Below are 54,613 nucleotides of genomic sequence, written 5' to 3' on the forward strand. Positions count from 1 at the left end.
CCTGGCGCACGGCCTGCTGGGCGGCCTGGGCTGCGGCCTTCACCGAGGCTGCGAGCTCTTCGGTCGTCGCAGCACTTTCCTCCAGCGACGACGCCTGTTCCTCCGTGCGCTTCGAGAGGTCGTCGGAGCCCGAGGTGATCTCGCGGGCCGAGAGGCCAACCTCGGTCGACATGTTCTGGATCGTGCCGACCGTCGCGGACAGGCCCGCCATGGTCTCGTTGATGGCGTCCTTGAGCTCGGCGAAGCGGCCGCGATAGGCGGTCGGCACCTGCCGGGTCAGGTCGCCGGCGGCCAGCGCCTGCAGCGCCGCGACGAATTCGGTCGTGGCGTTGTCGACCACGGTGTTGATCTCGTTGATGCCGTCGACAAGTTGCTGCACCTGTTCGTCGCCATGGTCGATCTGGAGTCGCGCCGAGAAATCGCCGGCGGCCGCCGCGCCGACGACCTCGCCGACATCCGATACCACCGCCGCCATGGCGTCGGCCGAGCGAATGCGCGCCGCGGAAGCCTGGCGCTCCTGCTCCTGCAGAAGTGCGACCTGCTCGGTGCTCTCGCGCAGCACAGAGACCGCGCGCGCCATCTCGCCGATCTCGTCGCGGCGGCCGATATGCGGCACCTCGATCTGCGTCTCGCCGGCGGTGAGGCGGCTCATCGTGCCGCCGAGGTCGATGAGCGGGGCGATGATCGAGCGGCGGGAGAATACCAGCGCACCGGCAATGGCGCCGCCGAGCACCAGGATGAGGGCGACCGGCAGCCAGATGCGCACCTGACCCGAAAAGGCGCTGGCTTCGGCGTCCAACTGGTTGGCGTGGCTTTCGTTGAAGCCGCTGAGCGAAGCGAGCTCCTCTTGCAGCGCCGCGCGATTCTTCCGGCTGGCGTCGCTGTTGCCCCAGGCTTCGGCGGCCCGGGCCGAGATTTCGCGAACCATGCGTGTCGTTTCGAGCCGGATGCCGACGAACTGGGCGATAAGTGCGCTAATCTTCTCCATGCGCTCGCGCTCGCCGGCGGGAACGAGCGTGGCGAGTTCCTTGCGGCGCTCTTCGACCTTGGCAAGGCCGGTCTCGACCGTGGTTGCGGCGATGCCGGCGAAATGTGGGTTGCGCGCGGTATAGACGAGATAGGAATCGGCGACGACGAGATTGACCGCGGCGTTGAGCCGTTCGGCGGCGAGGGCGACATGGTTCTGCTGCGAGGAGCGTTCGTTCATCGCCTCGATGCGCAGCATCGCCAGAAGCGCGCAACCAACGGCAATCAAGGCACCGGCCGCGACGATCGCGATCAGCCCCAGAATCTGGGTCCTGATGGATTTCATGCTGTTCCCCTGCGCCGTCATTTCGATCGCGGCGACGCAGGGTAACTCAGGGCTTTGAATGCAGTGTTAACTGCGCTCGGCCGCGTCGATGCTAGTCCTCGGTCGTGGCGGCCTTCTTGGTTGCTCCGGCCTTCTTGGCCGGCGCCGCCTTCTTGGCCGTGGTGCTCTTTGCCTTTGCCGGCGTCTTTGCGGCCGCAGGTTTCGCACTTGCCTTGGTCTTCGCCTTGGCGCCGCCACCTGCCGCCGCCTTGGCGTTGACCAGCTCGATGGCCTGCTCGGGCGTGATCTCCTCCTGCGTCATCGACTTCGGCAGGGTGGCGTTGATCTTGCCCCAGTTGACGTAAGGACCGTATTTGCCGGCGCGCACCACCATCTTGCCGCCGGAGGGGTGGTCGCCGAGCTCGCGGCCGGGCGTGGCCGCGGCGCCGAAGCGCCGGCCGCCCGCGCCGCTTTCCTTGGCGACGATCAGGTCGATAGCGCGGTTGGCGCCGATGTCGAGGATGTCGTCGTCCTTGTCGATGTTGGCGTAGGTCTTGCCGTGCTGGACGTAAGGCCCGTAACGGCCGATGCCCGCAAGGATGGGTTCGCCGCTCTCCGGATGGCGCGCGACCTCACGGGGGAGCGAGAGCAGCGCGAGCGCCTTCTCGAGTGAGAGCGTTGCGGCATTCTCGCCCTTGGGCAGGCTGGAGCGCTTCGGCTTCTCGCCCTCGCCGAGCTGGACATAGGTCCCGAAGCGACCCTCACGGACGCTGACCTCGAGCCCGCTATCCGGATCGGTACCGAGCACGCGCACGCCATTGACCATCTGGCCGCCGCCTTCACCGGAGCCTTCGCCATCCGAGGCCGGCACAGTCAGCGGCCGGGTGAAGCGGCATTCCGGATAGTTCGAGCAGCCGACGAAGGCGCCAAACTTGCCGAGCTTGAGCGAGAGCGTGCCGGTGCCGCAGACCTGGCAGCGGCGCGGATCGCCGCCATCGGCGCGCGGCGGGAAGACATAGTCGCCGAGGATGCCGTTCAGCGAGTCGAGCACCTCGGTGACACGCAGCTCCTTGGTCTCGCCGATCGTCGCGGTGAACTCTTCCCAGAACTCGCGCAGCAGCGCCTTCCAGTCGATCTCGGCATTGGAGACGCGGTCGAGCTTCTCTTCGAGGCTCGCCGTGAAGTCGAACTCGACATAGCGCTTGAAGAAGCTCTCCAGGAACGCCGTGACGAGCATGCCCTTGTCCTCGGGCACGAGGCGCTTCTTCTCGATGCGGACATATTCGCGGTCGCGCAGCGTTCCGAGCGTCGCGGCATAGGTCGAGGGACGGCCGATGCCAAGCTCTTCCATGCGCTTGACCAGGCTCGCTTCGGAGAAGCGCGGCGGCGGCTCGGTGAAGTGTTGGTCGGCGGCGATGGCGCGCTTCTCCAGCGGGTCGCCGGCCTTCATCGGCGGCAGCTTCCTCGAATCCTCATCTTCCTCGTCGTCGCGGCTTTCCTGGTAGAGCGTCAGGAAGCCGTCGAAGAGCACGACTTGGCCGGTGGCGCGCAGTTCGAGGTCGCGGGCGCCGACCTTGGCGGCGATGTCGACGGTGGTGCGCTCGATCGAGGCCGATTCCATCTGGCTGGCGATGGTGCGCTTCCAGATCAGCTCGTAGAGCTTGGCCTGTTCGGGCTCGAGATGGCGCGCGACCATGGCCGGCAGGCGGGAAAGATCGGTCGGGCGGATGGCTTCGTGAGCCTCCTGCGCGTTCTTGGCCTTCACCGTGTATTTGCGCGGCGCCTGCGGGACGTAGTTGTCACCAAATTCCTTGCCGATAACGCGCCGTGCCGCGGTAATCGCCGAGCTGTCCATGTCGACGCCGTCGGTACGCATATAGGTGATCAGACCGACCGTCTCGCCGCCGATGTCGGCGCCTTCATAGAGGCGCTGGGCCAGCTGCATGGTCCGGGCCGGGGCGAGGCCGAGCTTGCGCGAGGCTTCCTGCTGCAGCGTCGAAGTCTGGAAGGGCGGCTGGGGATGGCGCTTGACCGGTTTGGCCTCGACCTCGGCGACGCTGAAGGTTGCTGTTTCCAGCGCGGCCTTGAAGGCTGCGGCTTCCTCGCCGGTGCCGATGTCGAGCCGGGTGATCTTCTTGCCGTCGGCGCCGCTGAGACGGGCGTCGAAGGTCGCGCCGGCCGCGGTCGCCAGCGTCGCGGTGAGCGACCAGTATTCGCGGGCCCGGAAGGCCTCGATCTCGCGCTCGCGGTCGCAGACCAGGCGCAGGGCCACCGACTGGACGCGCCCGGCCGAGCGGGCGCCGGGCAGCTTGCGCCAGAGCACCGGCGAGAGCGTGAAGCCGACGAGATAGTCGAGGGCGCGGCGGGCGAGATAGGCGTCGACCAGCGCCTGGTCGATCTGGCGCGGATTGGCCAGCGCGGTCTGCACCGCCTCCTTGGTGACGGCGTTGAAGGTGACGCGCTCGACCGGGATGCCCTTGATGGCGCGCTTCTGGTTCAGCGCCTCCAGCACATGCCAGGAAATCGCTTCCCCCTCGCGATCCGGGTCGGTCGCCAGAATGATCTTCTCGGCGTTCTTCGCGGCCTTGGCGATCTCCGACACCTGCTTGGCGCCGCGGCCCTCGGTCTCCCAGAGCATCGCGAAATCGTTCTCGGGATCGACCGAGCCATCCTTGGCCGGCAGATCGCGGATATGCCCGAACGAGGCGATCACCTCGTAGTCGGAGCCCAGATATTTGTTGATCGTCTTGGCCTTGGCCGGCGACTCGACGACGAGAAGCTTCATGATCCAGATACTCGATGAGACAGCCTCCGCCACCGCGCACCCGGCCGAAAGGGCGGGAGGCGCGGCAGGCGTAAGCTCCGAAGGTTCGGAAATTTGCGCGCGAAAGTGGTTCAGCCCGCCGCCTCTGTCAAACGACGATTGTGCTTTGCGTCAAGCGCGGAGCAGCGTCGGGCGCTCCGGCATCCGCTAAGAGGGCGGTGCCGCGGAAATGGGGCGGGGAGGCTGCCCGTTCAAGCGCGGATCAGCCATGCGCTGGGGGATGCGGGGCTGTCCTGCCTGCCAGCCGATGGGAGGGGCAGCGCCAATGCCTGTGCAGGGCCGCGCGGACCATCTTGCGCAGGCTGTGGGGCGCGCCTAAACAGCCTGCTTTAATGACCTCGCAAGCACCCCTCTATCCGCACCGCCATCTCCTCGGAATCGAGGGGCTTTCGCATCTGGATATCGAGGCGCTCCTCGACCGGGCCGAGGCCTATGTCGCATTGTCGCGACAGGTCGAGAAAAAGACCGCGACCCTGCGCGGCCGCACCCAGATCAACCTGTTCTTCGAACCCTCCACCCGGACGCAGGCCTCCTTCGAGCTGGCGGGCAAGCGCCTCGGCGCCGATGTGATGAACATGTCGGTCGGCTCCTCCTCGGTGAAGAAGGGCGAGACGCTGATCGATACGGCGGCGACGCTGAACGCGATGCGTCCCGATATCCTGGTCGTGCGCCATCATGCGGCCGGCGCGGTGAATCTGCTCGCCCGCAAGGTCGGCTGCTCCGTGGTCAACGCTGGCGACGGCGCCCATGAGCATCCGACGCAGGCGCTGCTCGACGCTTTGACCATCCGCCGCAACAAGGGGCGGATCATGGGGCTGACCGTCGCGATCTGCGGCGACATCCTGCATTCGCGCGTCGCCCGCTCCAACATCATCCTGCTCAACGCGCTCGGCGCCAAGGTCAGGCTGATCGCGCCCTCGACCTTGCTGCCGGCCGGGGTCGAACGCATGGGCGTCGAGGTCTTCCGCGACATGCGCAAGGGGCTCGACGGTGCCGATATCGTGATGATGCTGCGCCTGCAGCTCGAGCGCATGAACGGTGCCTTCGTGCCGTCTCCCAAGGAGTATTTCCGCTATTTCGGGCTTGATCGGGACAAGCTCGCACTGGCGGCGCCCGACGCGCTGGTGATGCATCCCGGCCCGATGAATCGCGGCGTCGAGATCTCCTCGGAGGTCGCTGACGGCGCGCAATCGCTGATCCGCGAGCAGGTCGAGATGGGCGTCGCGGTGCGCATGGCGGTCCTCGACGCGCTTTCGCAGCACCTTCCCAATGTCTGAGGCGGCACAAGGCGCGGTTTCGAGCCTGTCGGTCGCTCTGAAAGGAAATTCGGATGTCTGAGGCCCGCGACATCGCCATTCTCGGGGCGACGCTGGTCGACCCCGCCAGCGGGCGCGAGGAGCGCGGCTCCGTCCTCGTGCGCGACGGCGCCATCGCTTCGGTCGCCTGGGGCGAGGCGGCGCCGGCCTTGCCCGAGGGCGTCGAGCGGATCGAGGGGCGCGGTCTCGTGCTGGCGCCCGGCCTCGTCGATATGCGCGCCTTCCTCGGCGAGCCCGGCGCGGAGTTTCGCGAGACGCTCGGCACCGGCTCGCAGGCTGCGGCTGCCGGCGGCGTCACCACCGTGCTCTGCCGGCCAGATACCGATCCGCCGATCGACGATCCCTCGGTGATCGACTTCATCAAGCGCCGGGCCCGGGACAAGGCGATCGTCAACGTGCTGCCGTCGGCGGCGCTGACCAAGGGGCTCGCCGGCAAGGAGATCACCGAGTTCGGCCTGCTGCTCGAAGCCGGTGCGGTCGCCTTCAGCGATGGTGCCAAGGCCGTGCGCAACCCGCAGGTGATGCGCCGGGCGATGATCTATGGCCGGGATTTCGACGCGCTGCTGATCAATCATGTCGAAGACCCCGAGCTGCGCGGCGACGGGGTGATGAATCTCGGCGAGTTCGCCAGCCGCAAAGGCCTGCCGGGGATTCCGGTCGAGGCCGAGACGGTGATGCTGGAGCGCGACATCCGCCTGGCTCGCGCGACCGGGGCCCGCTACCACGCGGCGATGATCTCCTGCTCCGACTCGCTGGCGCTGATCCGCCGCGCCAAGGCGGACGGGCTCGGCGTGACCTGCGGCGTCTCGATCAACAATCTCTGCCTGAACGAGAACGATGTCGGCGAGTACCGGACCTTCTGCAAGGTCTCGCCGCCGCTGCGCCACGAGGACGAGCGCCTCGCCATGGTCGAGGGCGTTGCGGAGGGGCTGATCGACGTGATCGTCTCCGACCATGACCCGCAGGACGTCGAGACCAAGCGGCAGCCCTTCGCCGAGGCGGCGAATGGCGCGCTCGGCATCGAGACCCTGCTTTCCGCGAGCCTGCGGCTGTTCCATGCCGGCCAGATCGGCTTGCCGGCGCTCTTCACCGCACTGTCGGGCCGGCCAGCCGGGCTGCTCGGCCTCGATTGCGGCCGGCTCGTCGCCGGCGCGCCGGCCGACCTCGTCCTGCTCGATCCCGATGCGCCCTTCGTCGTCGACAAGCGCAAGCTGAAGTCGCGTGCCAAGAACTCGCCCTTCGACGAGGCGAGGCTGCAGGGCATGGTGCAGTTGACCCTGGTCGGCGGTGCTGCGGTCTATCGCGGCGACCAGGCTTGAGCAATCGGCGCGCCTGCGCCGGCAAGCATCGCGGTGGCGACCATGCGAAAACCGGTTCCTTCTTTACGGAAACCTGCTCTAATCGCGCCCGAAGGGCAGGGGAGGCTCTATGGCTGAGACGTTGAGCTGGGCACTGTCGGGCCCGCAGGGCGCGATCGCGCTCGTCTTGGGCTATCTGCTCGGCTCCATCCCGTTCGGCATCATCCTGACCCGACTCTCGGGCGGCCCCGATCTGCGCAGCATCGGCTCGGGCAATATCGGCGCCACCAATGTGCTGCGCACCGGCAACAAGAAGCTGGCGGCGCTGACCTTGGTCGGCGACATGCTGAAGGGCACGGCCGCTGTCCTGCTCGCGGCCTATCTGCTCGGCGGCAGGAACGCCGCGCTGGTCGCCGGGCTCGGCGCCTTTGTCGGGCACCTGTTTCCGATCTGGCTCGGCTTCAAGGGCGGCAAGGGCGTCGCGACCTATCTCGGCATCCTGATCGGGCTGAAATGGCCGCTTGCCGTGACCTTCGCCGCGATCTGGCTCAGCCTCGCCTATCTCAGCCGCTATTCCTCGCTGTCGGCGCTGGTCGCGACGCTGCTGACGCCGCTGCTGTTCTGGTTCTGGGTGCGCGACCCGCAGGCGGCCGGGCTGATGGCGATCCTGACCGTGCTGCTCTGGTTCATGCACCGCGAGAACATTGCGCGCCTGCTGGCCGGCAACGAAGGCAAGATTGGCCAGAAGGGATAGGATCTCATGCCGGCTCCGGCTCTCGATGATCGACAGCGCCTCGAATGGCTGCGTCTGATCCGTAGCGAGAGCATCGGCCCGCGCACCTTCCGCGCATTGCTCAATCGGTTCGGCGGAGCCGCCGCAGCGCTCGACGCCTTGCCCGAGCTGGCGCGCCAGGCCGGCAAAACCCTGAAGATCTGCCCGCTGGTCGAGGCAGAGCGCGAATTTGAGATGCTGCTGCGGCGAGGCGCGCGGCTGATCGCGCTGGGAGAGGCGAGCTATCCGCTCCCTTTGCAGGCGATCGACTCGGCGCCGCCTTTGCTCGCAGTCGAGGGCGATCCGGCCGTCCTCAGCCGACCTTGCATCGCCATGGTCGGCTCGCGCAACGCCTCGGCCGCCGGGCTGAAGCTCACGGCGGTGCTGGCGCGGGAGTTCGGCGAGGCAGGGTTCGTCATTGTCTCCGGCCTGGCTCGTGGCATCGATACCGCGGCGCACGAGGCCAGTCTTGAAAACGGCACGGTCGCGGTGCTGGCCGGCGGGCTAGACGAGATCTATCCGCCGCAGAACCTGCCGCTGCTGCGCCGCCTGTGCGAGCGCGGCGCGGCGATCAGCGAGATGCCGATCGGTTGGGCTCCAAGGGGGCGCGACTTTCCGCGCCGCAACCGTTTGGTCTCAGGGCTGGCGCTCGGCACCGTCGTGGTCGAGGCCGCGCGCAAATCCGGCTCCCTGATCACGGCACGATTCGCCAACGAGCAGGGGCGGCAGGTCTTCGCCGTTCCCGGCTCCCCGCTCGATCCGCGGGCCGAGGGTGGCAATCATCTGATCCGGGAGGGGGCGATCCTGTGCGCCGAGGCGGCGCATGTGATCGAGGTGCTCGCACCGATGTTGCAGCGCAGAGATTCGTTCGCAGCGCCGCCAATGCTGGCGCGCGAAGAAGGGGAGGGCCCGGCAGACTCGCAGGTGCTCTGGGACGAGCTCGATCTGCCGGATATCGCGGCGGCGCCCGAGCTCGCGCTCGCCATGATCCCGGAGGCTTCGACCCTTCCGGCTGCGGAGGCCTGCGACCGCAAGGCCCGGCTGCTCACCCTGATCGGGGCGGCGCCCATCGGGCTCGACGATCTCGTCCGGGCCAGCGGCGCGCCGGCTCGCGAAGTCAGTCAGGCGGTGTTCGAGCTGGAATTGGACGGCGTCGTGCAGCGTCATGCGGGAGGCGCGCTCTCGCGCCGGTTCTGATCACTCCAGGGGACGTGCCGGCTTCCTCATCTGCGCTTCGCAACGGCGTCGCGTGCTCTCCGCTTCGACATGGGCCATGTCGATGAAATAGGCGAGGCTCTCGAGCCGTGCCGAACGTGCCAGAGCACGGAGCTCCAGGCTGATTTCCTCGATGTAGAATGCAACCTGTAGTTGGTTTTCTGCAAAGGATCCGGGTTCGGTTGGAGCTGGCGTCGGAGAGGGTGTTTCTCTGCCGGAATCTCGGTTTCTCTCATCGGACTCGGTCATTTTTGGCCTATTAAGAGAGATTAACGAAGCGGTGAATCTGTTTTTCTCATCGATGGCCACCCCATTCCGGTCGCCGTAAGGTTGGTTGCCAAGACGGATCATTGCCCAACAGCGAACAGAAATGCAATCTTTGCGTGTATATCGAGGCGCTGGCACCTCGAGCCGGGAACATGCCGCCGCCGGGCGCGTTTCTTCCGAGCCGCATTTCGGCCGCGATTGGTTCAGCAGCCATTCAACCGCCGTTCCCCAGATTCCGCGGCATGGGGGCAATGCCGCCGAGAGGAGGGTGCCATGCTTGATTTCGGAAAGAGCCGCCTCACCATAGCCGCTGCACTGGCCGGTGGCTTACTGGCCGCCACCATGACGCCGGCATCGGCCGATCCGGGCCGTTCGGTGTCCTTCGACAAGGGCAGGCTCGACAAGGCTCAGGCGGACTATTCGCAGTATTATTACCGGCGCGGCTGGCGTGCCAACCGCGGTGCGGCTGTGGCTGCTGGCGTCGGCCTCGGTGTCCTGGGCGCGGCGGCCATTGCGGCCAGCCGGCCCGCCTATGCCGAACCGGTCTACGGATACGAGTACGGCTACGGCTACGAGCCGCGCTATGTCTATGAGGAGCCGGTCTATGTCGCGCCGCGCCGCTACTATGCGCCGCGTTACTATGGCTATGTGCCGGAGAATATCCGCGACCCGGCCGGCGGCAGCTATCGCTGAGCCAGGTGCTGCGATCCGGTAGCCTTAAGCAATTCTGAACCGGCCGGACCTAGTGATTCACGATCGCCATCGCCTTGCGGCGGTGGCGATCCTTTGCGGCCGACATGCCGTTTCGGCAGGGGAAGGCCCTGCAGACTTGGAGAACGACGATGAAATCCCCGCTGAAGACCCTGCTGGCCGGCTGCGGCGCGCTTGCCGTCGCAGCTTTCTGGTCCGCGGCCGCATCGGCGCAATACTACAATGAGGGCTATCAGCGCCCCGGTTACGAGCGGCGCGGCTATGAGCGGGGATATGAGCGCCGCAACGAGCGCGGCTACGATCGAGGCTATGATCGCGGCTATGAGCGGGCGCAGCGCGAGCAGGGCTATGGTCGCGGTCGCGACAATCCGGCGAACCGGATGACGATCGAGGAACAGAAGCGGGCCCTGAAGAACCATCGCGAGGCGCAGAAGAAGGCGCTTAAGCGCGGCTATGTGCTGCCCTGATCGGCGCGGTCATTCCTCCTCGGGTGTCAGTCGGGCCAGCCGGTCCAGCGCGCCCTGGAGGATATAGGCCGCAGCCATCTTGTCGACGACGGCGGCGCGCCTGGCGCGAGAGGCGTCGGCGTCGAGCAGGGTGCGCGTAACGGCGAGCGTCGAGAGGCGCTCGTCCCAGAAGACGATCGGCAGCGCCGTGAGAGGCGCAAGGTTGCGGATGAAGGCACGCGTCGACTGGGCGCGCGGGCCTTCGCTGCCGTCCATGTTGAGCGGCAGGCCGATGACGAGCCCGGCGACGGAGTATTTTTCGGCGATCTTCAGCAGGGCCGCCGCGTCGAGCCCGAATTTGATGCGCTGGATCGTTTCCAGCGGGCTGGCGATCCGCCGCTCGACATCGGAGAGCGCAAGACCGATCGTCTTGGTTCCGAGGTCGAGTCCGAGCAGCCGGGCGTGTGCCGGCAGATCGAGATAGGTTTCGAGCGGAACGAGATTGCTGGACATGTTCCGCCGGTACCACGCGCCGCCCGCAGTTGCGAGCGGCGCGTTGGTTTCGTCAGTTGACGGTCTGCTGGGTGACACCGGCCGCCTTGAGCGAGGCCGCCCATTTGGCGACCTCGGCCGCGAAGCGCTTGGCATGCGCCTCGCGGCTCCATTCGGCCTGCGGGAAGGCGCTGGTACCGACCGCCTTGAAGCGTTCGAGCACGGTCGGCTGCTTCAGCGCACCGGCGAGAGCCGTGTTGAGCTTGTCGAGCGCCGCCGTAGGCGTACCTTTCGGGGCGTAGAGCCCGTGCCAGATCGTCATGTCGATCCTGGTGCCGGCCTGCTCCGCGGTCGGAACATTGGGCAGGACGTCGAGGCGCTCGGCCGAGGTCACCGCATAGGCGCGGATCTTGTCACCCTGGATCTGCGGGACGGCGGTGGTCGACTGGTCGCAGAGCACGTCGACCTGGCCGGCGACGAGATCGTTCATCGCCGGGCCTGTGCCGCGATAGGCGACCTGGGCGAATTTCACCCCGAGAGCCTGGGAGAGCAGAACGGCGCAAAGATGCGCGTTCGAGCCGACGCCGGCATGGGCGATGGTCAGCTTGTCGGCCTGCTGCTTGGCGAAGGGGAAGAAGGTCTTGCCGTCGACCGGTGGCAAAGCGAGCTTGCCGGCGATGACCATCGGGCCGGTATTGACCAGGCCGACCGGGGCGAAGGCGGTCTGCGTGTCATAGCCGAGATTGCTGTAGAGCGATGGCGCGGCAGCCAGGGCCAGGTGGTGGATCAGCAGCGTGTGTCCATCGGCGTCGGCGCTGGCGAGGCGTTTGGCTCCGGCGGTGCCGCCGGCTCCGGCGACATTCTCGACCACGACCTGCTGGCCGAGCGTCCGGCCCATATGCTCGCCGAGAAGCCGCGCGATCACGTCGCTGGGGCCACCGGCTGCGAAGGGCACGATCAGGGTGATGGGCTTGGTCGGAAAGTTCTGGGCTGCGGCGGGCGCGCAAAGCGCGAATGCCATCAAGCCGGCGAGGGCGCTACGGCGCGTCGCCAGCAAGCGTCTGAGACCTGCAATCATTCACTTCCTCCGGTTGGGCTGACCGCTCTGCGGCGGCTTGCTTGGAAAAGTGCGGTCTCTGCCGACCTTGCGCCCCTCAGCGCAGGTCGGAGAGGTAGTGGACCTCCTGTGTCAGGCACAGGCTGAGCCGGCGCTCGACGGGCATGCCGTCGAGCGAAAGGGCGAGCCTGTCGATCTGCAATGCGGGATCGCCGGCTGTGACGCCGAGCGCGGTTGCGTCCTCGCTGCCGAGCGCCACAGCCTTGAGGCGTTCCCGGGCATGGGCGATGGTGATGCCGTAATGGCCGGCATAGAGGCTGTAGAGATTGTTCGGAACGGGCCCGGTCTCGAGCCCCGGAAAGAGCCGTTGCGGCAGGCTCAGGGTCTCGACGATCAGCGGCCGCTCGCCAAGTGAGCGCAGCCGCCGGATGCGGATGACGGTCTCGCTGTCTGCGAGATCGAGCGCCTCGCGTTCGCCAGCATCGGCGAAGGCCGTCGTGGTGCTGAGGACGGCGCTGTCGGGAAAGCGTGGCGCGCCCTGATCGGGCGCGAGCTTGAAGAACTGGAAGAGGATTCGCCGCTCGTCATGCTCGGCGACGAAGGTGCCGCGCCCCTGGCGCCGCACGACCAGATTCTCAGCGGCGAGCTCGTCCAGCGCCTTGCGCACCGTGCCCTGGCTGACGCCGATCTCGGCGGCGAGCTGGCCTTCGCTCGGCAGGACGGCGCCGGGTGCCCAGACACCATCGACGAGCCGGCGCACGAAGATGGCCTTCACCTGCCGATAGAGCGGACGGAAGCCCAGCGCTTCCGGCATTCCGGCCTCGCCGGACCGCGCTGCATTTTCGAGCTTGTGCACACTCATGTGTCTTATATAAGACTTGAGATGAGCAAGGTCGAGCCCCGATTTCGGAGAGCGACGACCGATCCGAGGAAGCTGCAAGGAGGCCGCAATGAGCAAGCCGCATCTCTTGGTGCACGAGAAGAAAGACACCGTCGGCGTCGTCGTCGTCGAGGGCCTCAAGGCCGGGACCGACATGCTCGGCGTCGTAACTCACGACAATTCCGATTTCCGCCTGACCGCCAAGATGGATATCCCGATCGGCCACAAGGTCGCGTTGAAGGATATCAAGAAGGGCGACACGATCTGGAAATACGGCCAGGACATCGGCAAGGCCATCGGCGACATCCGCCAGGGCGAGCATCTCCACATCCACAATGTGAAGACCAAGCGCTGGTGAGTTTCGCCCGCCGCGATTCCTGAAATCGGGCTCCCCGAGCGGGTCGAGCCCTCAGCCGAGGGATTTTTCCATGTCTTCCATCGTCGCCAATTTCGATCTCGTGAAGGGCAAGCTGGGCCGCGTCAAAGGCCGCAAGATCGAGGCACCCGAGTTCAAGGTTCCGCAGATCAAGCGCCCGAGCGGCCGCTCGCTCGATTCCTTCATGGGCTGGCGCCGCGAGAACGGCCGCGTCGGCGTGCGCAATCATGTCCTGTTGCTGCCGCTCGACGATCTCTCCAATGCCGCCTGCGAGGCCGTCGCCAACAACGTCAAGGGCACGCTGGCGATCCCGCATGCCTATGGCCGGCTGCAGTTCGGCGAAGACCTCGAAATCCATTTCCGCACACTGATCGGCACCGGCGCAAACCCGAACGTCGCGGCCGTGGTCGTCATCGGCATCGAGGATGGCTGGACCAAGCGCGTCGTGGACGGCATTGCCAAGACCGGCAAGCCGGTGGTGGGCTTCGGCATCGAGGGCCATGGCGACATCTCGACCATCGCCCGCGCCTCCTATGTCGCGAAGGAGTTCGTGCAGTGGGCGACCGAGCTGCAGCGCGTGAAGTGCGGCATCGAGGAGCTCTGGGTCTCCACGAAGTGCGGCGAGTCGGACACGACGACCGGCCTGTCCTCCTGCCCGACGGTCGGCAACATGTACGACAAATGGATTCCGCGCGGGGTCCATGGCGTCTTCGGCGAGACCTCCGAGATCACCGGCGCCGAGCATCTCTGCAAGGCGCGCGCCGCGACGCCGGAGGTCGGCGAGCGCTGGTACAAGATGTGGAAGGCCTATCAGGACGACGTGATCGAGGCCCACAAGACCGACGACCTCTCGGATTCGCAGCCGACCAAGGGCAATATCGCCGGCGGCCTGACGACGATCGAGGAAAAGGCGCTCGGCAATCTCGAGAAGATCGGCCGCGAGTGCAAGTTCATCGACATCCTGGAGCCGGCGCAGACGCCCGCGAACGGGCCGGGGCTCTACTACATGGACACCTCCTCGGCGGCGGCCGAGTGCGTGACCCTGATGGCGGCTGGCGGTTTTGTCGTGCACACCTTCCCGACCGGGCAGGGCAACGTCATCGGCAACCCGATCGTCCCGGTGATCAAGATCACCGGCAACCCGAAGACGATGCGGACCATGCCGGAGCATATCGACGTCGACGTCTCCGGTATCCTGCGCCGCGATATGACGATCCCGCAGGCCGGCAACGCGCTGATCGAGAACATCGTGCGCACAGCGAATGGCCGCCTCACGGCAGCCGAGGCGCTGGGCCATCGCGAATTCTCGATGACCAAGCTATACCGCAGCGCCTAGATCGCCGCGCGTCCGTTCGGACGCGGTCACGGTGATCTATCTCATTGTTATCGCATCGGAGTTTTCCGAAAAGTGGAGTCCACTTTTCGGTCCGATGCTATAGAGCATGCGGATGTTCTCCAGAGCCACGCCGTCATCCCGGATAGGCGGCGCAGCCGTGCAGATCCGGAATCCAATGTAAGGCCCTCGCGCACTACGATGGATCCCGGGCCGAGCCTGGCTCGCCCAGGATGACGACGGTGGTTTCCGGCGAGATCCGCGGGCTTTAAGGAGCAAGATCTCCAGGGGCGACGAGGCAACAAGTGTCGGACAGGATCGTTTCACTGCATGCGCCAGGGCGGGACGTGTTGCCCGCCTATGTCCATGCCTTGGAAGCGGGCTGGTCCCCGAACACGATGCGCGACGTCGCGCCCGAGCAACTCGCGGCGATCGCGGTCGATCCCGACATCTTCCTGGCCGGGCTGAACGGACGGGGTGGCAAGATTCGTCTGCATGACGGCAGCGAGGTCGAGCGGCTGCCGGGTGTCACCCGCTGGATCATCGCCATCGATCAGCCTGAGCGCCCCTTCGTCGGCTCGATCAACCTGCGCTGGCAGGAGGATGCCGCCGGCCGGCCGGTCACGGCGCTGCCGCCGCATGTCCTCGGCCATGTCGGCTATACGATCCTGCCGGGCCATGCCGGGCGAGGCTATGCCAGCGCCGCCGTGGCGGCGGTGCTCGCCGAAGCCCGCGCAATCGGCCTGCCCTTCGTCAAGATCACCTGCGACGCCGAGAATGCGGCCTCGCGGCGGATCATCGAGAAGAATGGCGGGCTTTTCGTCGAGAATTTCGTCGCTCCATTCTACGGCCCCGAGGAGCGCCTGATGTACCGGATCGATTTGCAATCATGACCGAAGCTGCCATCCCGCGTCTGGCGAAAGGGCTCGGCCCGCTCCTGCCGGGCATCGCGCTCTCCACGGTCGTGGCCATCGTCTCGGTGCTGGCCGAGCCGGTGCTGAAGCAGATGGCCGGCGGCAGGATCGGCGTCCCCGCCGTCGTCATCGCGCTGCTGATCGGCATGTCGCTGCATCTCGTCGCGAACAATCAGCGCTTCGTTCCGGGGATGACCTTCTGCGTCAAGAAGCTGCTGCGCTGGGCGATCGCGCTGCTCGGACTGCGCATCGCGCTCGGCGACATCGTCGCGCTCGGCCTCGGCACGGCCGTGCTGGTCGTGGTCTCGATGGCCGCCACCATCGTCTCCGGCTTCGTGCTGGCGCGCCTGCTCGGCCGTGAAACCGGCATGGGCGCGCTCGGCGGCGTCGCCACCGCCGTCTGCGGTGCCTCGGCGGCGCTCGCCACGGCAACGGTCGTGCCCGATTACCGCAACAAGGCCGCCGACATCGCCTTCACCGTGATCGCGATGAACGCGCTTTCGACGGTCGCCATGCTGGCCTATCCGCTGATCTGCGTCTGGCTCGGCCTGAGTGAGCAGCAGACTGGCGTCATGCTGGGCTCGACCATCCATGACGTCGCGCAGGTCGTCGGTGCCGGCCAATCGGTCTCGGACGAGGCGGCCAACGCGGCCGTCATCGTCAAACTCTTCCGCGTCTTCATGTTGCTGCCGGCGGTTCTGATCGTCGGCTGGTGGCTGACGCGCCATGGCGGCGAGCATGGCGAGGCCAAGGTGCCTGTGCCGGTCTTCGCCATCGTCTTCCTGCTTCTGTGCCTGGTGAACAGCATCCTCGCCACCCAGCCTGCCTTTGCCGGTGTCTACGGCCCGATCCGCGACGTGCTGCTGGAGGCGTCGCGCTGGGGGCTGCTGATCGCCATCGCGGCGCTCGGCCTCGGCACCTCGATCGCGGCGATGGCGCGGCTCGGCTGGCGCCATATCGCCCTGGTCACCGGCACCAGCTTCGTCATCCTCTTGGTCGCCACGAGCGGCCTGATCCTCATGGGCTGAACACGGCCAACCGAGCAGGAAGCCATGACCGACATCGTCATCACCGAATTCATGGACGAGGCGGCGGTGGCGTCGCTGCGCGAGCGCTACGTCGTGCATCACGATCCCGAGCTGTTCGGCAAACCAGAAGAGTTGGCGCGGCTGGTCGCCACGGTTCCGGCCCTGATCGTGCGCAACCAGACGCAGGTGCGGGGCGACCTGCTCGCCGCCGCGAAGAACCTCAAGGTCGTCGGCCGGCTCGGCGTCGGCCTCGACAATATCGACATGGCGGCCTGCGCGGCGCGCGAGATCAAGGTCTTCCCGGCGACCGGTGCCAATTCTCTCTCCGTGGTCGAGTATGTGATCGGCACGGCGATGACGCTGCTGCGCGGGGCCTATTTCGCCAATGCGGCGATGCTGGCCGGCGAATTCCCGAAAACGAAGCTGATCGGCCGGGAGATCGCCGGCAAACGCATGGGGCTGGTCGGTTTCGGTGCGATCGCGCGCGACGTCGCCCGGCATGCACAGGGGCTCGGCATGAGCGTCGCCGCCTATGATCCCTATGTGCCGGTCGATGCGCCGGCCTGGCAGGGCGTCGAGAAGCTCGAGCTCGATGCCCTGCTTTCGACCTCTGACGTGATCTCGATCCATCTGCCGCTGACGCCCGAGACGCGCGGCGTGATTGGCGCGGCGGCTTTTGCCCGGATGAAGCCGGACGCGATCCTGATCAATGCGGCGCGCGGCGGCGTGATGGACGAGGCGTCGCTGGTTGCGGCGCTGAAGGGCGGCAGGCTCGCAGGAGCGGCGCTCGACGTCTTCGAGCAGGAGCCGCTCAAGGCCGATGGCGCAAAACGCTTCGCCGGCACGCCGAACCTGATCCTGACCCCGCATATCGCCGGCAATACGGTCGAATCGAACGGCCGGGTTTCCGGGCTCGTCGCCGAGCGGGTCATCGCTGCCCTGGAGGGCCGGGCATGACGCGGCTGTCGCTCGCAGAAGCGGAGGAGAAGGTCGCGGCGCTGTTCGTCGCAGCCGGCGCGTCGGCCGCCAATGCCGCCTCGGTGGCGCAGGCCCTGGTCGCGGCTGAGGCTGACGGGCTCAAAGGCCACGGCCTGTCGCGCGTGCCGACCTATCTCGCCATGCTGAAATCCGGCAAGATCGATGGACAGGCCGTACCGACGGCGCGCCAGCCCAGACCCGGCGTGCTGGCCATCGACGCAGCCCATGGCTTCGCCTATCCGGCGATCGACCTCGCCATTGTCGAGTTGCCGGAGATGGCACGCCGGCAGGGCATCGTCGCGGCACCGATCCGCCGCTCCAATCATTGCGGGGCCGCGGGGCACCATGTCGAGCGGCTGGCGGAGCAGGGTCTGGTCGCCTTGCTCTTCGCCAACACGCCCGGTGCGATCGCGCCCTGGGGCGGCTCGAAGCCGGTCTTCGGCACCAACCCGATCGCCTTCGCGGCGCCGCTCGCCGGCCGTGAGCCTGTCGTCATCGACATGGCGCTGTCCAAGGTCGCCCGCGGGCCGATCGTCGCCGCCAAGCAGAAGGGGCAGGCCATTCCCGAGGGCTGGGCGCTCGATGCCGACGGCAAGCCGACGACCGACCCTGCCGCTGCACTCGCCGGCACGATGGTGCCGCTCGGCGAGGCCAAGGGCGCGACGCTCGCCATGATGGTCGAGATCCTCGCCGCCGCTCTGGTCGGCACCCATTTCGCCTTCCAGGCCTCCTCCTTCCTCGACGACAAGGGCGGCCCGCCCGATACGGGCCAGCTCATCCTCGCCATCGATCCGACGAGCATGGGCGGCCACTGGTTCGATGAGCGCATGAAGCTGCTGGCGCATATGATCGAGGAGCAGCCGGGAACGCGCTTGCCGGGCATGAGGCGCTATGGATTGCGGGCCAAGGCGCGAGCCGAAGGGCTCGAGGTCGAGCTCTGACATTGCCGCGTCTTGCCCGAGCCTGAGCCGAGCGTCTCTGGCCGAGGCAGGCGCAGGCTTTCAGACGAAATCGAAACGATCAACATCGACAAGGCCTTTGTCGGTGATCTTCAGATGCGGAATCACCGGCAGGGTCAGGAAGGCGACCTGCAGGAAGGGCTCGGCGAGAACGACGCCGAGCGCCTTGGCTGCGGCGCGCAGGGCCTCGAGCCCATGTCGGACCTCCTCGAAGGGGCGATCGCTCATCAGCCCGGCGACGGGGAGTGCGAGCTCGGCCGTGATCTCGCCGGCCTCCGCCACGGCGAAGCCGCCGCCGAGCGCGATCAGCCTGTTCGCCGCTGCCGCCATAGACGGCTCGTCGACGCCGACGACGCAGAGATTATGGCTGTCATGGCCGACGGAGGAGGCGATGGCGCCGTGCCTCATGCCGAAGCCGTGTACGAAGCCGGTGGCGACACCGCCATTGCGGCCATGGCGCTCGATCACCGTGACCTTGATCGCATCCTGGGCGAGATCGGGTAGGGCGGCCTCGTCCTGCTCCGGCAGGCGCATGGACAGCCGCTCGGTGATGATCTGGCCGGGCACGACGCCGATCACCGGCGTCTCGCCGGGGCGGGCGCGGACCGTGAAATCGTCCGGCGTCAAGTGCCGGCTCTTCACGCTGGCGAGGCCGACCGGCGCGACCGGCCGGCGGTCGCTGAAGAGCGCCTCCTCGACCAGCCTGCCCCCGGCGAAGACCCGGGCGACGCGGCAGGCGGCGAGGTCCTCGACCAGCACGATGTCGGCGCGCTTGCCGGCGCCGATGAAGCCGCGGTCGAACAGGCCGAAATTGCGCGCGGCCGACAGGCTGGCGGTGCGGTAGGTCGCAAGAATGTCGGCGCCATGGGCGATCGCGGTGCGGATCATGAAATCGAGATGACCCTCCTCGGCGATGTCGAGCGGATTGCGGTCGTCGGTGCAGAAGGCGAGGAAGGGCGAGGCGTCGCGGGTGATCAGCGGGATCAGCGCATGCAGGTCCTTGGAGACCGAGCCCTCGCGGATCAGGATCGCCATGCCCTTGGCGAGCTTCTCTCGGGCTTCGTCGAGCGTCGTCGTCTCATGGTCGGTGCGGATACCGGCGGCAAGATAGCCGTTGAGATCCATGCCCCTGACCAGCGGCGCATGTCCGTCGATATGGCGCTCCGCGAAGGCCGCGAGCTTGGCGAGGCAACCGGGGTCGCGATGCAGCACGCCGGGAAAGTTCATGAACTCGGCGAGGCCGATCACCTTCGGGTGGTTCATGAAGGGTGTCAGGTCGCCGGCTTCGAGCACCGCGCCGGCCGTTTCCAGATGTGTCGCCGGCACGCAGCTCGAGAGTTGGACGCGCAGATCCATCCGCATTGCCTGGGCGCAGGCGAGGAAATAGCGGATGCCCTCGGCGCCGAGCACATTGGCAATCTCGTGCGGGTCGCAGATCGCGGTGGTGACGCCGTGCGGCAGCACGCAGCGCTCGAATTCAAGCGGCGTCACCAGCGAGGATTCGACATGCAGATGCGTGTCGATGAAGCCGGGGACGGCGATCATCCCCTTGGCATCGAAGACCACCTTGCCTTCATAGCGGCCATGGGTGCCGACGATGGTTTCGCCGCAGAGCGCGATATCGGTCTCGACGAGGTCACCGGAGACGAGGTCGAGCAATTTCGCACCGCGGATGACGAGATCGGCGGGCTCGTCGCCGCGGCCTTGCGCGATCCGGCGGGCGAGGGTGGCTGCGTCGGTCATGGCTGAGCCCTCGACTTTGAATGATAACGGTCGTCCCGGGCGACCGAAGGGAGACCCGGGACCCATGCCGGAGTGCCTATCGAGTTGTGGTCAAGACCGCGGGCAGTCAGGCTAGTCTCTCAATCTTCGGACATGGGTCCCGGGTCTGTGCGGTTTCGCCGCTTCGCCCGGGACGACTAGGGTCGGCGGATGTGGCTTTACATTCTTGCGAGTCAGAAGAATGGCACATTGTATGTCGGCGTGACCAATTCTCTGTCGAAGCGCGTCGCGGAACATCGCGACGGTCGAGGCTCCGAGTTCGCCCGGCAATATCGCGTCATGCGGTTGGTTTATGCGGAATCATTTGCCGATCCGAACGAGGCGATCGCGCAGGAAAAGCGCGTCAAGCACTGGCGTCGACCCTGGAAAATCCCGCTGATCGAGCGTTCCAATCCCGACTGGAACGATCTGTACCCACCGTCCATCTCGATTGAGCGGGCGGTAGCCGCTATACCCGCCCGTTCCAGACATTTGCGGAGATCGTCATGCAGCTCACCTGGTTCGGTCACTCGGCCTTTCGTCTCGATCTGCCTCAGACCTCGATCCTGATCGACCCGTTCTTCACCGGCAATCCGTCCTTCGAGGGCGATGCGGCAGCTGCGGCCAAAGGCGTCAGCCACATCGTGATCACCCATGGCCATGGCGACCATGTCGGCGACGCGCTCAGCATCGCCGAGGCGAACGATGCCACGGTGATCAGCAATTACGATCTGTGCATGCACCTTGTGTCCAAGGGGCTGAAGAAGTTCGAGCCTATGAACACCGGCGGCACGATCGATCTCGGCGCCTTCTCTGTCAGCCTCGTCCGCGCCGACCACTCGGCCGGCATGGGCGATGCCGGCGTCGCCGTGCCGCTCGGCAGCCCCAACGGCGCGATCATCAAGGCGGCCGGCGAGAAGACGCTCTGGCATATGGGCGACACCGACATTTTTTCGGACATGGCGCTGATCTCCGAGATGCACGGCGTCGAAATCTGCATCTGCCCGGTCGGCGACCGCTTCACCATGGGTGGCAAGGCGGCCGCGCTGGCGATGACCCGCTTCGTCAAGCCGAAGCTGGCGATTCCCTGCCATTACGGCACGTTCCCGATCATCGATCAGAACGCCTCGGCCTTCGTTTCGGCGATGGCTGGCAGCGGCATCGAGGTACTGGTTCCGCAGAAGGGCAAGGCCGTCGCGGTCTGACGCCCCTTTTCTCGACGAGAACCACCATTCCGGCCGAAAGCCGTGCATCGGCCGGAATGGTGGCATTGATTGATTGAAGGTTCGGAGGCCGGCACGCTATAGGGCTGGCAACGAATTAGCGGTGCGCGCGCACCCGTCCCTTTCAGGAGCCCGCCCATGTCGGTCGACGCCGCCACCGTCAAACGCGTCGCGCATCTCTCGCGCATTGCCGTCGAGGACGCTGATGTCGCGAAGCTGCAAGGTGAGCTCAACGCCATCCTCGGCTTCGTCGAGCAGCTCAACGAGGTCGATGTCGCCGGCGTCGAGCCGATGACCTCGGTGACGCCGATGGCGATGAAGAAGCGCCAGGACGTCGTCAACGATGGCGAGATCGCCAAGGCGATCGTCGCCAACGCCCCGGCCTCGGAGGACAATTACTTCATGGTGCCGAAGGTCATCGAGTAAGGCGCGCGCTCGCCGCCGCGGCGAGCCCAGCGAGGCGGACCAGCCCTCGCGGCCGTACTGATGAAACGCCCGACAGCCCAGTTTTTCGGATTTGCCATCGTGACCGATCTCACCCGCCTGACCCTCACCGAAGCCCGCGACGGGCTGAAGGCCAAGAGCTTCTCCGCCACCGAGCTCACCAAGGCGCATGTCGCCGCCGTCGAGCAGGCGCGGGCGCTCAACGCCTATGTGCTGGAGACGCCCGAGCACGCGCTGAAGCAGGCCGCTGTCTCCGATGCGCGGCTGGCCAAGGGCGAGGCCGGGCCGCTCGAAGGTCTGCCGCTCGGCATCAAGGACCTGTTCGCGACTGAAGGCGTGCGCACCACCGCCTGCTCGAAGATCCTCGGCAATTTCGTGCCGGCCTATGAATCGACCGTCTCGAGCCAGCTCTGGCGCGATGGCGCGGTGATGCTCGGCAAGCTCAATAATGACGAGTTCGCCATGGGCTCGTCGAACGAGACCTCGGCTTTCGGCCCGGTGGTCAATCCCTGGCGCCGTGAGGGCTCGAATGTCGGCGCGGCCGCAGCCGGCAGCGTCGAGGGCAATCACCTCGTTCCCGGCGGCTCGTCGGGTGGCTCGGCGGCGGCCGTCGCCGCGCATCTCTGCCTTGCCGCGACCGCGACTGACACCGGCGGCTCGATCCGCCAGCCGGCCGCCTTCACCGGCACGGTCGGCATCAAGCCGACCTATGGCCGCTGCTCGCGCTGGGGCGTCGTCGCCTTCGCATCCTCGCTCGACCAGGCCGGGCCGATCGGCAAGACGGTGCGCGACTGCGCCGTGATGCTGCGCTCGATGGCCGGACATGATCCGAAGGACACCACCTCGGTCGACCAGCCGGTGCCGGATTACGAAGCCTCCGTCGGCCGCTCGGTCAAGGGCATGAAGATCGGCATTCCCAGGGAGTACCGCATCGACGGCATCTCGCCTGAGATCGAGGCGCTCTGGCAGCAGGGCATCGCCTGGCTGAAGGCCGCCGGCGCCGAGATCGTCGAGATCTCGCTGCCGCACACCAAATACGCGCTGCCGGCCTACTACATCGTCGCGCCGGCCGAGGCCTCGTCCAACCTCGCCCGCTATGACGGCGTGCGCTACGGCCTGCGCGAGCCCGGCCGCGACATCGTCGAGATGTATGAGAAGACCCGGGCCGCCGGCTTCGGCGCCGAAGTCAAGCGCCGCATCATGATCGGCACCTATGTGCTCTCCTCCGGCTATTACGACGCGTATTATCTGCGCGCCCAGAAGGTGCGCACGCTGATCAAGCGCGACTTCGAGGAGGCCTATGCCGCGGGCATCGATGCGGTTCTGACGCCGGCGACGCCGTCGGCCGCCTTCGGCATCGGCGAGAAGGGCTCGGCCGATCCGGTCGAGATGTATCTCAACGACATCTTCACTGTGACGGTGAACATGGCCGGCCTGCCGGGCATCGCCGTGCCGGCCGGTCTCGACAGCCAGGGGCTGCCGCTCGGCCTGCAGCTGATCGGCCGCCCCTTCGACGAGGAGACGCTGTTCTCGCTCGGAGAGGTGATCGAGCAGGCGGCCGGGCGCTTCGCCATCGGCGAGCGCTGGTGGGCCTGATCGGGTATCCCGCGCCGTTCGTCGATTTTTTGTCATCCCGGGCGACCGCAGGGAGCCCCGGGATGGCACCGGAAACCAATCTGAAGATCGACCGGCGCAGCTTGATCGATCGTATTCCGATTCCTGATTTCTCCGGCGCCGCGCCGGGTGGCAGTCTCCGCAGCTGACCTGGCCGCTGGAGAACCGTCATGCCGAATTATCCCTACGAGACAGTCGACGTCTTCACCGACCGCCGCTTCGGCGGCAACCAGCTCGCGGTCTTCACCGATGCGCGCGGCATGTCGGATGCCGAGATGCAGGCGCTGGCGGCGGAGATGAACTACAGCGAGACGACCTTCGTGCTGCCGCCGGCTGACCCGGCCAACACGGCGCGCGTGCGCATCTTCCATCGTACGGCCGAGATGCCCTTCGCCGGCCATCCCAATGTCGGTACCGCCTGCGTGCTCGCCGCCCATGGCCGCGATCGCGACGGCGTGCTGCTGTTCGAGGAGCTGGCCGGGCTCGTCGAGGTCAAGGTCTCGCGCGATGGCGAGGGCCGGGTGACCGGCGCGACGATAGCCGCGCCGCAGCCGCTCTCGCTCGGCCTCCAGCTGCCGGTGGAGGCGATCGCGGCCTGCGCCGGGCTCGTGCCGGAGGATATCGTCGTCAGCCGCCACCGGCCGCAGCAGGCCTCGGTCGGCGTCAAATTCGTCCTGGTCGAGGTCACGCCGGAGGCGCTGAGGCGAGCGACCCCCGACATCGCCGCCTATCGCCGGCTGGCCGAGGCCAATCCGGCCCTGGAAGGCCGCCTTTCGATCTTCTTCTATGCCTTGGATGGCGGCAACGCCCGCGCCCGCATGTTCGCGCCGCTGGCCGGTACCTGGGAAGACCCGGCGACCGGCAGCGCCAGCGCGACGCTGGCTGCGCTGACATTGTCGCTCGGGAGCGAAGACAGCGTCGCCTTCGAGATCACCCAGGGCGTCGAGATGGGGCGGCCCAGCCTACTGCATGTCGCAGCGCGGCGCGAGGACGGCGAGATCCGTGCAACGGTAGGCGGTGGCTGCGTGCCGGTGCTGCGCGGCGAAGCGACGTTGTGAGCATCTCAGGCCGAAAGAGGCTCTGAAACGCCCTTTCTCGTCATGAGATTCTCGGGTCTGCGCTGCGCTTCGCCCGAGAACGGCGCACGCCTCAGCCGCTCAAGCCCAGCTCCACGCGCAGCTTCTTCGTCAACCCGGCCGCAACGAGCCGGTGGCTTTCGCGCAGATAGTCGCGAAAGGCGTCGTCCGGCAGGCTCTCCTCGGAGAAGCGCTGGATCCACTTCATGCCGCGCGAGGCGAGATAGGGCGCAGGGCGGCACCCTGGCGCATCGCGCAGCATCTCATAGGCGATCGGCGAGCACTTGAACGAGACGAAGAGCGTCCCGTCGACCTCGTCACGGCCGAGGGCGAAGACCTTGCCGCCGACCTTCCAGACATCGGCGCCGCCCCATTGCACGACATGGGTGGTCGCTGGCAGGGCGGCGCAGAAGGCGTTGTACTCGGCGAGCGTCATGCCGCTTCAGAAGCTCTCGGCGTCGATGCCGTGGCGCTTGGCGGCGGCGACGATCTGCGACCAGGTTTCGTCGTCGAGCGGGATGCCGTCGCGCTGGCGCTCGATCCGGGTCGTGCGCTCCTTGTCACCCGGCGCCAGCACCGGCTCGGCGGGATCCTGCGGCGCGGCGGCGCGCACGAAGGCAAGATAGCTCTCGATGCGCTTGCGGCGCAGATTGGCGTCTGGCTCCAGACGGGCGGGATCGATCAGCACGCCGAAGAGCGAGTTGATGATCCAGCTGCGATGCGGCTTCTCGTCGATGCGGGCGGCGCCCATCAGCCCGGCCGAGAGCAATTCGGCGATCAGCGAGAGTCCGGCGCCCTTATGGTCGCCGAAGGGCAGCAGGGCGCCGAGCGGCAGATCAGGAATGGCGTGCTGGAAGACATGCTTGGGGTCTGTCGTCGGACGGCCCTCGCCGTCGATGATGTAGCCCTCCGGCACCGGCACGCCCTTGTTGAGCGCGACGCGGGCCTTGCCATGCGCCATGCGGCTGGTGGCGAAGTCGAGGATGATCGGATCGTTCTCGGGTACCGGGATGCCGATCGCATGCGGATTGGTGCCGAAGCGCGCTTCCTTCGCAGCATAGGGCGCGACGATCGGCGGGCGGCCGGCGACATTGACCCAGAACAGCGAGATTAGCCCCGCGGCCGCCGCAACCTCGGCGTAATGGCCGATACGGCCGATATGATGGGCGTCGAGCAGGTTGAGGATGGCGACGCCACCGGCCTGGGCGATAATGATGCCGCGGTCGACGGCGTCGCGGGCGGTGGGCTGGCCGAGCGCGACATTGCCGTCGGCGATCAGGAACGGCCCGGCCTCGATGCGGATCGACAGTTTCGAAGCGGGTTTCAGATTGCCGTCGGCGAGCGAGTTGAAATAGAGCGGCAGCATGCCGACACCATGACTGTCATGGCCGCTGAGATTGGCGAGCACGAGATGCTCGGCGGTCTCCCGGGCCTCGGCCTCGCTCCAGCCGGCGGCAGTGATCATGGCGATGGTGAGCGCTTGGAGCGCTTCGGGCCGGTGCAGGCGGTAGGTCATGGCGGCTTCTTGATCGGGAACTCGAAAAGGTGCGGAGCGCCACAGTGCACGGTGCGGCGCGCGGCGCAATGTACCCGGTGAAATGGCTGTGCTGCGCCGTCGCATCTCGACGCTGCGCTCACCAATCCTTATGTTGCAGAATGCAATCCTGTTTTCACCGGACCTTGAATCCGGTCGAGGAGGGACGAGGGATGTTCTCGATACCGGGCCTGAAAGTCGTCTCGCTATCCGATGCCGCCGCGGCGCGCATTCGCGAGATCATGGCGCAGTCGGCCAATGACGATACGGGCACTCCGGTGCTCGGGCTGCGCGTCGGCGTCAAGAAGGGCGGCTGCGCCGGCATGGAATACACCTTCGAGGTGGCGCGCGAAGCCAGGAAGGGCGACGAGGTCGTGACCGAGAAGGGGGCGACCGTCATCGTCGACGGCAAGGCCGTGCTGTTCCTGCTCGGAACCGAACTCGATTTCCGGACGGACCGCTTTTCCTCGACCTTCGTCTTCAACAACCCGAACCAGGTTTCGGCCTGCGGCTGTGGCGAGTCGGTCGAGATCAAGCCGCGGGCCGAGAGCGTGATCGCCGCGCAATAGCTCCGCCGGAGGCCGCCGTTCAGGCGACCTTGCTCGCGTCGAGGACGGCCTCTTCGGTGACGGTGCGGTTGCGACCGTCGCGCTTGGCCTGCATCAAAGCGCTGTCGGCGCGCTCGACGATCGAGTTGATGGTATCGCCGCGATGGTAAACGGCGACCCCGAGCGAGATCGTGATGCGGCCGAGATTCTCATTGGTCGAGCGCTTGACGAGCTCGCGGGTCAGCAGAGCCTGACGCACGGTCTCGGCGCCGAACTTGCCGGCGGTGACGTCTGCATCGGGCAGGATGATCGCGAACTCCTCGCCGCCGAAGCGCGTGATCACCGCCTTGTCCTTGAACTTGTCCTTCATGGTCCGTGCCACGAGGCGCAGCACCTGGTCGCCGGTGAGGTGACCGTGCGCATCGTTGAAATGCTTGAAGAAGTCGATATCCGCCATGACCAGCGCGAAGGGCTCGCGCCGCAGCGTGGCCTGGTCGATCGCCTTCTGCAGCATCTCCTCGAAATGGCGGCGGTTGGCGAGCCCGGTCAGCGGATCGGTCAGCGCCTCGGCGCGGGTCGACTCCAGCGCCTCGCGCAGATTGCGGATCTCATGGGCGCTTTCGCGAAGCTGCGTTTCGAGCTGGGTCTTGCGCGCGACTTCCTCGCGGGTCGAGAGCACGAGCGCTTCGACCCATTCGCGCAGCCGCTGCCTGTCGGCGGAGGGCGGGACCTCGTCGGACATCTGGCAGAGCCGGCCGTGATAGGTCTGGCTCGAGGCCAGGGCCTGGTCGACCAGGGCCATCATCGCGTCGATTTCGCCCAGGACCTGCAGGCTGGTGCGCTCGGCCTGGCGCGACAGGCGCTCGGTGCCGATGAAGCGGTCGTAGAGCGTATCGATGTCGGCGACGCCGACCTCGCCATTGCTGCTGGCGATGATCGCGTTCATCGCCATGCTGAGAGCGGGCAGCTCGCCACTGAGATGAGCGTACCAGACCTCGAAGGCGCGGGGATAGCCCGGCGAATAATGCTGGCGCATCGCTGCGACGACGCGTTCCGCGAGGTCATGTGGTTGCGGCGAAGCTGGCTGGTCGAGACTCATCACGCTTGTTCCCTCGCCGGGCGACTCCTCGTCGCACGACGAAGGTCGGCCCTGCATCAACCGAAACGGGACATCCTGTCCTGGTCTGGCTGGAACAAGCTTCCCGCCGAATGTCGGCCTGCACGCCGACACTCAACCCCGAGGACGGACCTTAGGCGGATGATGTTAAGGTAAAGTTTCTTCGCTGATTTCCCGGAGGCGGCGAGGGCGCCCCCGGCTCAGATCTCAGTCCGCGCGGACCGAGCGCAACAGGAAGGCGGGGACGTGATCGCCGAGGCCCTTGACCTTCGGGCCGTCGTCGAGCTCATCCCGCCGCGGCGTGCGCGGCCGCTCATTGCCCCGGCGCGGGGCCGGCTCGGCGGTGTGTTCGCGCCGCGGCTGGCGCTCGCGGGGCGGGGGCGCCTCGCGATCATGCGACGCCTCGGACTCGACCTTGGGCTCGCTGCGCGGCGGCCGGCCATCGCGCCCGCCACGCCCCGACGACCTGCCGCCCCGGCGCTCCTCGCCCCGGCGGCCACGGCGTTCCTCGCGCGGCTCGGCGGGGGGCAGGGCGTCGAGACCGGGCCCTTCCCATTCGATGGTCTTGCCGGTCAGCTTCTCGATCGCCGCAACCAGCTTGTCGTCATGGCGCGTCACGATCGTGAAGGAGGCGCCTTCGCGCCCGGCTCGGCCGGTGCGGCCGATGCGATGGACATAGTCTTCGGCATGGGTCGGCACGTCGAAATTGAAGACGTGGCTGACAGCCGGGATGTCGAGGCCGCGGGCCGCGACATCGCTCGCCACCAGGATCGGGTTCTCGCCGGTCCGGAAGGATTCGAGCGCCGCCATGCGGGCGTACTGGTCCATGTCGCCATGCAATGCGACGGCGGGGAAGCCATGCTTTTGCAACGACTTGTGAAGCGTTGCTACATCGCGCTTGCGGTTGCAGAAGACGATCGCGTTCTGCAGGTCCTTGGCATCGCGGATGAGCTTGCGCAGGATTTCGCGCTTCTCGTAATCTTGGCTGTTCGAGGCGATCAGGCGCTGGGTGATGGTGGCTGCGGCGGTCGCCGGCCGCGAGACCTCGACACGCACCGGATTGTGCAGGAACTGCTCGCTGATCCTGGTGATCTCCGGCGGCATGGTCGCCGTGAAGAACAGGGTCTGCCGCGTGAAGGGGACGAGCTTGCAGATCCGCTCGATGTCGGGAATGAAGCCCATGTCGAGCATGCGGTCGGCCTCGTCGATGACGAGCAGCTCGACGCCGGTGAGCAGGAGCTTGCCGCGCTCGACATGGTCGAGCAGGCGACCGGGCGTGGCGATCAGCACGTCGACGCCGCGGGTGATCTTGGCATCCTGGTCGCCGAAGGAGACGCCGCCGATCAGCAGTGCGACCGAGAGCTTCTGGTTGACGCCGTAGCGGGTGAAATTCTCCTCGACCTGCGCGGCCAACTCGCGCGTCGGCTCGAGGATCAAGGTGCGGGGCATCCTGGCGCGGGCGCGGCCGTTCTCGAGGATGGTCAGCATCGGCAGGGTGAAGGCCGCGGTCTTGCCCGTTCCGGTCTGGGCGATGCCCAGAACATCCTTGCGGGCGAGGACGTGCGGAATGGCCTGAGCCTGGATCGGCGTCGGCGACGTGTAACCTGCGTTGGTGACGGCCGTCAGAACTTTATCGCTCAGGCCGAGTTCGGCGAAGGACATCGAGGGTTGCGCTTCTTCTGGGTCGGTGACACGTGGCGGGATGACCGATCGACCACCACGGTGGCGCGACTTTGCTTGCCTGCGCGCCTTCGGACGTCCGTGGAATGCAGAAAAAGCAGGGCAAAGTCAACATTCTAGCGAGGTTAGGCGATGATGAGCGCGAGAAGCATGGCGGTTCCCGAGCCGCTGGTGCTGGTCCCAGGCCTGAATTGCACCGCGGCGCTCTATGCGCCGCAATGGCGGATTCTGGCGGCCGGACGCCAGATTCTCGTCGCCGAAACCACATTTGACGAGGATATCGGGGCGATCGCCGAGCGTTTGCTGGCGGCTGCTCCCGCGCGTTTCGCGCTCTGCGGGCTGTCCATGGGGGGATACGTGGCATTCGAGGTGATGCGCCGGGCGCCGGAGCGCGTGACGCGGCTGGCCCTCCTCGACACCACCGCGCAGCCCGCGACGCCGGAAACCAACCAGCCCCGCGAGCAGATGATAGCGCTCGCCGAGAAAGGGGCCTTCGACAACGTCACCACCCTGCTGTGGCAGAAGCTCGTGGCTCCCGAGAGGCTCGCCGATGAAGGCCTCAGGCTCACCGTGCGCCAAATGGCGGAGGAGGTCGGCGCCGCCGGATTCGTGCGCCAGCAGCGAGCGATCATGGGGCGAGTCGATGCCCGGCCGTGGCTACCCGCGATCAGCGTGCCGAGTCTGGTCCTGGTCGGTGCCCAGGACGTGATCACGCCACCTGCCGAAGCGAGGGCGATCGCCGCCGGGATCGGCGCTGCGGCGCGCTATCTGGAGGTTCCGGGCTGCGGCCATCTTTCGACGCTCGAGGCGCCCGAGGTCGTGAACAGGGCGCTGATCGACTGGCTCGGTTGAGGCCTCAGCGCTGGACGACGCAGGGGTCGAGCCTGACCTCGCCGGCGCGTTTTGCGAGCGAGCCGGTGACGAGCGGGTCGATCGGCTGCCCCTTGGCCGCGGCGGAGGCGGCCTGGTGCAAGCCGTCCCGGTCGAGCTGCGCGGCCTTGTAGGAAATCAGATTGGCGGCGACCACGGAGATGAAGGCGATCGCCGCGCCGGCCTTGGCGACATCGGCGACCATGCTGCCGCGCTGATTGCGCAGGAATGCCATGATGAGGCGCATCGCGCTCTCCTGAAAGAAGGCATGGCGTAGGACGCCGGTTCGCGAAGAATGCAATCCGTCCTGTAAAAACTTGGTTAGCGAAACGTCTTCGGCTGCGATAGCGGGGCGTACCGGCGCACAAGGCGGCAGGGCGGCGCGGATCAGCCATGCCCCTCAAGCTTCGCCCGGTTCTCCCGGAACATGCGGCGCAGTTCCGCCAGCACCGCCAACACGGCCGGGCGCTGGCGGGCGATCTCGTGCGAAACGAGAAAGATGGCGTCGGCCGTCGCCTCGGGCGGTTCCTCGAGCCGCAGCAGGTTGGCGTCGGTGTCGGCCATGAAGCAGGGCGCCATCGAGACCGCCCCCGAGGAGCGGATGCTCTCATAGCGCGCGGCGGAATCGGCGACCCGTGCCGCGATCGGGCGCCCGGCGGCCCAGGCGACGATATGCTCGTCGATTCGCGAGGATACCTCGCGGCTGACCGAGATGATCGGGGCGGTGGCGGGGTCGGTGTCGCGCCTCGCATAGAGCGCCTGTACGAGGCGGCCGACCTTCTGGCCGTAATAGCCGGTGCCCTCCGGCGGCTTGCGCATGCGGATCGCGATCTCCGCCTCGCCACGGGCGAGGTCGAGCCGCTCGCGCGTGCTGAGGATGACGATCTCGACGCCGCCAGCGGCCGCCGAGAGTCGGGTCGCGTTCATGGTGAGGAGCAGGCTGATCGAGGTGGTGGCGGTAATCCGTACCGGGGCGTCGTCGGCCGGCAGTGCTGCCCGCGCGCGATTGGCGAAGCGCGCGGCGGCCGTCGCGACCGCCGACGCTTCCTGAGCCAGTGCCGCGCCGATCTCGGTCGGGATCAGGCGGTTGGCGCCGCGGCGGAACAAGGGGAATCCGAGCCTGGTCTCGAAGCTCCGCAGCCGTCTTGCGACCGTGGTTTCGCTCAGCCCGAGCGCCACGGCCGCCAAGGCGAGCGCGCCTTCGGTGGCGACGGCATGGAAGATCTCGATATCTTCCCAGGGCAGGGCCGCAGGCTGGCCATCGCGTCGAGATGGAGGGGAAGCAGGCTGCCCCATGCGATCAGCTGCCAGCGGCAGGGCGTGGGGGTGGGGCGATCCGGATGAGCATGACAGGGGCAGGGCGAGGAGAGCTGCATGCGGACAGGATGTCCATCACGCGGCCTTCCCGCAGCCCGGCAGGAATGCCGGGGAGCCCGGCGCGGCTGCAGCGGCCGGGCCCGGTTCTCACAGGTCGATCAACTCGCCGGCGAAGGCGGCGCGCTCCTGGATGAAGACGAAGCGGGCTTCGGGCTTGTTGCCCATCAGCCGCTCGACCGTGTCCGAGGTCTCTTGCTTGCTCTCGTGATCGACCATGACCTTGAGCAGCATGCGCTTGGCCGGATCCATGGTCGTTTCCTTGAGCTCGGCCGGCATCATCTCGCCGAGGCCCTTGAAGCGACCGATCTCGGGCTTCTTGCCTTTGAACACCGTCTCGAGCAGCTCGTTCTTGTGGGCGTCGTCGCGGGCATAGACCGATTTGCTGCCGTGGCGCAGCCGGTAGAGCGGCGGTACCGAGAGGTAGAGATGTCCCTTTTCGATCAGCCGCGGCATCTGGCGCCAGAAGAAGGTGACGAGCAGCGAGGCGATATGGGCGCCGTCGACATCGGCGTCGGTCATCACGATGACCTTCTCGTAGCGCAGGTCGTCCTCGCGGAACTGGGTGCCGATGCCGCAGCCCAGCGCCAGGATCAGGTCGGCGAGCTGCTGATTGGCGTTGAGCTTGTCGCGGGTCGCATTGGCGACGTTGAGGATCTTGCCGCGCAGCGGCAGGATCGCCTGCGTCTTGCGGTTGCGGGCCTGCTTGGCCGAGCCGCCGGCCGAGTCGCCCTCGACGATGAAGAGCTCGGAGCCGGCGGCGCCGGCATTGCTGCAATCGGCGAGCTTGCCGGGCAGGCGCAGCTTGCGCGTCGCGGTCTTGCGCGAGACCTCCTTTTCGAGCCGGCGGCGCAGGCGCTCGTCGGCGCGGTCGACCGACCAGTCGAGCAGCCTCAGCGCCTGCTGCGGCGAGGCGGCGAGCCAATGGTCGAAAGCGTCGCGCACCGCGTTCTCGACGATGCGCGCCGCCTCGAGCGTCGCGAGCTTGTCCTTGGTCTGCCCCTGGAATTCCGGCTCGCGGATGAAGACCGAGAGCATGGCGGTGCAGGTCGCCATCACGTCGTCGGAGGTGACTTGGGCCATGCGCTTGCTCTGGCCGATGCGCTCGGCATGGTCGCGCAGGCCACGCAGCAAGGCGATGCGCAGGCCCTGCTCATGCGTGCCCCCTTCAGGCGTCGGGATGGTGTTGCAGTAGGAGGAGCTGAAGCCATCCTCGCCGGTGGCGAGCCAGGCGATGGCCCATTCGAGCGAGCCGTGGCCACCCTCCTTGGTGACCTTGCCGCTGAAGATCGGCTCGGCGACCAGGTCCTTGCCCTCGATCTCGCCGGCGAGATAGTCGCGCAGGCCGCCGGGGAACTTGAACACCGCCTCGGCCGCGACGTCGCCCTCGGGCTTGAGCAGGCTGGGCGCGCAGCGCCAGCGGATCTCGACGCCGCCGAAGAGATAGGCTTTTGAGCGCGCCATCCGGAACAGACGGGCCGGCACGAAATGGGCGGCCTCGCCGAAGATCTGGGCGTCGGGGTGGAAACGGACGCGGGTGCCGCGCCGGTTGGCGACGCGGCCGACCGTCTCCAGTGGGCCCTGCGGAATGCCGCGGGAGAAAATCTGCCGGTACAGCACCTGGCCGCGCGCGACCTCGACCTCGAGCCGGTCGGACAGCGCGTTGACGACGGAGACGCCGACGCCGTGCAGGCCGCCGGAGGTCTCATAGGCGCGGGAGTCGAACTTTCCGCCGGCGTGCAGGATCGTCATGATCACTTCCAGCGCCGATTTGTCCGGGAATTTCGGGTGCGGATCGATCGGGATGCCGCGGCCATTATCGGTCACGGCGAGCGAGCCGTCCTCGAAGAGTTCGACGTCGATGAAGGTGGCGTGGCCGGCCACCGCCTCGTCCATGGCGTTGTCGATCACCTCGGCGAAGAGATGGTGCAGCGCCCGCTCGTCGGTGCCGCCGATATACATGCCGGGGCGCCGGCGCACCGGCTCAAGCCCTTCCAGCACCTCGATCGCCGAGGCGTCGTAGCCGGCCTCCGACAGCGTGCCGGGGCGGGCAGGGGCGCGCGCCGGCTTCGGCGGCGCGGCGGCAGGGGCGCGCGTTTCGGCGCCTTCCAGCCTGCCTTCGTCATCGCCGAAAAGATCGTCAGCCATCGCTTTTGCGCCCAGGTGATTCGTAACGAGAAAATATAGCGCATTCGCTGCCCGGGAGTGGCAAGCAGGGCGCTACCCGCCCGCAATAGACCGATATCGCCTCGGCCGGAAGGCCGGATGGCGAACGGGAGGAGCGAATGTCACGGCGCCGTCACGCTCCGTTGTCAAGAGCCAAGGGAACTTCGACCGCCCCCGCGCGGTTCAGGCATCGTTAACCATGCCGGCCCGATCATCGTTCTCGTCCAGCCTGGGCTTGGCCTGACCGGTGGTTGGGATATGCTGGTACTCAAGGGGAGGAATGCCGTGGCGTCGCGTGCCGTTGTGCCGAAGATCAGGCTTGCCGGACTCGAGCGTGCGGCGCGCCATGCCGGTGAGGCTTTCGCTTATGAGGAGCTCTCCGGTCATCCCGACGCCCGCGAGGTCGAGGCAGCTCAACTGCGCCGTCTCTGGTGGGTGGCCGCGGCGATCGCCCTGGTCGGGCTGGTGATGCTCGCGCTGCGCTGAGGCCTCGTCAGCCTTCCTCAATCTTTCGCCGCTAGAAGGCCTCTGCGGAGGTCGGCATGCGCGTAGTCATCGTCAGTGATTTCGGCTCGGTAAATGGCGGCGCCGCCAAGGTTGCGATCGAGAGCGCGCGCGGCCTGGCCGAAGCGGGCGTCGAGGTTGTCTATGCCTGCGCCATCGGCCCGGTCTCCGACCGGCTGGATCATCCCAGGATCGAGGTCGCGCGCTTCGAGGGCGAGGAGATCTGGCAAGTCGGCAACAGGATCGCCGCGGCCCGCCAGGGGGTCTGGAATGCCGAGGCCCATGAGTTCCTGAGGGTCCTGCTGGCCCGCCAGCCACGCCATGCGACGCTCGTGCATCTGCATCAATGGACCAAGGCCTTCAGCCCAGCTGCGATCGCGGCGGCCGGCGCCAGCGGCCTGCCGGTCGCGATCACCATGCACGACTACTTCTCCTTCTGCCCGACCGGCGGCTATTTCGACTTCCGAGCCGGCGCCGCCTGCAGCAGGACACCGATGTCGGCCGGCTGCGTCACCGCCAATTGCGACCGCGCCTCCTATGTCCACAAGCTGGTTCGCGTCGCCAGGCAGTGGCGCTCTGACGAGGCGATACGCAGCCTGAAGGCGCCGCTCTTCATCCATGTCAGCGACTTCGCTCGCCACTTCGCCGAGCCGTTCCTGCCGAGGCAGGCCCGGCATCTTGTCGTCGAGAACATGATGGAGGCGGCGCGGCGCGAGCCGGCCGATGTGGCGAGCAACCGGCATGCGCTCTTTCTCGGCCGCTTCACGCAGGAAAAGGCCGGCGACGTCCTGGCGCGCGCGGCGCTCACCGCCGGAATGCCGGTGCGCTTCGTCGGCGAGGGGCCGCTCGCCGACGAGATCGGCCGGATCAACCCGTCGGCGGAGGTTCGCGGCTGGGTGCCTGCCGAACGGGTCTTCGACGAGATCAAGCAGGCGCGTTGCCTGGTTCTGCCCTCGCTATGGTACGAGCCCGGGCCGCTCGTGATCGCAGAGGCGCGATCGCTGGGCGTGCCCGTCGTGCTGGCGCGTACCACCGGCCCGGCCAGCTGGATCGAGGATGGAACCGATGGGATCCTGGTCGAGGGCGGCGACGTCGAGGGCCTGAGCGCCGCGCTGGCGCGGTTGCAGGACGATGGCGTTGCGGCTCGCATGGGTGCTGCAGCTTATCGCCGCTACTGGGCCGACCCGCTGACGACACCGCGCCATGTCAGCCGGACCATCGCGGCCTATCACAGACTGCTGCCGACAGTCGCAGGTCAGGCTGCAAGTGCCTGATTTGTAATGATTTCGGGCCATTGCGAGGATTTTTTCATCGCAATCAGATTGTAGCCCTTGGTGCGGTCGCGCTTGTGCGCGTCGAGCTCGCCCGCTTCTGAGATCGCGACGATGCGATCGTCGAGCAGCAATTGCACCGCAAGGCTGCGTTCCTCGATGATATGCCGGGTCAGGCCGTGTGACGCGTCCGAGCCGTGATCCTCGTAGATCACCAAGGCGTCGTCGCGCAGGGCGCGCTCCATGCCGGCGAGCGCTTCGCGCTCGACACCTTCGACATCGAGCTTGACCACCAGGCGTCTTGCCGCCCAGCCCTGCTCTTCGAGCAGGTCGTCGATCGCAATCGAGATCACGCTCTCGCCATCCGAGGCTTCGTCGTCGGCGGCAATGCCGCGGGCCTCGTGCGCCGCGGCGTTCAGCCGGACCTCTACGCCGGAGCGGTCGAGGATGGCGCGATGGAAAGCGTTGACCTTGCCGGCATGCGGCGCGACGTTCTGAGCCAGCAGGGCAAAGGTCGGAGCCGAGGCCTCGACGGCGAGAACCGGCTTGCCGCCTCCGGCGCGTGAAGCGACGAAGACCGACCAGTAGCCGATATTGGCGCCGCAATCGACGAAGCCGTAGTCGAGGCTGGCAAGCAGCCGCAGGAAGCGGGCCATTTCCGGCTCGTGGTCATAGGAGCGCAGCAGCATCCGGTTCCAGTAGGGATCGCTGGCGGGAAAGCTGACCTGCGCATCAGGGCCGAGTGCGATCTGCGCCGTCTGCCCTGTCCACGCTACGCTGCCGACCAGCCGGCAGGCCTTGTAAAGGCCGCGCTGCATCAGGGGGCGCGAGAGTGCGCCATAGGTATCGAGCGCCCCGATGAGCGCGCGTTGACGCCAGCCCCCGACGATGAGACGCCCGGTGCTGCGATCGATGGCGATGTCGGCATTGCTCGCGGCGGCCATGGCGTCGCTCCACTGAAGAAGGAGCTCATCGCTAGCCGAAAGACTTTGCCGCGCGGTAAAGGCGCCTGGCGAAAGTCGCACGGTTTCCAGCCGCCGCTCGGGTATTTCGTGTTGGGCCTGTCGCTTCATCCGGGCGAATGCAGGGAGGCCTCTGGGCCGGGCAGAGCGACTTCCCTGTTGGTCCATGGCTGCCCCCTCGCATGTGGGCCATTCTCCCAGGCAAAGAAAAAACCGGGGCGGTGACGCCCCGGTTTGCAAGTTGGGCCGCGAAACAGGTCGCGGTCGGGAGTAAAAACTCTCCGCCGAGCAAAAGCTCAGTAGGAGTAGTACATCGCGAACTCGACCGGGTGCGGCGTCATCTCGTAGCGCGCCACATCCTGCATCTTGAGCTCGATATAGCTCTCGATGAAGTCGTCGGTGAAGACGCCGCCGGCCTTGAGGAAGGCGTTGTCCTTCTTCAGGGCGTCGAGCGCCTCGCGCAGCGAACCGCAGACGGTCGGGATCTTCTTCAGCTCGCGCGGCGGCAGGTCGTAGAGATCCTTGTCCATCGCCGGGCCGGGGTCGATCTTGTTCATGATGCCGTCGAGGCCGGCCATGGTGAGCGCGGCGAAGGCGAGATAGGGGTTCGCCATCGGGTCCGGGAAGCGGACTTCGACGCGCTTGGCCTTCGGCGAGGTCGTCCACGGAATACGGCAGGAAGCCGAGCGGTTGCGGGCCGAATAGGCCAGCAGCACCGGCGCCTCATAGCCCGGGACCAGGCGCTTGTAGGAGTTGGTCGACGGGTTGGTGAAGGCGTTCAGGGCCTTGGCGTGCTTGATGATGCCGCCGATATACCAGAGGCACTCCTGCGACAGGTCGGCATATTTGTTGCCGGCGAAGAGCGGCTTGCCATTCTTCCAGATCGACTGGTGCACGTGCATGCCCGAGCCGTTGTCGCCATAGACGGGCTTCGGCATGAAGGTCGCGGTCTTGCCGTAGCTCTGGGCGACGTTGTGGATCGCGTACTTATAGACCTGCATGGTGTCGGCCATGTGGGTCAGCGTGTCGAACTTCAGGCCGAGTTCATGCTGGGCCGAGGCGACCTCGTGGTGGTGCTTCTCGACCTTGGCGCCCATCGCCGCCATGGCGGCGAGCATCTCGCCGCGCATGTCCTGCGCCGAGTCCTGCGGCGGAACCGGGAAGTAGCCGCCCTTGGTGGCGATGCGGTGGCCGAGATTGCCGCCCTCGTAGTCGGTCATGCCGTTGATCGGCAGCTCGACATTGTCCAGCTTGAAACCGGTATTGTAGGGGTCGGCAGCGATCTTGACGTCGTCGAAGACGAAGAACTCGGCCTCAGGACCGACATAGATGGTGTCGCCGATCCCGGTCGACTTCAGATATGCCTCGGCCTTCTTGGCCATGCCGCGCGGGTCGCGGCCATAGGGCTCGCCGGTCGCCGGCTCGAGCACGTCGCAGGTAATGACCATGGTCGAGGCCGAGAAGAACGGGTCGATGCAAGCCGTGGTCGGGTCGGGCATCAGGAGCATGTCGGACTCGTTGATCGCCTTCCAGCCGGCGATCGAGGAGCCGTCGAACATCGTGCCCTCGGCGAAGATCTCCTCGTCGATCATGGAGATGTCGAAGGTGACGTGCTGCCACTTGCCGCGCGGGTCGGTAAAGCGGAAGTCGACGTATTTGACGTCATTGTCCTTGATGGCCTTCAGCACATCCTTGGCGTTCTTCATTTTCGACATTCCTCTCGACTGCATTTCTCACGACCGGCGTCGTCCGCGGCTTTCCTGCCGCCGGTGCACGCCTGCCGGGTTCCGGAAAAATTCCTTCAGATCGCGTCCGCGCCGGACTCGCCGGTGCGGATGCGGATCGCCCCCTCGATGGACGATACAAATATCTTGCCATCGCCGATGCGGCCGGTCTGGGCCGCCTTCTTGATGGCCTCGATGGCGCGCTCGACCATGTCGTCGGCGAGCACGATCTCGATCTTCACCTTGGGCAGGAAGTCGACGACGTATTCGGCGCCCCGATAGAGCTCGGTATGCCCCTTCTGGCGGCCGAAGCCCTTGGCTTCGAGGACGGTGATGCCCTGCAGGCCGACTTCCTGGAGCGCTTCCTTCACCTCGTCGAGCTTGAAGGGTTTGATGATCGCCTCGATCTTCTTCATGCGCCGACCAGCCTCCGTGGCGTAAGATTACCGAATTCGCAGTCCCAGGCCCGGTTCTCGCCCCGGCGACGGCCCAGTATCGACCGTGCCGGGGCAGCTTGGCCCCGCCTGTCTTGCTCATAGCATCGGCGCGGCCCGCTCGCCATGTCGGCATCCCCGCAAAAGCGCTCGTTCCCGCGGCAGAAAACCGGCTAAAATTTGTGCATATGCCAAATGATTGGACAATGACCGCCGGTGGCTCCTTGTTGCCGGGCGGGCGCCCTTCCTGGATGATCGACACATGATCCTCGCCGCGCCGGATTCACTCGCCCTGCTCGACGTTGCCGAGATGACGGCCGCCGACGAGGCTGCGATCGCCAGCGGCATTGCGGGCTTCGCCCTGATGGAGCGCGCCGGGCGGGCCGTGGCCGATGCGGTCTCGCGGCGCGGCCGGCCGGGGGAGCGCGTGCTGGTGCTGTGCGGCCCCGGCAAGAACGGCGGAGACGGCTTCGTCGCGGCGAGGTTGCTCGAAGCACGCGGCTTTGCCGTCACGCTTGCGCTGGCGGGCGAGCGCGAGCAGCTCACGGGGGATGCCGGCGAGGCGGCCTCAGGCTGGCAAGAGCCGGCCCTGGCCATTGCGCAGGCTCGGCCGGAAGATCACGACATCATCGTCGACGCCCTGTTCGGGGCCGGGCTCAACCGGTCGCTCGAAGGCTCCATCGCCGCGCTGGTCGAGCGGGTGAACGCCAGCGGCCGCCCGGTCGTCGCCGTCGATGTGCCGAGCGGCGTCTCCGGCGACAGTGGCATGGTGGGTGGCCCGGCGATCAGGGCCGCTGAAACCGTCACCTTCTTCCGGCTCAAGCCGGGACATCTGCTCTATCCCGGCAAGGCGCTCTGCGGCGTCGTCACCCTCGCCGATATCGGGATCACCGCCGAGATGGTGTTCGGTCCCGGCAAATCGGAGCCCAAGACCTTCAGCAACGAGCCGCTGCTCTGGCAGGGCCGGATTTCCCGGCATGAGGCCGGGACCCACAAATTCCGCCGCGGCGCGGTCGCGGTCGCAGCCGGCGGGCTCGCCGGGGTCGGGGCGCCGCGCCTGGGGGCCCGGGCGGCGCTGCGCATCGGCGCCGGGTTGGCGACGATCATCTGCCGGCCGGAGGCACTCGCGGCGCATGCCGGGCGCGGTCCCGACGCGCTGATGCAGGTTGCTGCCACGGACAGCGCCGCCTTCGAGCTGTTGCTCGCGAAACGGAAGGTGGCGGCGCTGCTCGCCGGCCCGGCGCTCGGCCTGGACGCGATAGCGGAGAGCATCGTGATGGCGGCGCTTCGCTCCGCCGTGCCTCTGGTGCTCGATGCCGACGCGCTGACGCTTCTGGCCGGCAGCCCAGCCCTGCTGGCGGAGCGCCTCGGCCGGCGCAGCGCACCGACGGTGCTGACGCCGCATGAAGGCGAGTTCGAGCGCGTGTTCGGTAGGCAGGGCGCCTTTTCTCCTGAGTGCTCCCGGCTCGTCCGCGCGCGGGCGGCAGCGGCCGCGACCGGAGCGGTGGTCGTGCTGAAGGGGCCGGACAGCGTGATCGCGGCGCCGGACGGGCGCGCCGCCATCAATGCCACGGGCTCGCCGGCGCTGGCGACGGCCGGCTCGGGCGATGTGCTGGGCGGGGTTATTGCGGGATTGTTGGCGCAGGGCATGCCCGGCTTCGAAGCGGCCTGCGCCGCCGTCTGGCTGCATGGCAAGGCCGGCGAGGCGCTGGGCTTCGGCCTGATCGCCGACGACCTGCCCGAGGCATTGCCCGGCGCGCTGCGGCTGGTCGCCGGCTGAACCGGCGTTCGGGCGAGGGCCGCTGGCAAAGTAGAGCCCGCCCCCTTCCCGGGAGCGGGCTCGTTGTCGGGCTATCAGGCCTTCAGGGAAGACCTCAGCGGGCGGCGTAGGTCACAGCCGGAGCGCTGGTGAGCTGCTCCTTGCTCATGTTGATCTTGCCGTGGTCCGGATACATTTCCGGAGCGCGGGGCGTGGGCGCCGGCTGGCTCATGGCACCACCGGCACTGCCGGACGGAGCCGGGGCCGAGGCGGCCATGGGCTGGTCGCTCCAGGTGACCTGATCGAAGGGAATCGCGACATCCTTGGAGCCGATGCCCAGGAAGCCGCCGACGCCGACCGTGACGAGTTCGATCTTCCCGGTTTTGTCGAAGACGACCTCGGTGACATCGCCGACCTTCTTGTTGTCGGGGCCGTAGATGTCGACGCCCATCAGCTTCGAAGCCCGCCATTTGCCCTGGCCGGCGAGGTTGTTCTCGGGGGCCTTGGCCGTTGCAGGGGCCGCGGCCGGAGCTGCCGGCGCGGTCGTGGCAGGCGCGGCAGGCTGCGGGCTCGGTGGGGTGTTCGGCGCGGTCGTCTGGGCGACGGCTGCCGCGGCAAGCATGACGCCGCCAATCGCCGTCAGTGCAACGTGACGCTTGTACATCGTGTTCCTCCTATCGGCTTCCGCATCAAGCGGGATGCCCGAACAACCCCCGAAGCAGGTTTTTGTTCACGCCTTCTTGAACGGAAGCCTTCGCAGACGGCCAGGATCGACGTGCGTTCAGGTTTCGCTAGGGATTACTGCTGTCTGCTGGGAGGGGCAGGGGCGGGCCCTGACAGTGCTGCGAAAGGCTGCCGGAATGCACAGGGGCTTTGCCGTCGTCGCGCTCGCAATCGCTGCGAGCGCCGTGGCCGCGCCGGCCGGGGCCTTCTGGCCGCGCTCGCAGCTCATGGCCTGTTCCGAGGCCGCCAGCGAGGCGGATTTCCAGCGCTTGCGTTGCTGGGAACTCGAAGGGCGGGTGCAGGTGCCGATGTCCTTCGGCCCGGCCACCGCGCCCTATGCCGGTGCGCCGGCGCGAGGGCGGCCATGGACGGAGCCGCGACAAGGCGTAGTCGTCAGGCGTCTGGGCTGAAGCGGCTCCAGCCTTGGCTGACCCATCCGAGCCGGCCTTCGCCCGCTACCAGTTTGCCAGCACGATTCCGCGCTCTTCGAGATATTTCTGAACGTCGAATTTCCAGGCCGGGCCGTTATGGTCGAGCAGACGGATCGTGTAGACGAGGAATTCGTCGCGGTCCGAGAAGAACAACGGCATATAGGAGGCCTCATAGGCCGAGCCCTGTTGCCAGGGCTTCAGCCCGATCGCGCGGTCGATCGCGGCCTTGTATTTCTTCAGGCTGTTGATCGACCCCGATTTCGGGTCTCCGCAGGCGTAGAGCGCCACCCGGTGCCGGCGCTGCGCCGAGGCGTGGCAGGCTTGCTCGAGCAGTGCGAAGCTCTGCTGCAGATTGGGATCGCTGCTGCAGAGCTCGAAATAGCGATACTGCGCTTCGGGGGCGGCCGGGCCCTGGAACAGGGCTTCGAGCATGCGGCAGGCGGCGGCGCTGTCATGCAGGAAGAGACTGCCATTGCCGCCGGCGAGCGTCGTGGCGACTGCGAGGGCCGCGAAGGGATCGCCGGCTTCGGCGGCGGACCGCAGCAGCCGGCCGCCAAGCATCGGATCACGCGGCGTTCCGACGCCCAGCAGATAGCCGAGACCGAGATTGGCGTGGGCTCGCAGATCTCCCGCCTTCTCCGCCTCCTCGAGCATGGCAAAGGCCTGCCGATGCCGGGCCACGTCGGTGGTGCTTCGCAGCATGGCGATCGCCTTGTCATTCAAGGCAGGATCCGGCGGTGATGGGGTCTGCGCGAATGAGGGGTGGAGGAGCGACGCGGCGATCAAAAGCGATGCGGCGAGGAGGCCGCCGAGCTGAGTTGCGTGCATGATTGGAGCTTTCTCTTTCCGCGGTTTCGACGGGCCTGACCTGCGCGGATATCAAACCGCGCAATCATCCTTGAAATCCGCCCCGATGGCGAGGCATGCGCTGATCAACCGCCGGATGGCTTTCGCTGCTTCCGTCAAGGGCGAGTGCAGTGGATGATCTCGGCACAATCCCTCGCCGAAGCTCGCGGGGGGCCTGCGGCCGTCATGTGCGCAGCTTCAGCGGCGGCCGGTACTCGGTCATGAACGAAGCAGCTTCTCGGCCAGAGCCTATAGTCGACAGACGAAAAGCAGGGTCGCAGCGCCGGCAATGTTCACCAGTGCCGTCAGCCAATGCGGCATTGCGGCGACGATCTGCGCCTGAAAGCACCGCTCGCACTCGTACTCGCACTCCAGCACGCCAGCCTCCCATTTTTCCGGGAGTTTGCCGATTTTTCTGCGAGAGAACGCCCCCCAAATGGGGGGGAACAGTGTCTGTCCGCAAGCGCAGCGTTGCTGAGGGGCGACCGGGCGAGGGCAGGCGGTGCCGCTGCCGAGATGGCGAGCGATCGCCGCTCTCCGGAAGGCTCTCAACCGCCGATCGCGGACGATTGCGTTGAATCAAGTCCGGTGCTGTCTCGAGCCCGTAGCATCGACTGCGGAAGATTCCTCTACTCAGGATGCAGCTATGTCCAATACACCGCATACTCTCGCCGATGAATTCCCGGGAGCGGGAGAGGCGATCAGCAAGCTGAAGGTCGCGAATCCCGATTTCGCGCATCTGCTGGCCCGCTACGACGAGGTCAACGATCAGGTCCATCTGGCCGAGACGAACATCGCTCCCGTGGATCAGCTCACCGAAACCGAGTTGCGCAAGGAGCGTCTGCGGATCAAGGACGCCATCAGCCAGGCATTGTCCGGTAGCTGAGCCGACGGCCATTCCTCGAGCGGCGAACTCGGAGCACGATCTCGCCGTCTTCGAGGATGGATGTGGCGGACACCGGCGGATGGCCAGCGCGCTCGCGCGCGCTGGCATAATGACCCGTCGCGATGCCTTCGCGGGCCGGGGCCGAGTTCGAAATGGTGATAGCCGGCCGTTGGCGGGAACAGCTCTGGCGATGCCGGGTTAGGTTCGGTGTGCGCTGCGATTGGATCGCGCGCCTTGGCCGATCAGAACCTGGAGGCACGACATGTCAGATGACGGCGCGAGCACCGACGGAACCGATATGGAGCAGATAAAGATCGTTCTGAATACGCTCTATCTGTGTATCGATTTTGCGATGAAGCACATCGCCACACATGAGGGCGCCGACGCGGCCACCAGCTTCAAGGGAGAGCTGCTATCGGCGCTGAAGAGCGGCGACCTCAACATGGCGCTGATGGAGGAAACCAAGACCTTCGAATTCGTCATCGAGAAGATCGAAGCGCTTGCCGAACCGGGCGCGGCATAGAAATCGCGAAAGCTCTGCTTTTTCTACTCGGACCAGCCTCCCGGCTTCGTGCTTGCGGAAGGTCGACGGACAGACGAGCCTTGGCAGCGCATTGGTCGTGGCCGGTCGCCTTGCTGATCGCCGGGCAGCGTCGGATCGATGCGCGGCAGAGTTCGAGCAATGCTGGCCTTCCTGCAAAGCGTGCGAGTTGGCCGAGCGCCAGCCTTCCTCGTCAGATCGCTCCAGGAAAAGCCGCCCCGAGGCGGCGAAGAAAAACCCGCCGGACGGGGCGGGAGGCGACTCATCGAGAAATGGCTCGGGCCGTCGTCAGTGCGAGATGCGCCAGACGATGAAGGCGCCGATGATGGCGAGCGTGAAGTAACCGGCAATTCGGACCCGGCGCTGGATCGCCTCGATGATCTCTGGAAGGCGATATGAGATGTCGTCGTCATCCATAGCCTTCAAGGTGTCTGCCATGCGGCAGTTCCGCAACGGCGCAAACGGGTTAGCCCGTCAAATGGAGGTTACTCTTCAGAGCCGCGCCGCGGTGCTACGAGGCGCCGGCCCTCGACGAACGCCGGCTCCGCCTACTGCTTAGTTGTTCGCGTACCAATCGCCAGGTCGACTTTGGCCCGACGCTCGCCGGGAGATACGCTGACAGGGATCGGCCTGTGTGACGGGCAGCTCTATTGTCGTACCCGCAGGACCCGCCGCTCGCCTATTCCTATCTCGCCGGCCGCGAAGTTTCGACATGGTCGGAAGAGTCGAAGCGTGAATGCGAGATCGCTTACCTCGCCGGGCTGGCGCCGCCAAAATTGAGCGTGATGCTGGATGGCGTCGCCGGCTCGACGGATCGGGAGGAGCGCGGGATCAAGGGCGTGCGCGGCGAGGCCGCGGTCCTGGCGCTCCGGGACGAGATTGCACCGGTTCAGACAGTTGAAGACAACAGCCTGAAACGGAAAAGGCCGTCGCCACAGCGAAGGGTCGAAGTGACCGCCCCCAGCCCATTATGATGGCCTGGCCAGCGCTTGGACTAGCGTGCAACAAATTCGACCAGCATCGTGGCGAGGATGAGCAAACCCGCACCAGCGATCACGGCAAAAAGGACCGGGAACTTGGCTGGCTCTCCGGCAGGCGATGCTTTGGCATCGGGCGTCCGGTGGCTCGCCTGGTCATTCGTCGGTTGCATTCCACTCACATGGGTCATCGCTTCGCTCCTCTGACGGGTCGCCACCCCCAAGGCCAACACATCAACCGCAGATGAAGCGATAGGTTCCGTGCGATCGGAGCATGCCTGCCCCTCATCCCTTACTAGATCGAGGAAGAAAGCGGCAGACGACGCCAAGGAGGCGGCGGCGCCCGCTAGGCTCGTCGAGGGCGGCATCCTGACCGAGGCGACGGTCGCCCATGAGCAATTGGCGTCCCCGAGAGGCTTGTGAGAGTTGACCGAAACGTCCAGTGAACACGCTGTAGCCGGCCGCAGCAAATGCGTGGCGGGCTGGGCGTGATTGGAATGGAGCGCGGGATGTTGGACGGGATTAGTTGGCCAAGCGTCCTGACGCAGGCCCTGCAAACCGGCGGGGCGCTAATAATGGTGCTTATCGCATGGTCAGTGCCGCGTGTGATGTGGCGCGGCGCATTATGGTGGTTTGGCAGCGACCGTGGCGAGGCTGAACGGGCGGCACTGACCAAGTTGCTGAATGAGGCAGAGGAGCGCGGTTATCGCAGGGGTTGGAGCGAGGCAGAGGAAGTGCTGAACGACAAGGTGGCGCGGATATCCGCCAACACCTCCGCTCAATAATCGTCGATTGGCAGGATCTAAAACGGAAAAAGGCCCGCCCCCCGCGCGAGCGGGACCGGGCCACGAAGGAGGGCAGGAAGCCAGCCGCCCCCGGATCAAGGAAGAGTGCAACTAACAGTTCAACTTCTTCGCACAGGCGGAGCCGTGTTGCGGGCGGCGAGCGCGTCGAGGACCGAGACGTCCAAACTGGCATATTCTGCTATTTTCCGAAACTTTCGGCCAGCAGTATGAATTTGCGCATGCCAATCCAGATTTGGTGCCTCCTAAGGCGCCGAGGCTGATCTCGCGCTGCCACTCAGCGTCTCGGCAGCTTTTTGCAGCGGGCCTCGAAAGCTGCGAATGCCTGCTCGCCACCCGAAATGTCGAAGATGGCGTCACGTGGCTTGCCTCGGCTCGTCCTACCATGAACGACGAAGCGCTCGCCTCGGGCGAGTTGGTCCAGCGCGCCAGCCGAGAGGCTGGACATGTTGCCACCGTGGTTGTCGCTGAAGATCAGCCCCTCATCGGCGCCATCGACCTCCCAGCGCAGCGGGCGCCCATCAATGGAGACCGGCGTTGCTGATTTAACGATGTTCCAGTTGCGCGGTGGCAAGAACCAGTGGCTGATCGTGATGCCGTTGTCTGCTCGCCCGCAAGTGAGGTTGAAGCTGAATGCGCTATCATTCGAGTCGATCTCGAAATGGAGCTCGGTCTTGATCATTTGTCCGAATCGCCAACGAGACGAGCGTCTCGCTGGCGTCGGAGTTTGCGGTCTAGGCAGATCCGGCGAGGTCTGCGCGTCTGCGTGCGGTTGAGCTCCGGGAGGTGCCGGCGCGGGCGCAGATGATTCTATCGCCTGCCCGTCCTGTGCCCGCAGCACGCTATCGTCGCCGTCCTGCGACCTGACTCCGGTATCCGGAGATGCTGCTGCAGCGGCTGCCGCCGGGGAGCGGACAGCGCCGCTCCTGGCGACTGCGCCGGTGGCGCGCACTGGCGGGCCGACCAGTTCCACCGAGGCGAGCTTCTCGATCCGGCCGGCGGCGCCGCAACCCAGTGTCACGACCTTCAGCTCCTGTCCCTTGGCCAGCAGCGTCGCGAAGCCTTCGGCGACACGTGCCCGTGCCGATGCGGGGCTGATCGTGGCGAGCAAGGGCAGGTTGAGATAGCTTTCGCCGTACTTCGCATCCTTGAAGGTCACGCCCTTCATTTGGCCGTTCTCGAAATGTTGGTCGACCACCCGGCCGCGGCCGCTGGCTCTGGAACAGCCGCTGGCCGTGGAGAGGTTCGCCATCGCGACGATCCGGCCGGTCTGGTCCTTGTCAATTCGGATCTGGGCGTTTGCCGTTTTTGCCGTTGAGGCGAGGAGTAGAAATCCCAGGGCGATGGTGGAGATATGTTGGCCTTTAAGATCAGTCATCGACAGACATCCGACGCCGCAGGATAAGTCGATCGACGATTTCAGACATCGATCTTCGCGGCGATCATGAGGGTGGCTCGCGGTTTGGCGCAAGCGTCGTCTAGATCTATCGCGAATGGCTCGGCGATGAACGCTGACAGGAACTGGGTGGATCACATTGCGATGGTCAGGGTGTGGACCGGGCTGAAGCGCTATTGAGGCCGTTCGGCGATCGGCGCCTCATCGCCCCTTCTGCATGCAACTGCGCACGTATTCGCGACGCAGTTCCCTGATCTGCTCTATACCCTGTCGAGACGTTCGGGACTTCTGTACGGCTCGCCGGGCTTCTTCACGACAAGTCTCGCGGGCACTGTCGTCGCCACCTCTGCCGCCCTGCCTGGCCGCTGCAGGCCCGGCCGAGAACGTCAAGGGTATAAGAACAAGTACGGCTAGAGAGCGCATGACCAACTCCTCTCCGCGGAAGAAAGCCGTCGGCGGCAATGCCTCGGTCGGGCGCAGAAGTGCACATTGCAAGGCATGACGCCTTCCCCAAATGGGTAGTGCGCACTTAGCGAAAAGGAACTGCTACTGGATTCGCCTGAGGCTCGCCTTGCCAAGGAGGGGTGAGCTGTCCCTTGGCGGGCGACATCGCTCTGAGCTGACCCGCCTGTGCCATTCTATTGTGCGGCGCCCGGTAGGGGGGAGCGCGGAGCCGCGCTCCCCCGGCCACGGACGGGCTACTGGATCAACTCGACCTTGAAGCTGCGTGGCATGTTGAATTTCGAGCTCTTGCCAAACCATTTGTCGTAAATTCGATCGATCTCACCGTTTTTGTCGGCCGCGACCAAAGTCTCGTTGATCTTGGCGAGGAGCTTGTCCTCGCCCTTGCGCACGCCGACACCGACCTTCTCGATCATCAAGGTGGAGTCGTCGAGGACCGTCAGCGCGGTGTTGGTGTCCTTGCTGGTCACCGCGAAGTCGCGCAGCATCAGCTCCGACAAGACGAGCCCGGAGACCTTGCCCTGATTGAGGGCAAGCAATGCCTGCGGAACATCCTGGAAGGATATCACCTCGGTCGTCGGCAGCTTCTGCTTGGCGACCGCTTCCGAGGTTGACGCGGCCTGAGCCGAGACGCGCTTGCCGTCGAGCTCCTTCACGGAGCGGAGCCCGGCCTTGGCCAGTACGCCGATCATCTGGTTCGAATTGAAATAGGCATAGCTGTAGTCGACCTGCTTGGCGCGTTCCGGCGTCCAGCCGAGCGTTCCGGTGACCACGTCGAGCCGGCGCTGGTTGAGCTCGGGAATGCGCGCCGCACCCGCGACCAGCGCCAGCTTCGGCTGGACGCCCAGCGCCTTGGCAATGAGCTGACAGATATCGGCATCATAGCCGACGGTCGTTCTGGTCGCCGGATCCTGGAAGCTGAACGGGGGAACCGTGCCTATGGTCCCGCAGACGATCTCGCCCTTCGCCTGGATGTCAGCCAGTTGGTCGGCTGCGGCCGGAGCGGTAGCCGCCAGAAAGAACAAGCCGATGGCCGCGATATTCCTGGGTATCCTGGTCATTGTACATTCCCCGTTATTGCACTTGTCAGATTTGCCTGAGGAACTCGCGAGCGCGAGGACCTGCCTCTCCCTTGAAGAACTGTTCAGTCGTCGCATCCGCCTTGAGTTCCCCCCTTTCCATGAACCAGATCCGGTCGGCGACGCGCTGCGCGAAGCCCATTTCATGGGTCACGCACATCATGGTCAGCCCATCCGCCGCGAGCGCCTCGATCGCACGCAGGACCTCGCCGACCATTTCCGGATCCAGCGCCGATGTGGGCTCGTCGAGCAGCAGGACGGCGGGTTTCATCACCAGTGCGCGCGCGATTGCGATGCGCTGCTGCTGCCCGCCGGAGAGTGCGCCCGGCATTTGCCGGGCCTTGTCGGCCAGGCCGAGGCGCTCGAGCTGCGCCAGGCCGAGGGCCTCAGCCTCCTTGCGCGGCAGGCCGCGGACATGCCGCAGGGCGAGTGTGACATTGTCCAGAGCGTTCAGGTGCTGAAAGAGCCCGAAAGACTGGAAGACGAAGCCGACCCCGCTCCTCAGCGCATTGACGGACCAGCCGCGCTCATGAATGTCGCGGCCGCCGATGAGGATTTGGCCGCTATTGATCGGCTCGAGCCGGTTGACCGTGCGGATCAGAGTAGACTTGCCCGATCCCGACGGGCCGCAGACGACCGTGACCTCGCCAGCGCCGACCTCGCCGCTGACCCCGCGCAGGGCGGGCAAGGCGCCATAGAATTTCGAGACCTCGGAGAAGCGGATCATGTTCGCACCGCCGCGGCGAGCGGTACGAACTCCGCAGCCGCCGCCCGCTGGCGCTGCTGCAGGATCCGTCGTTCGAGCATCTTCGCGATTCCTGCGATGCCGCCGCACAGGATGTAGTAGCCTGCGGCCAGAATGCCGAAGACCGCGGCCGGCTTGGTGATCTCGAGATTGTTCGCCTGTGTCGCGGCGAAGGTCAGTTCCTGGGCGCTGATGATGTAGCCGATCGAGGTTTCCTTCACGATCGACGCAAACTGCGTGATCAGGCTCGGCAGCATGTTGAACAGCGCCTGTGGCAACACGATCCGCAGCGTGCGCACCCCATAGCGCAGCCCCAGCGCGTGCGCGGCTTCGATCTGGCCCTTCGGAATCGCCTCTATGCCGGCGCGGACGATCTCCGAGATATAGGCCGCCTCATAGATCGTCAGGGCGACGATCATCGTGGTCGTGCCGCCGAGGGAAATGCCGAACAGCGCGGGAACGCCGAAATAGACCCAGAAGACGAACATCAGGAATGGCAGGCCGCGCACCAGTGAGACCAGCAGCGCCAGCGGCCGGCCGAGCCAGGCGATGCCGCTCGTGCGGGCGAGTGCGATCGCGATCGCCAGCGGCATCGAGATCACCAGCACCGTCAACGCGATGATCAGCGTCATGGCGAGGCCGCCGAGCGGACCGTGCGGATACTGCCCGATCAGGAGCAGCAGCCAGTATTTCTGGATGATCTCGATCATCGCGCAGGCACCCCCTCGCGGCGGCGCAGCCATTCACTGCCCGACATGATCAGCAGCGAGATCGCCAGATAGAGTGCGGTGGCGACCGCGAAGGTCTGGTAGGTCAGATAGGTGGCGTTGTTGATGGAGTAGGCGGCGTGGGTGAGCTCGGCGGCGCCGATCGCCGAGGCGATGCTCGTCGCCTTGAAATAGAGCAGGAACTGGTTCGTCAGTGCCGGCAGCGAGATGCGTGCGGCCTGGGGGATGATCACCAGCCGCATGGCCTGGATATAGCTCAACCCGACGGCGCGCGCCGCCTCGTACTGAACCGGCGGCAAGGCGCGAATGCCGCTCCGCAGATCCTCCGAGACATAGGCGCCGAACGCCAGGCTGATCGCCCAGACCGCGAAATAGACTTCGCTCGAGCGTTGGTTGACCCAGTCGACGATGGCCGAGGGCAGCAGCTCCGGCGCGCCGAAATACCAGAACATCAGCTGGACGAGCAGCGGCACGTTGCGATGGCAGGAAATGTAGAAGGCGATGACGGGATCGAGGCCCGGCACTGCCCGCAGCATGGTGAGAACGATTCCCCACAGCCCGCCGATCAGCACGAAGGCGACCGTCATCAGCAGGGTGAGCACGAGGCCGCTGGCGAACTGCTCCAGATAGGGCGAGGACAGGATGGTCGCAAAGCCGCTCATCGCGAGGGCCTCGTCGCTTTCGCATCGCGCCGGAGGGGACAGAACCAAGGCCGCGCGGCGGTGGCCCGACGGCTCCAGGCCGCCGGCCGGCGGCCCTTCTCCGGCCTTCGGGGCTTGCGGGAGATCATCGCGACGGCATCGCGGCGATGACGGAGATCTCGAGCTGGGCGCCGCCCTGCAGCGTGGCCTGGACGCAGGCGCGGGCCGGCTCGCGCTTGGCGACGAGCCAGCTGTTCCACGCCTCGTTGAATGCGGCGACGTCGCGATTGACGTCGTGCATCCAGATGGTCGCCGAGAGCAGCCGGCTCTTGTCGGTGCCGGCCGCTGCGAGCCGCTCGTCGATCTGCGCCAGCGCCTGCCGGGTCTGATCGGTGATCGTCACGCTGTTGTCGGCCGGAACCACGCCGGAAACATAGGCGACGCCGTTGAAGACGACCGTGTCGGACCGATGCTTGAGGCCCTTGGGGTTGAGATAGGTCGGTTCCATGGGAGCTCCGCTCGGTTGGATGCGCTAGGCTTCGGTAGCAGGCACGGCAGAGAAGGCGACCCGGCCGAACTGGCTGAAGGTCGTCGGTCCCTTGGTATGACTCGCCGCTGCACCGAGTTCGACGAAGCCTGACATCGCATCGCTCGCACAGTTCTCGGCGACGAAACGGAAGCTCACCGTATTGCCCTCGACCATGTGGAAGGCCTGAAGCTCGAAGCCGTTCTCGGTCATGACGCCGCTGGCCGCGACCTCGCCGAAGGGCGTGAGGTGCTGGCCCTCCAGCCTGCCACCTTCGCGCCGCAGCCTCAGCTGATGGATGGCGGGTCGGACGGCGAAGTCCAGCGTGACGGTCCATTGGCCGGAGATCTCGACCTCGGTCGGCGGCGGGGCGGCCGCCGGCTGCCGTGCTGCCGTCAGCGCAGCCTGCAGCGCGTCGCCGACAAGGTCGATCTGCTCGTCGCCCAGGGCGAACGGGCTGATCATGGTCGAGTGCTCGCTGCCGCCGTAATCGTCAATCAGGATGCGCGGGCGCCGTTCGAGCAGCTCGCGTCGCAGCTCGCGGAAGGTCAGGTTCGGCTGCGCTTCGCTCCAGTCGATCTTCAGCCGCGGAATGCCGCCGGCCAGTGCCGAAATGTCGAGCTTGAGCCCGGGGATCGCTGCGAGCCGATCGCGCAGCGTCTGGACGCGCTGCCGCCATTGCCGGCGCTCGGCCTCGAGGTCGCGCGCGAACCACTGCTCCACCGCCGCGACCGCGCCTACCATCTCTTCCTTGGCGATCTTCATCGCGCGGCCGAAACTCTGATGGGGCGGGCCGTTGAACCATGCCGCCTGCACGAGCGGCTTGCGCCCGAGCAGCAGGCCGGCTGCAGCAGGGCCGCGGATCAGCTTGCCGATGCTGTAGACGGCCAGATCGGCCCCGCGCGACGTCCAGTGTTCCGGGCAGGCGAGCGGCTCCGACGCGGCGTCGACGAGGATCGGCACCCCGGCCTTCCGGGCCAGCGGTAAAATCTCGTCGAATTTCAGGGAGGAACTGGCGTCGCGCTCGCCGAAGAGCAGGATCATGACGACATGGCGCCTTCCCAACGCCTCGGCGAGCTCCGCCACATCCGAGACTTCGATGATGCGCGCGCCGGCGAGGCGCACGCTTTGATCATAGGCGAAGCGCTGCCCCTTCGGCGTCAGCACTACCCGCTCCTCGTTATGGAAGGGTTGCGGCAGCCGCAGCATCCGCAGCGGGTCATTGGCGGCGATGCAGGCTGCCGTGCCGAGGGCCAGACCACCGGCCGACCCGGCCGAGACGACTCCCCATTCGGCGCCGGTGAGTTCGGCGAGACGGCGGCCGACGGCGTCGCCTAGCTCCGACATCAGGACATAGTCCCGCGAGGCGCTGTCGATAGCCTCGCGCACCGGGTCGCTCATGATGCTGCTGCCGTAGAACGAGCGCGACGCGCCGCAGTTCACGACCGGTTCGATTCCGAGCTTCTGAAATACCGACATGGCTGTCTCGTTCCGCGGCGCAGGTCTAGGCCGCCCGCGCAAAGCGGGTCGGGCTGAAGGGGGAAAGGTCGCTCGGCTGGATGCGCTTCGCCAGGAGGTCGGCGATCAGCTTTCCGGTGGTGCCACCGAGCGTGAGGCCGGAATGGTTGTGGCCGAAGGCGAAGATGATGTTCGGATTGGCTGGCACGGGACCGAGCAGGGGCAAGCTGTCCGGCGTCGACGGCCGGTGCCCCATCCACAGGCTGTGCCCGGCCTCGTTCAACCCTGGCAGCAAATGCCTCGCGAGCGGCAGCAAGCGCATCGCGCGCTCGTAATTGGGAGGCGCGCCGACCCGGGCCAGCTCGGAGGAGCCGACGATCCGGACCTTGCCGTCAATCGGCGACAGCGCGAACTTGTACTCGCCCGACACGACGGTCCGGTTCAGCGCAACGCCCGGCTCCGGCAACATGACATGATAGCCGCGTTCGGAATCGAGCTGTACCGCGATGCCGAGCTTTCTCGCCCAGGGCTTCGAGAAGGCGCCGAAGGCGAGGACGACCATCTCGGAGACGATTTCCCCGCCATCCGTCGTGATCGCGACCGGGCCGCCCGGGCGCAGGGCGATATCGGTGACTTTCGCCTTGATGAAGCGGCCGCCATTGTCGATGAAGTTTCGCGCGAGTGCGGCGACGAAGCGCTGCGGATTCACGGTCTGGTAGCAGTCCGGCAGGAACAGACCGTGCCGGACGCTGCGCGCGAGGCCAGGCTCCATTTGCCGGACTGCGTCCGCATCGAGTTCGTCGACCTGCACGCCATGGGCCCGTCTGATGGCGAAGTTCGCAGCCTTGGCCTTCTCGAAGGCCGCGTCGGTTTCGAAGACGTGGAGCTCGCCGCTCGGCCGTACCATCGACTGGATGCCGGCGGCTTCGATCAGTGGGCGGTAGTCCTCATAGGCGCGCGGAACCAGGCTGGAGAGCGCGCGGGCATTCGCCTCGACCCGTGCCGGCTGTGCCTCCCGCAGGAAGCGCAGCAAATAGGGCGCCAGCGAGCCGAGATGGCGCCAGCGGATATGCAGCGGCTGGTTCTTGTCGAGCAGCATGCGCGGCACCGCGCCGACGATGCCGGGAGTCGCGACCGGCACGACGCTGGCGCATTGGATCAGACCCGCATTGCCATAGGAACATCCGCTTCCAGGTTCGTCCTGATCGATCAGGACGACGTCACGGCCGTCACGCTGGAGATAGAGCGCCACCGATACGCCGACCGCCCCGGCCCCCAGCACCGCAATCGTGCCGCGATGCGTCATGGCCGGTCCTCGGTGCGGAGCGCTCTGCCGTCGTCGCGATACGGCCGGGGGATGCGGACCAATCGGATACGCGGTGGCCAGCCGGACGGGGTCCGGCCCGGCATCCCCACGCTGCATCGGCGTCCTTCGAATGGGCTCAAGACGATCCTCCAGGCCAGCTCGCCCGAGGATTAGACCGCGATGCACTCTCCTAAAAAAGCGATATTTTTGATGCCTGACTGATGCATTAAAGTAATCAATCAGCTTTCCCCAGGGGGCGCAAAATCATGCTGCTGCCGCGCCATCTCGGCGATGCGCGCGCAGATTGGCGCCATCCGGTCGTTGCGATAGGCGGCGACGAAGCGCAGCGAAGGCGGAGGCGGCGTGGTCCGGATGATCCTGAGCGCGCCGCTGGCGACCTGCGGCAGGAAATAATTCGTCGGCAGGCAGGCCATGCCGAAGCCGGCCTTGGCGAGCTCGGCCACGGCTGAGGTGTGGTTGCAGATGATCGTGCGGTTGATCGAAACGTTGTGCTCGTTGAACCAGGCCGCCAGCAGATCGTAGATCGACGACTTCTCCGACTGGATCAACACCGGAAACTCGACGATCCGCTCGATCGGCAGCATGTCGGGTCCAGCATAGAGGGAATGGCTGCACATCCATGACGTCGCGACGTCGCCGAGCGGGACATAGGGGAGGTCGAGCTCCCCGCGAAGGCGCGGGGTCAAGACAAGGTCGAGGCTTCGGTCCCGCAGGCCGGTGAACAAGGTCCAGGCGTCGTCGATCACCGGCTCGAGGACCACCTTCGGATAGGCTTCCTTGATCGCCGAAACCAGCTTGGGCAGCCAGCTCACGGCGATCATCTCGG

The 54,613-nt window shown here is 66.5% G+C and carries 56 protein-coding genes (2 of these 56 only partly in view); 26 read left to right on the plus strand and 30 right to left on the minus strand.

The genetic code is table 11. From position 1 onward, the window contains the following. Together ACWGRX_RS01550 and topA are read right to left on the minus strand one after the other, a co-directional pair. On the minus strand, positions 1–1,312 hold the 5' portion of the coding sequence (locus tag ACWGRX_RS01550; protein ID WP_452116143.1) for a methyl-accepting chemotaxis protein. 782 nt of this gene lie to the left of the window's left edge; the window shows 1,312 of its 2,094 coding nt (coding positions 1–1,312); its start codon is at positions 1,310–1,312; its stop codon lies beyond the left edge, outside the window. 91 nt (positions 1,313–1,403) lie between these two features. Next, the gene (gene topA / locus ACWGRX_RS01555; protein ID WP_452116144.1) at positions 1,404–4,076 is read right to left on the minus strand and encodes a type I DNA topoisomerase; all 2,673 of its coding nucleotides are present in this window, start codon (positions 4,074–4,076) and stop codon (positions 1,404–1,406) included. 371 nt (positions 4,077–4,447) lie between these two features. On the opposite strand from topA, the gene ACWGRX_RS01560 reads away from it, so the two are divergent. The 4 genes from ACWGRX_RS01560 to dprA all read left to right on the plus strand — a co-directional run bounded on the left by ACWGRX_RS01560 (position 4,448) and on the right by dprA (position 8,698). Then, on the plus strand, positions 4,448–5,392 hold the full coding sequence (locus ACWGRX_RS01560; RefSeq protein ID WP_452116145.1) for an aspartate carbamoyltransferase catalytic subunit: 945 nt from the start codon (positions 4,448–4,450) through the stop codon (positions 5,390–5,392). Positions 5,393–5,445: 53 nt separating this feature from the next. Continuing rightward, a complete protein-coding gene (pyrC, locus tag ACWGRX_RS01565; protein ID WP_452116146.1) occupies positions 5,446–6,750 on the plus strand; it encodes a dihydroorotase in 1,305 nt (434 codons plus the stop codon). Between the two features lie 109 nt (positions 6,751–6,859). After that, entirely contained in the window at positions 6,860–7,483 is a 624-nt protein-coding gene (gene plsY, locus ACWGRX_RS01570; protein ID WP_452116147.1) for a glycerol-3-phosphate 1-O-acyltransferase PlsY, read from the plus strand. A 6-nt stretch (positions 7,484–7,489) separates the two neighbouring features. Then, positions 7,490–8,698 (plus strand): DNA-processing protein DprA, encoded by a 1,209-nt coding sequence (dprA, locus tag ACWGRX_RS01575; RefSeq protein ID WP_452116148.1) that lies wholly within the window; start codon positions 7,490–7,492, stop codon positions 8,696–8,698. Here dprA and ACWGRX_RS01580 read toward each other — a convergent pair whose 3' ends face one another. Beyond that, entirely contained in the window at positions 8,699–9,067 is a 369-nt protein-coding gene (locus ACWGRX_RS01580; RefSeq protein WP_452116149.1) for a hypothetical protein, read from the minus strand. A 189-nt stretch (positions 9,068–9,256) separates the two neighbouring features. Here ACWGRX_RS01580 and ACWGRX_RS01585 point away from each other — a divergent pair, with 189 nt between their 5' ends. Both ACWGRX_RS01585 and ACWGRX_RS01590 read left to right on the plus strand, forming a co-directional pair. Further along, a complete protein-coding gene (locus tag ACWGRX_RS01585) occupies positions 9,257–9,676 on the plus strand; it encodes a hypothetical protein (RefSeq protein WP_452116150.1) in 420 nt (139 codons plus the stop codon). A 149-nt stretch (positions 9,677–9,825) separates the two neighbouring features. Then, positions 9,826–10,161 (plus strand): hypothetical protein, encoded by a 336-nt coding sequence (locus ACWGRX_RS01590; RefSeq protein ID WP_452116151.1) that lies wholly within the window; start codon positions 9,826–9,828, stop codon positions 10,159–10,161. Between the two features lie 9 nt (positions 10,162–10,170). Here ACWGRX_RS01590 and ruvX read toward each other — a convergent pair whose 3' ends face one another. From ruvX to ACWGRX_RS01605, 3 genes are all read right to left on the minus strand, one after another. Further along, positions 10,171–10,653, minus strand: coding sequence for a Holliday junction resolvase RuvX (gene ruvX / locus ACWGRX_RS01595; protein ID WP_452116152.1), 483 nt, complete (start codon positions 10,651–10,653; stop codon positions 10,171–10,173). A gap of 52 nt (positions 10,654–10,705) precedes the next feature. Next, entirely contained in the window at positions 10,706–11,710 is a 1,005-nt protein-coding gene (locus ACWGRX_RS01600) for a tripartite tricarboxylate transporter substrate-binding protein (RefSeq protein WP_452116153.1), read from the minus strand. Between the two features lie 76 nt (positions 11,711–11,786). Beyond that, positions 11,787–12,503: a GntR family transcriptional regulator gene (locus ACWGRX_RS01605; RefSeq protein WP_452116154.1), complete on the minus strand. Its 717-nt coding sequence runs from the start codon at positions 12,501–12,503 to the stop codon at positions 11,787–11,789. Positions 12,504–12,639: 136 nt separating this feature from the next. Here ACWGRX_RS01605 and ACWGRX_RS01610 point away from each other — a divergent pair, with 136 nt between their 5' ends. The 6 genes from ACWGRX_RS01610 to ACWGRX_RS01635 all read left to right on the plus strand — a co-directional run bounded on the left by ACWGRX_RS01610 (position 12,640) and on the right by ACWGRX_RS01635 (position 18,139). Next, positions 12,640–12,927, plus strand: coding sequence for a UxaA family hydrolase (locus ACWGRX_RS01610; protein WP_291634670.1), 288 nt, complete (start codon positions 12,640–12,642; stop codon positions 12,925–12,927). 202 nt (positions 12,928–13,129) lie between these two features. Continuing rightward, the gene (locus tag ACWGRX_RS01615) at positions 13,130–14,281 is read left to right on the plus strand and encodes a UxaA family hydrolase (protein ID WP_452116502.1); all 1,152 of its coding nucleotides are present in this window, start codon (positions 13,130–13,132) and stop codon (positions 14,279–14,281) included. Positions 14,282–14,583: 302 nt separating this feature from the next. Next, positions 14,584–15,171 (plus strand): GNAT family N-acetyltransferase, encoded by a 588-nt coding sequence (locus ACWGRX_RS01620; protein ID WP_452116155.1) that lies wholly within the window; start codon positions 14,584–14,586, stop codon positions 15,169–15,171. Next, positions 15,168–16,220 carry a YeiH family protein gene (locus ACWGRX_RS01625; protein WP_452116156.1) on the plus strand — a complete coding sequence of 351 codons (1,053 nt, stop codon included), beginning with the start codon at positions 15,168–15,170 and terminating at the stop codon, positions 16,218–16,220. Before ACWGRX_RS01620 ends, ACWGRX_RS01625 begins: the two co-directional genes overlap by 4 nt. Positions 16,221–16,244: 24 nt before the next feature. Continuing rightward, the gene (locus ACWGRX_RS01630; protein WP_452116157.1) at positions 16,245–17,177 is read left to right on the plus strand and encodes a hydroxyacid dehydrogenase; all 933 of its coding nucleotides are present in this window, start codon (positions 16,245–16,247) and stop codon (positions 17,175–17,177) included. Further along, positions 17,174–18,139, plus strand: coding sequence for an Ldh family oxidoreductase (locus ACWGRX_RS01635; RefSeq protein ID WP_452116158.1), 966 nt, complete (start codon positions 17,174–17,176; stop codon positions 18,137–18,139). The genes ACWGRX_RS01630 and ACWGRX_RS01635 overlap by 4 nt, the downstream gene beginning before the upstream one ends. A 60-nt stretch (positions 18,140–18,199) precedes the next feature. Here the strand turns inward: ACWGRX_RS01635 and ade are convergent, their stop codons facing one another. Next, positions 18,200–19,900, minus strand: a complete 1,701-nt coding sequence (gene ade, locus ACWGRX_RS01640) for an adenine deaminase (RefSeq protein ID WP_452116159.1) — start codon at positions 19,898–19,900, stop codon at positions 18,200–18,202. 189 nt (positions 19,901–20,089) lie between these two features. On the opposite strand from ade, the gene ACWGRX_RS01645 reads away from it, so the two are divergent. The 5 genes from ACWGRX_RS01645 to ACWGRX_RS01665 all read left to right on the plus strand — a co-directional run bounded on the left by ACWGRX_RS01645 (position 20,090) and on the right by ACWGRX_RS01665 (position 24,257). Beyond that, on the plus strand, positions 20,090–20,488 hold the full coding sequence (locus ACWGRX_RS01645; RefSeq protein ID WP_452116160.1) for a GIY-YIG nuclease family protein: 399 nt from the start codon (positions 20,090–20,092) through the stop codon (positions 20,486–20,488). Then, a complete protein-coding gene (locus ACWGRX_RS01650) occupies positions 20,425–21,123 on the plus strand; it encodes a metal-dependent hydrolase (RefSeq protein WP_452116161.1) in 699 nt (232 codons plus the stop codon). The genes ACWGRX_RS01645 and ACWGRX_RS01650 overlap by 64 nt, the downstream gene beginning before the upstream one ends. A gap of 156 nt (positions 21,124–21,279) precedes the next feature. Continuing rightward, positions 21,280–21,567 carry an Asp-tRNA(Asn)/Glu-tRNA(Gln) amidotransferase subunit GatC gene (gene gatC, locus ACWGRX_RS01655; RefSeq protein ID WP_452116162.1) on the plus strand — a complete coding sequence of 96 codons (288 nt, stop codon included), beginning with the start codon at positions 21,280–21,282 and terminating at the stop codon, positions 21,565–21,567. 99 nt (positions 21,568–21,666) lie between these two features. Beyond that, positions 21,667–23,181, plus strand: a complete 1,515-nt coding sequence (gatA, locus tag ACWGRX_RS01660) for an Asp-tRNA(Asn)/Glu-tRNA(Gln) amidotransferase subunit GatA (protein ID WP_452116163.1) — start codon at positions 21,667–21,669, stop codon at positions 23,179–23,181. A gap of 188 nt (positions 23,182–23,369) precedes the next feature. Then, positions 23,370–24,257, plus strand: coding sequence for a PhzF family phenazine biosynthesis protein (locus ACWGRX_RS01665; RefSeq protein ID WP_452116164.1), 888 nt, complete (start codon positions 23,370–23,372; stop codon positions 24,255–24,257). 91 nt (positions 24,258–24,348) lie between these two features. On the opposite strand, the gene ACWGRX_RS01670 is transcribed toward ACWGRX_RS01665, so the two are convergent. Next, positions 24,349–24,711 (minus strand): MmcQ/YjbR family DNA-binding protein, encoded by a 363-nt coding sequence (locus ACWGRX_RS01670; RefSeq protein WP_452116165.1) that lies wholly within the window; start codon positions 24,709–24,711, stop codon positions 24,349–24,351. Between the two features lie 6 nt (positions 24,712–24,717). Further along, a complete protein-coding gene (locus tag ACWGRX_RS01675; RefSeq protein ID WP_291634650.1) occupies positions 24,718–25,791 on the minus strand; it encodes a malate/lactate/ureidoglycolate dehydrogenase in 1,074 nt (357 codons plus the stop codon). A gap of 191 nt (positions 25,792–25,982) precedes the next feature. Between ACWGRX_RS01675 and ACWGRX_RS01680 the strand changes: the two genes are divergently transcribed. Continuing rightward, positions 25,983–26,378: a HesB/IscA family protein gene (locus ACWGRX_RS01680; protein ID WP_452116166.1), complete on the plus strand. Its 396-nt coding sequence runs from the start codon at positions 25,983–25,985 to the stop codon at positions 26,376–26,378. Positions 26,379–26,397: 19 nt separating this feature from the next. Here ACWGRX_RS01680 and ACWGRX_RS01685 read toward each other — a convergent pair whose 3' ends face one another. Then, positions 26,398–27,456, minus strand: coding sequence for a GGDEF domain-containing protein (locus ACWGRX_RS01685; RefSeq protein WP_452116167.1), 1,059 nt, complete (start codon positions 27,454–27,456; stop codon positions 26,398–26,400). Positions 27,457–27,681: 225 nt separating this feature from the next. Beyond that, positions 27,682–29,136 (minus strand): DEAD/DEAH box helicase, encoded by a 1,455-nt coding sequence (locus tag ACWGRX_RS01690; protein WP_452116168.1) that lies wholly within the window; start codon positions 29,134–29,136, stop codon positions 27,682–27,684. Positions 29,137–29,304: 168 nt separating this feature from the next. Between ACWGRX_RS01690 and ACWGRX_RS01695 the strand changes: the two genes are divergently transcribed. Next, complete coding sequence (locus tag ACWGRX_RS01695; protein WP_291634643.1) at positions 29,305–30,006, plus strand: alpha/beta fold hydrolase; 702 nt, start codon at positions 29,305–29,307, stop codon at positions 30,004–30,006. A 4-nt stretch (positions 30,007–30,010) separates the two neighbouring features. Here the strand turns inward: ACWGRX_RS01695 and ACWGRX_RS01700 are convergent, their stop codons facing one another. From ACWGRX_RS01700 to parE, 3 genes are all read right to left on the minus strand, one after another. Beyond that, entirely contained in the window at positions 30,011–30,271 is a 261-nt protein-coding gene (locus ACWGRX_RS01700; RefSeq protein ID WP_291634641.1) for a hypothetical protein, read from the minus strand. A gap of 140 nt (positions 30,272–30,411) precedes the next feature. Next, positions 30,412–31,320: a LysR family transcriptional regulator gene (locus tag ACWGRX_RS01705; protein ID WP_291645477.1), complete on the minus strand. Its 909-nt coding sequence runs from the start codon at positions 31,318–31,320 to the stop codon at positions 30,412–30,414. Positions 31,321–31,488: 168 nt separating this feature from the next. Then, positions 31,489–33,546, minus strand: coding sequence for a DNA topoisomerase IV subunit B (gene parE / locus ACWGRX_RS01710; protein WP_452116169.1), 2,058 nt, complete (start codon positions 33,544–33,546; stop codon positions 31,489–31,491). Between the two features lie 303 nt (positions 33,547–33,849). On the opposite strand from parE, the gene ACWGRX_RS01715 reads away from it, so the two are divergent. After that, entirely contained in the window at positions 33,850–34,050 is a 201-nt protein-coding gene (locus ACWGRX_RS01715) for a hypothetical protein (RefSeq protein WP_291638351.1), read from the plus strand. 56 nt (positions 34,051–34,106) lie between these two features. After that, on the plus strand, positions 34,107–35,342 hold the full coding sequence (locus ACWGRX_RS01720) for a glycosyltransferase family 4 protein (protein ID WP_452116170.1): 1,236 nt from the start codon (positions 34,107–34,109) through the stop codon (positions 35,340–35,342). Here ACWGRX_RS01720 and ACWGRX_RS01725 read toward each other — a convergent pair. From ACWGRX_RS01725 to ACWGRX_RS01735, 3 genes are all read right to left on the minus strand, one after another. Continuing rightward, positions 35,324–36,283: an FkbM family methyltransferase gene (locus tag ACWGRX_RS01725; RefSeq protein ID WP_452116171.1), complete on the minus strand. Its 960-nt coding sequence runs from the start codon at positions 36,281–36,283 to the stop codon at positions 35,324–35,326. The genes ACWGRX_RS01720 and ACWGRX_RS01725 overlap by 19 nt on opposite strands. Positions 36,284–36,597: 314 nt before the next feature. After that, complete coding sequence (gene glnA / locus ACWGRX_RS01730) at positions 36,598–38,007, minus strand: type I glutamate--ammonia ligase (protein ID WP_291638355.1); 1,410 nt, start codon at positions 38,005–38,007, stop codon at positions 36,598–36,600. A gap of 95 nt (positions 38,008–38,102) precedes the next feature. After that, positions 38,103–38,441: a P-II family nitrogen regulator gene (locus ACWGRX_RS01735; protein ID WP_066469077.1), complete on the minus strand. Its 339-nt coding sequence runs from the start codon at positions 38,439–38,441 to the stop codon at positions 38,103–38,105. A gap of 280 nt (positions 38,442–38,721) precedes the next feature. Between ACWGRX_RS01735 and ACWGRX_RS01740 the strand changes: the two genes are divergently transcribed. Beyond that, complete coding sequence (locus tag ACWGRX_RS01740; RefSeq protein WP_452116172.1) at positions 38,722–40,239, plus strand: NAD(P)H-hydrate dehydratase; 1,518 nt, start codon at positions 38,722–38,724, stop codon at positions 40,237–40,239. Between the two features lie 94 nt (positions 40,240–40,333). Here the strand turns inward: ACWGRX_RS01740 and ACWGRX_RS01745 are convergent, their stop codons facing one another. Then, positions 40,334–40,882, minus strand: a complete 549-nt coding sequence (locus ACWGRX_RS01745; RefSeq protein WP_452116173.1) for a PRC-barrel domain-containing protein — start codon at positions 40,880–40,882, stop codon at positions 40,334–40,336. 196 nt (positions 40,883–41,078) lie between these two features. Between ACWGRX_RS01745 and ACWGRX_RS01750 the strand changes: the two genes are divergently transcribed. Beyond that, positions 41,079–41,351 (plus strand): hypothetical protein, encoded by a 273-nt coding sequence (locus ACWGRX_RS01750; RefSeq protein ID WP_452116174.1) that lies wholly within the window; start codon positions 41,079–41,081, stop codon positions 41,349–41,351. Between the two features lie 45 nt (positions 41,352–41,396). Here the strand turns inward: ACWGRX_RS01750 and ACWGRX_RS01755 are convergent, their stop codons facing one another. Beyond that, positions 41,397–42,095, minus strand: coding sequence for a hypothetical protein (locus tag ACWGRX_RS01755; RefSeq protein ID WP_452116175.1), 699 nt, complete (start codon positions 42,093–42,095; stop codon positions 41,397–41,399). 769 nt (positions 42,096–42,864) lie between these two features. Here ACWGRX_RS01755 and ACWGRX_RS01760 point away from each other — a divergent pair. Together ACWGRX_RS01760 and ACWGRX_RS01765 are read left to right on the plus strand one after the other, a co-directional pair. Then, the gene (locus ACWGRX_RS01760; protein ID WP_452116176.1) at positions 42,865–43,104 is read left to right on the plus strand and encodes a YdcH family protein; all 240 of its coding nucleotides are present in this window, start codon (positions 42,865–42,867) and stop codon (positions 43,102–43,104) included. Positions 43,105–43,366: 262 nt separating this feature from the next. Next, a complete protein-coding gene (locus ACWGRX_RS01765) occupies positions 43,367–43,627 on the plus strand; it encodes a hypothetical protein (protein ID WP_452116177.1) in 261 nt (86 codons plus the stop codon). Between the two features lie 306 nt (positions 43,628–43,933). Here ACWGRX_RS01765 and ACWGRX_RS01770 read toward each other — a convergent pair whose 3' ends face one another. Next, positions 43,934–44,083: a hypothetical protein gene (locus ACWGRX_RS01770; RefSeq protein ID WP_291638361.1), complete on the minus strand. Its 150-nt coding sequence runs from the start codon at positions 44,081–44,083 to the stop codon at positions 43,934–43,936. A 212-nt stretch (positions 44,084–44,295) separates the two neighbouring features. Here ACWGRX_RS01770 and ACWGRX_RS01775 point away from each other — a divergent pair, with 212 nt between their 5' ends. After that, positions 44,296–44,619 (plus strand): DUF7696 family protein, encoded by a 324-nt coding sequence (locus ACWGRX_RS01775; protein WP_452116178.1) that lies wholly within the window; start codon positions 44,296–44,298, stop codon positions 44,617–44,619. Between the two features lie 20 nt (positions 44,620–44,639). On the opposite strand, the gene ACWGRX_RS01780 is transcribed toward ACWGRX_RS01775, so the two are convergent. The 10 genes from ACWGRX_RS01780 to ACWGRX_RS01825 all read right to left on the minus strand — a co-directional run. After that, positions 44,640–44,813 (minus strand): hypothetical protein, encoded by a 174-nt coding sequence (locus tag ACWGRX_RS01780; RefSeq protein ID WP_452116179.1) that lies wholly within the window; start codon positions 44,811–44,813, stop codon positions 44,640–44,642. 889 nt (positions 44,814–45,702) lie between these two features. Beyond that, positions 45,703–46,803 (minus strand): hypothetical protein, encoded by a 1,101-nt coding sequence (locus ACWGRX_RS01785; RefSeq protein ID WP_452116180.1) that lies wholly within the window; start codon positions 46,801–46,803, stop codon positions 45,703–45,705. A 716-nt stretch (positions 46,804–47,519) separates the two neighbouring features. Beyond that, positions 47,520–48,344, minus strand: a complete 825-nt coding sequence (locus ACWGRX_RS01790) for a transporter substrate-binding domain-containing protein (protein WP_452116181.1) — start codon at positions 48,342–48,344, stop codon at positions 47,520–47,522. 25 nt (positions 48,345–48,369) lie between these two features. Then, positions 48,370–49,089: an amino acid ABC transporter ATP-binding protein gene (locus tag ACWGRX_RS01795; protein ID WP_452116182.1), complete on the minus strand. Its 720-nt coding sequence runs from the start codon at positions 49,087–49,089 to the stop codon at positions 48,370–48,372. Then, complete coding sequence (locus ACWGRX_RS01800; RefSeq protein WP_452116183.1) at positions 49,086–49,817, minus strand: amino acid ABC transporter permease; 732 nt, start codon at positions 49,815–49,817, stop codon at positions 49,086–49,088. The genes ACWGRX_RS01795 and ACWGRX_RS01800 overlap by 4 nt, the downstream gene beginning before the upstream one ends. Then, entirely contained in the window at positions 49,814–50,497 is a 684-nt protein-coding gene (locus ACWGRX_RS01805; RefSeq protein ID WP_291638366.1) for an amino acid ABC transporter permease, read from the minus strand. The genes ACWGRX_RS01800 and ACWGRX_RS01805 overlap by 4 nt, the downstream gene beginning before the upstream one ends. A 124-nt stretch (positions 50,498–50,621) precedes the next feature. Next, entirely contained in the window at positions 50,622–50,984 is a 363-nt protein-coding gene (locus ACWGRX_RS01810) for a RidA family protein (protein ID WP_452116184.1), read from the minus strand. A 24-nt stretch (positions 50,985–51,008) separates the two neighbouring features. Then, the gene (locus ACWGRX_RS01815; RefSeq protein WP_452116185.1) at positions 51,009–52,481 is read right to left on the minus strand and encodes a hypothetical protein; all 1,473 of its coding nucleotides are present in this window, start codon (positions 52,479–52,481) and stop codon (positions 51,009–51,011) included. Between the two features lie 25 nt (positions 52,482–52,506). Further along, positions 52,507–53,766, minus strand: a complete 1,260-nt coding sequence (locus ACWGRX_RS01820; RefSeq protein WP_452116186.1) for an NAD(P)/FAD-dependent oxidoreductase — start codon at positions 53,764–53,766, stop codon at positions 52,507–52,509. 239 nt (positions 53,767–54,005) lie between these two features. Continuing rightward, on the minus strand, positions 54,006–54,613 hold the 3' portion of the coding sequence (locus ACWGRX_RS01825) for a LysR family transcriptional regulator (protein WP_452116187.1). Its footprint extends 292 nt past the window's final position; 608 of the gene's 900 nt are visible here — the last part of the coding sequence; its start codon lies beyond the right edge, outside the window; the stop codon is at positions 54,006–54,008.

This window comes from Allobosea sp. NPDC055594 (assembly GCF_053618995.1).

Excerpts from the sequence above, each read along its gene's own strand:
- topA (WP_452116144.1), bottom strand. The coding sequence starts at position 4,076 with ATGAAGCTTCTCGTCGTCGAGTCGCCGGCCAAGGCCAAGACGATCAAC.
- ACWGRX_RS01560 (WP_452116145.1), top strand. The coding sequence starts at position 4,448 with ATGACCTCGCAAGCACCCCTCTATCCGCACCGCCATCTCCTCGGAATC.
- pyrC (WP_452116146.1), top strand. The coding sequence starts at position 5,446 with ATGTCTGAGGCCCGCGACATCGCCATTCTCGGGGCGACGCTGGTCGAC.
- plsY (WP_452116147.1), top strand. The coding sequence starts at position 6,860 with ATGGCTGAGACGTTGAGCTGGGCACTGTCGGGCCCGCAGGGCGCGATC.
- dprA (WP_452116148.1), top strand. The coding sequence starts at position 7,490 with ATGCCGGCTCCGGCTCTCGATGATCGACAGCGCCTCGAATGGCTGCGT.
- ACWGRX_RS01580 (WP_452116149.1), bottom strand. The coding sequence starts at position 9,067 with ATGATCCGTCTTGGCAACCAACCTTACGGCGACCGGAATGGGGTGGCC.
- ACWGRX_RS01585 (WP_452116150.1), top strand. The coding sequence starts at position 9,257 with ATGCTTGATTTCGGAAAGAGCCGCCTCACCATAGCCGCTGCACTGGCC.
- ACWGRX_RS01590 (WP_452116151.1), top strand. The coding sequence starts at position 9,826 with ATGAAATCCCCGCTGAAGACCCTGCTGGCCGGCTGCGGCGCGCTTGCC.
- ruvX (WP_452116152.1), bottom strand. The coding sequence starts at position 10,653 with ATGTCCAGCAATCTCGTTCCGCTCGAAACCTATCTCGATCTGCCGGCA.
- ACWGRX_RS01600 (WP_452116153.1), bottom strand. The coding sequence starts at position 11,710 with ATGATTGCAGGTCTCAGACGCTTGCTGGCGACGCGCCGTAGCGCCCTC.
- ACWGRX_RS01605 (WP_452116154.1), bottom strand. The coding sequence starts at position 12,503 with ATGCCGGAAGCGCTGGGCTTCCGTCCGCTCTATCGGCAGGTGAAGGCC.
- ACWGRX_RS01610 (WP_291634670.1), top strand. The coding sequence starts at position 12,640 with ATGAGCAAGCCGCATCTCTTGGTGCACGAGAAGAAAGACACCGTCGGC.
- ACWGRX_RS01615 (WP_452116502.1), top strand. The coding sequence starts at position 13,130 with ATGGGCTGGCGCCGCGAGAACGGCCGCGTCGGCGTGCGCAATCATGTC.
- ACWGRX_RS01625 (WP_452116156.1), top strand. The coding sequence starts at position 15,168 with ATGACCGAAGCTGCCATCCCGCGTCTGGCGAAAGGGCTCGGCCCGCTC.
- ACWGRX_RS01630 (WP_452116157.1), top strand. The coding sequence starts at position 16,245 with ATGACCGACATCGTCATCACCGAATTCATGGACGAGGCGGCGGTGGCG.
- ACWGRX_RS01635 (WP_452116158.1), top strand. The coding sequence starts at position 17,174 with ATGACGCGGCTGTCGCTCGCAGAAGCGGAGGAGAAGGTCGCGGCGCTG.
- ade (WP_452116159.1), bottom strand. The coding sequence starts at position 19,900 with ATGACCGACGCAGCCACCCTCGCCCGCCGGATCGCGCAAGGCCGCGGC.
- ACWGRX_RS01645 (WP_452116160.1), top strand. The coding sequence starts at position 20,090 with ATGTGGCTTTACATTCTTGCGAGTCAGAAGAATGGCACATTGTATGTC.
- ACWGRX_RS01650 (WP_452116161.1), top strand. The coding sequence starts at position 20,425 with ATGCAGCTCACCTGGTTCGGTCACTCGGCCTTTCGTCTCGATCTGCCT.
- gatC (WP_452116162.1), top strand. The coding sequence starts at position 21,280 with ATGTCGGTCGACGCCGCCACCGTCAAACGCGTCGCGCATCTCTCGCGC.
- ACWGRX_RS01665 (WP_452116164.1), top strand. The coding sequence starts at position 23,370 with ATGCCGAATTATCCCTACGAGACAGTCGACGTCTTCACCGACCGCCGC.
- ACWGRX_RS01670 (WP_452116165.1), bottom strand. The coding sequence starts at position 24,711 with ATGACGCTCGCCGAGTACAACGCCTTCTGCGCCGCCCTGCCAGCGACC.
- ACWGRX_RS01675 (WP_291634650.1), bottom strand. The coding sequence starts at position 25,791 with ATGACCTACCGCCTGCACCGGCCCGAAGCGCTCCAAGCGCTCACCATC.
- ACWGRX_RS01680 (WP_452116166.1), top strand. The coding sequence starts at position 25,983 with ATGTTCTCGATACCGGGCCTGAAAGTCGTCTCGCTATCCGATGCCGCC.
- ACWGRX_RS01685 (WP_452116167.1), bottom strand. The coding sequence starts at position 27,456 with ATGAGTCTCGACCAGCCAGCTTCGCCGCAACCACATGACCTCGCGGAA.
- ACWGRX_RS01690 (WP_452116168.1), bottom strand. The coding sequence starts at position 29,136 with ATGTCCTTCGCCGAACTCGGCCTGAGCGATAAAGTTCTGACGGCCGTC.
- ACWGRX_RS01695 (WP_291634643.1), top strand. The coding sequence starts at position 29,305 with ATGGCGGTTCCCGAGCCGCTGGTGCTGGTCCCAGGCCTGAATTGCACC.
- ACWGRX_RS01700 (WP_291634641.1), bottom strand. The coding sequence starts at position 30,271 with ATGCGCCTCATCATGGCATTCCTGCGCAATCAGCGCGGCAGCATGGTC.
- ACWGRX_RS01705 (WP_291645477.1), bottom strand. The coding sequence starts at position 31,320 with ATGGGGCAGCCTGCTTCCCCTCCATCTCGACGCGATGGCCAGCCTGCG.
- parE (WP_452116169.1), bottom strand. The coding sequence starts at position 33,546 with ATGGCTGACGATCTTTTCGGCGATGACGAAGGCAGGCTGGAAGGCGCC.
- ACWGRX_RS01720 (WP_452116170.1), top strand. The coding sequence starts at position 34,107 with ATGCGCGTAGTCATCGTCAGTGATTTCGGCTCGGTAAATGGCGGCGCC.
- ACWGRX_RS01725 (WP_452116171.1), bottom strand. The coding sequence starts at position 36,283 with ATGGCCGCCGCGAGCAATGCCGACATCGCCATCGATCGCAGCACCGGG.
- glnA (WP_291638355.1), bottom strand. The coding sequence starts at position 38,007 with ATGAAGAACGCCAAGGATGTGCTGAAGGCCATCAAGGACAATGACGTC.
- ACWGRX_RS01735 (WP_066469077.1), bottom strand. The coding sequence starts at position 38,441 with ATGAAGAAGATCGAGGCGATCATCAAACCCTTCAAGCTCGACGAGGTG.
- ACWGRX_RS01740 (WP_452116172.1), top strand. The coding sequence starts at position 38,722 with ATGATCCTCGCCGCGCCGGATTCACTCGCCCTGCTCGACGTTGCCGAG.
- ACWGRX_RS01745 (WP_452116173.1), bottom strand. The coding sequence starts at position 40,882 with ATGTACAAGCGTCACGTTGCACTGACGGCGATTGGCGGCGTCATGCTT.
- ACWGRX_RS01750 (WP_452116174.1), top strand. The coding sequence starts at position 41,079 with ATGCACAGGGGCTTTGCCGTCGTCGCGCTCGCAATCGCTGCGAGCGCC.
- ACWGRX_RS01760 (WP_452116176.1), top strand. The coding sequence starts at position 42,865 with ATGTCCAATACACCGCATACTCTCGCCGATGAATTCCCGGGAGCGGGA.
- ACWGRX_RS01765 (WP_452116177.1), top strand. The coding sequence starts at position 43,367 with ATGTCAGATGACGGCGCGAGCACCGACGGAACCGATATGGAGCAGATA.
- ACWGRX_RS01770 (WP_291638361.1), bottom strand. The coding sequence starts at position 44,083 with ATGGCAGACACCTTGAAGGCTATGGATGACGACGACATCTCATATCGC.
- ACWGRX_RS01780 (WP_452116179.1), bottom strand. The coding sequence starts at position 44,813 with ATGACCCATGTGAGTGGAATGCAACCGACGAATGACCAGGCGAGCCAC.
- ACWGRX_RS01785 (WP_452116180.1), bottom strand. The coding sequence starts at position 46,803 with ATGACTGATCTTAAAGGCCAACATATCTCCACCATCGCCCTGGGATTT.
- ACWGRX_RS01790 (WP_452116181.1), bottom strand. The coding sequence starts at position 48,344 with ATGACCAGGATACCCAGGAATATCGCGGCCATCGGCTTGTTCTTTCTG.
- ACWGRX_RS01795 (WP_452116182.1), bottom strand. The coding sequence starts at position 49,089 with ATGATCCGCTTCTCCGAGGTCTCGAAATTCTATGGCGCCTTGCCCGCC.
- ACWGRX_RS01800 (WP_452116183.1), bottom strand. The coding sequence starts at position 49,817 with ATGATCGAGATCATCCAGAAATACTGGCTGCTGCTCCTGATCGGGCAG.
- ACWGRX_RS01805 (WP_291638366.1), bottom strand. The coding sequence starts at position 50,497 with ATGAGCGGCTTTGCGACCATCCTGTCCTCGCCCTATCTGGAGCAGTTC.
- ACWGRX_RS01810 (WP_452116184.1), bottom strand. The coding sequence starts at position 50,984 with ATGGAACCGACCTATCTCAACCCCAAGGGCCTCAAGCATCGGTCCGAC.
- ACWGRX_RS01815 (WP_452116185.1), bottom strand. The coding sequence starts at position 52,481 with ATGTCGGTATTTCAGAAGCTCGGAATCGAACCGGTCGTGAACTGCGGC.
- ACWGRX_RS01820 (WP_452116186.1), bottom strand. The coding sequence starts at position 53,766 with ATGACGCATCGCGGCACGATTGCGGTGCTGGGGGCCGGGGCGGTCGGC.